The following is a 55,159-nucleotide window of genomic DNA, read 5'->3' on the forward strand; positions in this document are numbered from 1 at the left end:
CACGGGGCGGAAGACGGCGATGTCGCCGCGGTTGGGATCACGGCCGAGAATACGGTTGGTGATGGGCAGCTCGAAATCGAGCGCGGTGAAATTGCCGTAGCGGCCCAGCGAGAAGGAATGCTTGCCATAGCCCCAGACGAACTTGTTGGCGACGAAGTAATCGCCGATCATCAGGGTCTGCTGCATCGAGGCGGTGGGGATGGAAAAGGGCTGGTAGAGGAAAGAGCGCAGCACGATGGCGATCAGCAGCGCCTCGACCACGACAATGATGGTTTCAAGCCATTCACTGGTCGCAGACTTGTGGGCAGGTTTGTCGGCGGGCTGGCTCATCGGTTTCCCCGGATTGATCGTGCGGCAGGGTTAGTCTCTTGCGTCAGCGCGGTCAATTGCGTTGGCCGGCTGGGCAAGCTGCGGCGCCTAGGCGTGTTCGGTGCCAGCAATGGGCAGCGCTTCGATGATGACGAAGGCCTGGGCGAGCCCGGCATCGTCGGTGATGGTGATGTGAATGTGGGGTGTGTGACCAGGCGGGACAAGTCGGGCCAAAGCGGCGGCGGCGCCATTGGTCAGGGCCATGGTCGGCTTGCCGGACGGCATGTTGACCACGCCCATGTCGCGCCAATAGACGCCGTGGCTGAGACCGGTGCCCAGGGCCTTGGAACAGGCCTCCTTGGCGGCAAAGCGCTTGGCATAGGAGGCAGCACGCTGGGCGCGGCGATCGGATTTGCGCTGCTCGATCTCGGTGAAGCAGCGCTGGGTGAAGCGGCTGCCATAGCGCTCGAGCGTCTTGGCGACGCGATCGATCTGGATGAGGTCGGAGCCGAGGCCGATGATCACTTGACCCCCTGAATGCCGCGGCTGCCGGGCTTGACGGCCGGAATGGCGGCCAGTTCGGGGGGGAGCTGATCGGCAGGGTAAGCGGGCACCTTGAACTCGATGAGGCTGACCAGCGGCACGCCGACATCGGCCTCGCCGCCGGAGCGGTCGATCAGGCAGGCCGCAGCCACGACATTGGCGCCGATTGCGCGCAAGGCGGCGACGCATTCGCGGATGGAGAGGCCAGTAGAGACGATGTCTTCCACCACGATGACCTTGTCGTCAGGGGCGATCTCGAAACCGCGGCGCAGCTCGAACTTGCCGTCGACGCGCTCTGTATAGAGGGCGGGCAGGCCCAGATGGCGGGCGGTTTCGTAGCCGGGGATGATGCCGCCAATGGCGGGGGAGACGACCTTGGTCACATCGCCGAAGCCATCGGCATGGATCTTGGCGGCCAGCGCCCTGCAGAGCTTTTCGGTCTGGGCCGGGTACTGGAACACTTTGGCCTTCTGCAGGAAAACGGGCGAGCGCAGGCCGGAGGACAGGATGAAGTGCCCCTCGAGCATGGCGCCGCATTCGCGGAAAATGGCCAGCACGTCATCTTTTGTCATCGTTAAACCTCTTGTCGACCTTGCCGTCCCACTCAAGGGTGGAAATCATGGATGCCTCGCGCACCCCGGCGCGCTGCACGGCGGAAAGGCCGGGACTGCGCTTGAGCGTTGCCAGAACATCAGTCAGCTGCGCAAGGTCGCGCACCTCGATTTCAAAGATCATCTGGTGAAAATCGGGTGAAATCATCCGCATCACCAGATTGTTGATATTGGCGTCGCAGGCGGCGATGGCGGCGGAAATCTGGGCCAGCGAGCCGGGCTTGTTGACGCTTTCCATGGAGATGACCGTGGCATAGGGACGATCTTCGCGGCCCGCCAGGTTCCAGCGGACGTCGACCCAGGCGACATCGCTGTCATGCAGGTCGATCAGCGCCTCGGAATGGATGGGATAGATCTGCATCGGCTGGTCGGGCTGCAGGATGCCGACCAGCCGATCGCCGGGCACGACGCCTTCCGCCGAAACCGTCACGCCGATGTGGAAATCAAGCTGGGAGAGGGCCGCCTTGGCATGGGGGCCCGAACGCTGGCCGCCCGGCACGCGGAAGCGGAACAGATCGGTGGAGCGCAGGGCGAACCAGCCATCAGCGGTGTCGGCAACCGGCAGATCGAGCTTGCGGCGGCGCTTGCGCAGGCCCTTGATGCTGGCCAGTTCGGTGGCCAGTGGCTCGGCGCCGATCTTGCCTTCGCCCACGGCAATCAGCAGGTCGCGGCGGCTGGCCATGCCCAGGGCCTCGGCCAGGGTCTTGGCCTCGGTATCGTCCAGCATGACGCCTTCGCGCTCGAGCATCATGTTGAGCACGTGTTCGCCCAAGGCGAAGGTGCGCTGGGTCGCGGCATGCCGGACGGCGCGGCGAATGGCGGCGCGGGCCTTGCCGGTGGCGGCAATGCCGAGCCAGTTGATGGGCGGCATGTGGTTGTGGTCGCGGATGATCTCGACCTCGTCGCCGCTGCGCAACTGGGTCACCAGCGGCAGGATGGCGCCATTGATCTTGGCCCCCACGGTGGTATCGCCGATATCGGTATGCAGGGCATAGGCGAAATCGATGGGCGTGGCGCCGCGCGGCAGGGCAATCAGGCGGCCGCGTGGGGTGAAGCAGAACACCTGGTCCTGGAAGAGTTCGAGCTTAGTATATTCGAGGAAATCCTCGGTGGAATTGCCGGCCGTCAGATGGGCAATGGTCGAGCGCAGCGAGCCATAGGCGTGCGACTCGTTCTCGATGCGGCTGAGATCGGCCGAGGCGCCATCCTTGTAGAGGGCATGGGCGGCGATGCCGAACTCGGCGATGCGGTCCATTTCCTCTGTGCGGATCTGCAGCTCGGCGCGCTGGCGGCCGGGGCCAACAATGGTGGTGTGGATCGACTGATAGTCATTGTGCTTGGGGACCGAGATATAGTCCTTGAACCGGCCAGGCACGACCTTCCACTTGGTGTGGACCACGCCCAGCGTGTGATAGCACTCGTCGGTGGAGCCGACGATGACGCGGAAGCCGATCATGTCGGAGAGCTGTTCGAGCGCGATCGACTTGCGCTCGATCTTGTTGAAGATCGAAAAGGGCGACTTCACCCGCGCCTTGACCCGGGCGGTGATGCCCTCGGCGGAGAGGCGCTCGCTCAGCTCGGTGGAAATGGTGGCAATGGTCTCGCGATAGGTGGCCTGCATCTCGTCGAGCCGGGCGACGATGGCCTGATAGTGCTCGGGCTGCAGTATCTTGAAGGAAATGTCCTCAAGCTCGCTACGCATGTCCTGCATACCCATGCGGCCCGCCAGCGGGGCATAGATATCCATGGTCTCCTGGGCAATACGGGTGCGCTTTTCGGGCGGCATGTATTGCAGGGTGCGCATATTGTGCAGGCGGTCGGCCAGCTTGACCAGCAGCACGCGGACGTCCTGGCTGATGGCCAGCAGCAGCTTGCGCAGGTTCTCGGCCTGGGCCTCTTCGCGCGAGACGAGGTTGAGGCGCTCGATCTTGGTCAAGCCATCGACGATGGCGCCGATCTCGGCGCCGAACAGCTGGTCGATCTCGGCCCGGGTGGCGTCGGTATCCTCGATGGTGTCGTGCAGCAGGCCAACGACGATGGAAGCGTCATCGAGCTTGAGCTCGGTGAGGATGGCCGCCACTTCGAGGGGATGGTTGAAATAGGGGTCGCCCGAGGCACGCTTCTGCGAGCCATGCTTCTGCATGGCGTAGACATAGGCCTTGTTCAACAACTGCTCGTCGACGTTCGGGTTATACGCCTGAACGCGTTCGACAAGCTCGTACTGACGCATCATGGGATTGGTCGCTCGCTCTGAACGAGAAGCTTAGCGCTTTGAAAGAAAATGGGAAAGGTGCGCGGGAACAAGTATGTGCGGGACGCGCGTAGGTTGCTCCCTGCCCCGCCCCAGAAACGAAACACCCCCAGCTGGCGCCGAGGGTGTTGAAATATCGTACATGCTGGTCACCCGGGCCATTCGAGCGTAGCTCTCATGGCCTAGCCATCTCAAATCGCGCCACCGGCGCGATTTGCCCTTACGGGACGATGTCTAGTCATCGCGGCGCTCTGGCGGGGCCAGGCTCTCGATGCCGCGCAGCAGTTCTTCTTCGCTCATGCTGTCAAAGCTCATCGAATCATCAGCGCCAGCGCTTTCGATCTGCGGCGCGGCATGGCTCTCAGGCTCGTCGACTTCGACATATTTCTGCAGCGAGTGGATCAGATCTTCGCGCAGATCGTCGGGCGAGATGGCGCCGTCGCCGATTTCGCGCAGGGCAACAACGGGATTCTTGTCATTGTCGCGCGAGACGGTGATCTGGGCGCCCGAGGAAATCATGCGCGCACGATGGGCGGCCATAAGAACCAGATCGAAGCGGTTTTCGATCTTTTCAATGCAGTCTTCAACGGTGACGCGGGCCACGGACGTCTCCAAAATTTATGGAATGAGCGCTTCCCATACACGAGCGCCCTGCCCGGCACAAGGATGGCGTGTCCCATGCCTCCAATCGGTCACGAAAACCGGCATCATCTTGTCACAGGGCCAAAAACGTGACATCACCGATTAATTAGACTTTCTGCGGAATTTAAAATAATAATCTGATGCGCGCTGGACTTGGCCCCGCGGCACTTTTTGAGAGATTTGCTATGACCATCGACGCCCGCGAAAAGATAGTTCTGTTCATCGACGGTGCCAATCTTTACGCGACCTCCAAGGCCATCGGGATCGACATCGATTATCGTCGCCTGCTGGCCGAGTTCAAGGCCAAGGCCTTCCTGCTGCGGGCCAATTACTACACGGCGTTGGTGGAAGATCAGGAATATTCCTCGATACGCCCGCTCATCGACTGGCTGGATTACAATGGCTTTACGGTGGTGACCAAGCCTGCCAAGGAATTCACCGACGCTGCCGGGCGCCGCAAGGTGAAGGGCAATATGGATATCGAGCTCTGCGTGGATGCACTCGAGCTCGCCCCCCATTATGACCATATGGTGCTGTTTTCCGGCGATGGCGACTTTACCGCGCTGGTCGCGTCGCTGCAGCGCATGGGCAAACGAGTGACCGTCGTATCAACGCTGACCACGTCGACGCCGATGATTTCGGACGATCTGCGCCGGCAGGCCGATTTCTTCATCGATGTCGCCGATCTGGCCAAGACCGTGGGACGTCCACCGACCACGCGGCCGGTTGCTGCACCAATGGCGGACGAAGCCGAGTAGCGCAGTCGGCGCCCTGAGCGGATCGCCAAGGGCGGCGGTGGCGATCAGCCCCGGCCGCCCTCTTTCATGATGCGTGACTTGTCGCGATTCCAGTCGCGATTGCGCTCGGTTTCGCGCTTGTCATAGTTCTTCTTGCCCTTGCCGACGCCGATCAGCAGCTTGGCAAAGCCCTGATCGTTGAAGAACAGCTTGAGCGGCACGATGGTATTGCCGGCGCGGGCGACTTCCTCGCCCAGATGGGCGAGTTGCTTGCGCGACACCAGCAGCTTGCGCGGCCGCTTTTCCTCGTGGTTGAAGCGATTGGCCTGCAGATATTCGGGGATATGGGCGTTGATCAGCCAGAGCTCGCCCTTTTCCGGCGAGGCATAGGATTCGGTGATCTGGGCCTTGCCCAGGCGCAGTGACTTGACCTCGGTGCCGGTCAGGACGATGCCGGCCTCGAAGGTTTCGCCAATCTCGTAGTCGTAACGCGAGCGCCGGTTCTCCGCCACGAGACCGTGGCTGATCACACCGTTCTTTGCTTTGTCGTTCTTTGGAGCCATGGGGCTTAGATAAGCCCTGCATGCGCAATTGCAAAGTCCATGGCGTCCTGCGTCGACTTGCTGATGGGCACCAGGGGCAGGCGCATTTCATTGGCGCAGAGGTTGAGCCGGTTGGCGACATACTTGGCCGGCGATGGATTGGGCTCCATGAACAGGTCCTTGTGCAGGTAGACCAGCTTGTCATTGACGGCGCGCGCACCGACGAAATCGCCGGCCAGCGACAGGGTCTGCAACTGCGAACACAGGCGCGGCGCGACATTGGCGGTGACGGAAATGCAGCCGTGGCCGCCATGGGCGTTGAAGCCTAAAGCGCTGCTGTCATCGCCCGAGAGCAGGATGAAATCGGGGCCGAGCTTGCTGCGCTGCATGCTGGCCCGCTCCATGTTGCCGGTCGCATCCTTGACGCCGATGATATTGGCGTGCGCCTCGTGCAGCCGGGCAATGGTGTCGACGCTGAGGTCGACAATGGTGCGGCCGGGCACGCTATAGAGGATGACCGGGATGCCGACCGCGCTGGCAACGGCCGAAAAGTGCTGGAACAGCCCTTCCTGGTTGGGCTTGTTGTAATAGGGCACCACGGAGAGCACGGCATCGGCGCCGGTCGCCTCGGCAAACTTTGCCAGGGAGACCGCTTCGGCCGTCGAATTGGAGCCAGCGCCCGCCACGACCGGGACACGCTTATTGGCGACCTCGACGCAGATCTCGACGACGCGCCGATGTTCTTCATGGCTGACGGTGGGGCTTTCGCCGGTGGTGCCGACCGGCACCAGGCCATGACTGCCCTCGGCGATCTGCCATTCGACAAAGCTCGCGAAGGCTTTCTCATCGACGATCCCATTGGCCATGGGAGTGATGAGTGCCGGTATCGATCCTCGCAGCATTTGTCGAAATTTCCTCATTTTGGGGTGCCCCGCGCGCGCCGGGGCCGATAGTTTGATCCGGCTATTGCGCCGGTTTTTGGACGCCGCACCATAGTTTTTATCGCCGGGGTCCACAACGGCTAGTTGAGCGCGGCGCTGCCGGGAATGGTCTTTTTCGCAACCTGGAGGCCGCACGAACTGACGCGTTGCAGCCGAAAACGCTTGAGCCGGCGCGGCCGCTGCCGCACCATGGGCGAAAGTCAAAGGTGCCCTGACCATGCCTCGACCGAGAGTCGTGCCCGCCGACCATGCGGCCTTTGCCGGCCTGCCGATTACCCCTATCTGCCTGGCGGAGGGGATTGCGGCCGCGGTGCATATCGTCGGCACGCTGTCGTCGAACCGGCTGCCGGTGGTCTGCATTCCCGGCTACCAGCGCAATATGAGCGATTTTGCTGCCTTTGCCGGCTATTTTTCCCATGTCGGCGACGGCCCGGTGGTGCTGCTCGACCTGCCAGGGCGCGGCAGGGCTGACAATCGACGCCGGGCCGAGGATTACAACACGCTTACCGATGCGCGCGATGTCGCCGCCATCCTGATGGCGCTCGGAATCGCGGAAGCGGTGGTGCTCGGCCAGGGCCAGGGCGGACAGGTCGCCATGGCGCTCGCAGCGGCGCACCCGCTGCTGGTGGCAGGCACGGTGCTGCTCGACGCCGGGCCGGTGACCGACCCGCGCGGCATCGTGCGACTGCGCAACAATCTGGCCCATATCGAGGGGCTGCGCGGCAACAAGGCGGTGACGGCCGGCTTTCGGCGCATCCTGAGTGGCGACTATCCAGGCCTGCCCGATGAGCAGCTCGATACCCTGGTGGGGCGCAGCCATTTCCTCGATAAAAGCGGCCGCGCCAAGCCGCTCTACGATCCGCGGCTGATAGAGGCGCTGGCCGAGATCAATTTCGATGATGTGCTGATGGCCCCATGGCCGCTGTTTGACGCCCTTAGCGGCGCCCCGCTGCTGCTGCTGCGCACCCAACTGACCGACCAGTTGCGCCGCGAGACCTTTGACGAGATGATCCGCCGTCGCCCCGATGCACTGGCCCTGACCATTGCCGGACAGGGATCCCCTGCCCTGTTTGACCAGCGCGAGGAGATTGCGGCGGTGGCAGCCTTCGTCGCGCGCGCCAGCGCCAAGATGCTGGGACGGGCGGCCTAGGGGGCGTGCGGACCGCCGGGATGGACGCTCAGGCGCTCAGCCGGGTGACATTGACGATCGCCTTGGCCTGTTCCACCCAGCGCTCCCGCGTGATCCGGCCCTTGAGGGCCAGTTGCCCGTCGACCCAATCGACATTGGCGGCAGACCAGGTCGCGACCTGATCGAGGTGATAGACCCCCAGGGCGTTGAGCGCAGCCACGAGCTTGGGGCCAATGCCCTTGATCTGCCGGAGATCATCGGGGCCACCGGCGCGTGGCTTGCCAAGGGCAGACGGCCGAGGCCCGGCGGCTGATGCAGGCGTCGCCGGTGCTGAACCGGCGGATGGCACTGGCGCATTGCGCGAGACCGGGTCGTCGGATACGGCGGAAGCCAGGCGCGCGGCCGGCGTCATCGTCCGGCGGGCCCGCGGCGCGGCGGCGGTCGGGGTGAGCGCCACGGGGATAGCTGCCGCTGGCACCTGTCGCGTCCCCCGCGCGGCATAAAGCACGCGATGGACAAGATAGCCGATGCTGCAGCCCAGCAGATAGGCCAGCAGCACCAGCAGCGTCGTTTCGAGGATGTGGGTCAGGCTGGGCATGGCTGGCCGCTCACGCTTTGGGTGGGCTGAAGCTGCGCCAGCCGACCAGCAGGCCGACAAGAGCCACGGCCAGCAGATAGGGCCAGTCATATGCCGTCAGGAACCCAATCGACGCCCAGCTCATCGCCCGTCTCCGCCCTGCGCCGCACGCCTAGAAGTGCGCATCGCTCACCGTTACCACAATACGCCGATTCTGGCGCTTGCCTGCAGCCGTGGCGTTGTCGGCAATGGGCTGGCTCTCGCCATAGCCGACCGCGTAGAGGCGGGCCGGATTGGCGCCGCGCGCCGTCAGGGCGTTGACCACGGCTTCGGCGCGCGCGACCGACAGGCCCAGATTTTGCTGGGCATCGCCATCGGCATCGGTATGGCCTTCAACTTGGATCACCGCCTCGGGACAGGCATTGAGCAGGATCACCAATTCATCAAGCGCCAGTTCGGATTCATCGGCGATCAAGGCGGCGCCGGACTGGAACAGGATGGCATTGCGGCCGGAAAAATCGGCGATCGGGCCGGCACAGGCCGAAATATCGACTTTTTCGCTGGACGGCTCGACGACCGGGGGCGCGGCAACCGGGGGCGCTACAGCGGGTGCGGGCGTTTCAAGTTTCACGGACCAGGTGGCGGTGGTGTCGGCGGCAATTTTCGCCGTGACGGTGTCGCGGGTGGCAGTATCGGGAGCAACGCCGGTCAGCTGCCAGGCAGAGGCGGCAAAATTGAGCTCGCTGGCGGTCAGCTGGCGCAGGGCCGCCAGGCCGATTTCGGCACTGGCAAGAAAGGTGTCCGGCGCGCCTGCGGCGATGCTGACCGCGGCTGTGTCGCCATCGGCAATGGCCAGGAGGCTCTGCAGAGCGGCGTCGCTCGGCACCTGGCCGCTGAAGATCAGGCTGCCATCGGCGGACAGGCGGACGGAAAAGGCATAGGCCGGATCGACGGTAACCGGGGTTGGCGGTGGCGCGGCAGTGGGCGCCACAACCAAAGGAGCCGCGGCCGGCTCAGCAGGCGCTGCCTCCGCTATCGCGGGGGGTGGCAGCAGCGTCAGGCGCCAGTCCAAAGCCGGCGTTGCGGCGCCCGCCAGGGCGGTGTCTATGGCATCGGCACTGCGCGCCTCGACCAGATTGCCGTCGATCCGCCAGCGGTCGCCATCAAAACTGGCCAGGCCATCGCTCACATTGGCCAAGGCTTTCATGGCTGCGAGCGCATCCTGAGTAAAGCCGTCAGGGGCGGCGGGATCGATGGTGGTCTCGTCTGTGACCTGATCGCCTGCCCGATCGGCCAGGATGCGCTTGAGCGTCTCTGCCGGTACGCGGCCGGTCAGCGTGATGGCGCCGTTCGGCAGCTTGGTCGCTGACCAGCGATAGGGCGCTTCTACCGACGCGGCGGGGACAGCGACGGTCGCAACAGCGGGCGGCGGGCTGGCGACGGCCATGGACCAGCCTGAACCGGCCAACTGGCGGGAGGCAAAGTCGGCCTCGAGGGCGGCCTTGTCGATGGCCGATTTTGCCGATCCGGTTACGGTCCAGCCGGTGCCGTCGAAAACCACCTGTCCGTCCGCGAGCCAGCGCAGCAGCGCGATACCCGTCTGGGCCGTGGCGAGAAAGTTGCGCGGCTCACCTGAGGCATAGGCCAGCGCGTCGGTTGCCGAGGGGCCGGCCGCGCCCAGAAGGGCCAGCTTGGCCTCGGGCTGCGGCACCATGCCCGAGAGGGTAATGGGACCGGTAAATGGCTTGGTGGCGGACCAGAGATAGGGCGTGGCGGCGGGAGCCAGGATTTCCGAAGATGCCAGGGTAAAGCCCTGCGGCACTTCTGACGACAAGGCCGCCAGCAGGCCCTGATAATCATCACCGGACAGGGCGGTGCCGCTGAGCGTGAGCTGCTTTTGCTGCAGGGCGAAGCGGCCTTCGCTCATGCGGGCGAGTGCCGAAAGACCGAAATCCACTGCCGACTGGTAGCGCTCCGGCGCGCCGCGCCCCAGCTGCAGATACTGGGTATCGGCGCCCGGGCGCTGCTGCAGTCCATCGCGCGTTGCCGCGTCGGGGGCGTAGCCATCAAAAACCACCTTGCCGCCGGCCTGCAAGGTGGCACTCACCCAATAGTCATCGATCCGCGGCGGCTCCAGCACGACGATGGAACCGGCCGGCTGCAGAGCCTCGGTGACGGCCTGGGCAATCTCGAGTGTCCGGGGCGCGCCGGCCAGGGTGCTTTGACCATCCACGATACTCGCCTTGCCGTATTCAAGACGTGAGAGTTGTTCGACAAGCGTTTGGGATAGTTCGGCAAATCCAGCCGGCTCGCCGGAGCCCAGCGAGAGGCCCGTGGCAACTTCAAGGCCACTGGTGGCCGCCGTCCGAAAGCGTTCGGCCAGCAGGTGATCGGGTATGTAGCCGGTTATCTCTATACGCGACCCATCCGAGCTGGCGCTCCATTGATAGGGCGATATCAGCGCCGGAATGATCTCGACCTTGCCCAGCGTAACGCCGGCAGGCGGGCCGGCGCGCATGACAATCAGCAGATCGCGATAGGCGCGCTCGGACTTGGCACGGCCGGTGATGTCGACGGAAAGATCGGCCAGCATTGTCGTGCCCTGGTCGAAATAGCGCAACTGGTCGATGGCGAACTGGGCGCCGGCGATCCAGGCGCGGCGATCGGGCATGCCGGAGCGCAGTTCAAGATCGGCCTGCTGCAGATCGGCGCGGGCGAGCAGCAATTGACGGGTTTTTTCGTCTGGAACGCCGCCCGAAAGCGCGACCGTGCCGTCGCTCAACGCCGCCTCGAGGCGAAAAGGCGCCAGTGAAGGGGCCAGAGTGACGTCGGCGTGAATACTGCGAACGCCCGGAACCAGCGCGAGGCGCTGCACGGCGGCATCGACATAGGCCTGATCCGTCGTCGTGCCTGAAACAGTGACGTCACGCGTGGCAAAGGACAGTTCAGCCCAATCAAAGCCGGCGCGCTGCGCCATGGCGGTGGATTGCGACGCCACGTCCCCGGCTATGCGGGTGGAGGTCATTGCCAGGGTGAGCGTCGAACCAGCCAGGACGATGGCGAGCCCCGGCACGATCCACTTGAGGAGGTCCCTAATCATAGCTGTTCCGATGAGCTGCCCGCATTTGGCGCAAGGCTAGAGTATTTCGGCATGCGATGGAATGAAAATTGGGAGCGCAAACCCTTGGCAAACCACAGCTATATCTCGCCGGTCGCTGATACGCCGGGCATCCATGGTGGTTTGGACAGAATCGGGTGGCCGGTCCGCAGGTGGCCCTGAAGACTGACCGCAAAAGCAGAAAGGCCCGGCGTGAGCCGGGCCTTTCCATTCTGATAAGCAGTAAGGCTTACTTGAAAGCCTTGGCGGCCTTGAAGGTAACCTTGTAAGCGCCGTTCTGCTGAACCTTGGCGCCGAGCGAGGAGGTGAAACCACCGCCGGGAGCCCAAGCCAGTTCGGCCGAACCGTAGAAGTCCGAGGTTGCAGCGTTGAGAGCTGCACCGGTGTTGCGGTTGAAGGCAACGGTGTCTTCGCCATGGCCATAGACGCCGACTTCGCCGGTGATCTTGAGGGTTTCGGTGACAGCAGCAACGAGCTGGGCTGCAACCTGGTAGCCGTCGCCAACACCAGCAGTGCCGTCGTTGAAGTAACGGCCGCCGAGGTTGATCGAGACGCCTTCGGTTACAGTGGCACCAACCGATGCACCGATACCGAAGTCGGTACCTGCGTCACCGCCGCCAGCGAGAGTCCCGCCGCCAACTTCACCGGACAGGGCAACCTTGAACATGTCGAAATTGCCTTCGGCCGAGGCCAGGCCGTTCCAGTAGGACCAGTTGCCGCCAACTGCGTAGCCACCGCTGTACGAACCAGCAGCGCGGAGCTTGAAGGCATCGAACGTGCCGGTTACGCCGGCATGAATAGCATAGGTGTCACCGGTGGTCTGGACACCGTCGAGTATGCCACCAAGCGAACCGCTGATGTGTGCAGTGACAGAGTCACCAGCGTAGTTCAGCACGCCGATCAGGCTGCCAGCCTGGTTGTCGGTACGATCGAGCGCTTCGAGAGCGATGCCGCCGGCAACGCCGTTGCCAAACGAGGATTCCAGCTGGATGACGTGGCCACCCTTGCGAACCGGACCTTCCCAAACGCCCTTGTCGGCGTCGTCAGACATGAACAGGCCAGTGAAGTTGAATGGCTCGTCGTCGCCTTCGTTGAAGATCGAACCCTTCTTACCGGCGGACAGCACGGTGCCGTCGCCGACCTGAACATAGGCATCCTGAGCGCGCAGTGGGTGTGCATCGCCGTCAGTTGCAGTTACGTTGTCACGAGCACGCAGATAGTCGCGCTGGCGCAGGTTGATCACCACGCGAGCGGGACCGAAATCGCTGGCCTGGGTGCCGACGAACTTAAGGAAGGTCTCGACCTTCGAATTCCAGTCAGCAGCGCCGGCAGCGGTACCGTTTGGAGTATCAAAGCGACGAACGCCGTCACCGTTGACGCCGCCGAAAGCAGCTGACGGCAGGGTGTTGGCAACGATACGGCCGTCGCCGTTGAAGTTGCCATATTCAAACGTGTAGGCAACGCTACCCGAAATCTGCAGGCAGTTTTCGTCGGACGAGATCGTCAGGCCGGAAAGACCCAGGTCGTCGCAAACGTCCAGCGAGGTGAGGACGCCGAGATCGGCAGCAAAGCCAGCGGTCGAGAGACCGGCAGCAGCAACAGAACCGAGGATAAGGCTCTTGAGTTTCATAGGTTGACCTCCAAAGTCAGTCATTCTTGGTGCCGGTTGCCCGGCTGGTTTGTCGAAACGCGACCACACTATTCGTGGTGCAGTGTGTTGCCGTCGCGTTGCGACCGACAAACGATCCCATGCATGGATTCGCAAGACCCACTCTACGCATGGGCAAAGCCGACGCAATCACGCAAAGGCCGTTTTGCATGGCAGCAATGTGGTTGTGAGGCGGATGTTGCAGATTCAGCACACAGTCCGAAACCATTCGTTAACCAAATTGAACGCGACGTTAAGATTGCCGGTTTTGCAGGGGTTTCGCGGCAAGGACTGGCGCTGCCGCCGAATTGGGGGCATCAAATGCGCCGAAATGGTGCGCCAGTGGCTGTGGCCGAAGCGTGGACGGAATCAGGCAAGGAAAAGGCGCGTCGGTCGGCGTTGCCTTAATTGGAGGGTGCATGACTGAGGGCAAGAAGGTCGCCGTGGTGACCGGCGGCGGATCGGGGATCGGCAGAGCGGTGGCGCTGGGATTTGCGGCGCAGGGCTATGATGTCGCCATCTGCGGCCGTCGCCGGGATGCGCTGGAGCCCGTGCGCCGTGACACCGGTGGCTATGCGGCGGCCTGCGACGTTACCGACCCGGACGCGGTCGCCGATTTCTTCGCCGGGGTCCGGCGCACCTATGGCCGCGTCGACGTGGTGTTCAACAATGCGGGGCGGTTTGCGCCGGCCACGCTGTTCGGCGATCTGGATGTAAAGGTCTGGCGCGAGATGATCGATACCAATCTCAACGGCGCCTTCTACGTGGCGCGAGAAGCCTTCCGCATCATGCGAGACCAGGCGCCGCAGGGCGGACGGATCATCAACAACGGCTCGATCTCGGCGCATGCCCCCCGCCCCGAGGCCGCCTCCTATACAACGTCCAAGCATGCCATTACCGGGCTGACCAAGGCGATCTCGCTGGATGGACGGGCATTCGGCATAGCCTGCGGCCAGATCGATATCGGCAATGCGGCCACCGACATGACCAGCCAGATGAACAGCGGCTCGCTGCAGGCCAATGGTACGATGATGCCGGAGCCGACCTTCGACGTGCGGCATGTGGTGGATGGGGTGCTCTATATGGCGGGCCTGCCCTTGGCTGCGAATGTGCAGTTCATGACAGTGATGGCGACCAATATGCCCTATATCGGCAGGGGCTAGCCATTCGAGCAGAGCTCTCATGGCCTTCTCACCTCAAATCGCTCCACCGGAGCGATTTGCCCTGCGGGGCGGTTCGAAGTGTGCAGTTCATGACGGTGATGGCGACCAACATGCCCTATATCGGGCGGGGGTAACCCCTTAAGCGCGAAAGACCTCGGCGCCGGCGATCCAGGTGGCGCGCACGGCATGCTTATCGGAGAGATGCACGAAGCTAGCGACAGCGCCGGGGGCGAGGTGGCCGTGGGTGTCGGCAATGCCGAGGGCCTGGGCCGGGTAGAGAGAGGCCATGCGCACGGCCTCGTCGAAGTGCACGCCGATGACCTTATGCATGAAGGTGACGGCATCGATCATGTCGAGATCGGCGCCGGCCAGGGTGCCGTCGGCCAGGCGCAGCGCGCCACCCGAGCGGGTGATGGTGCGGCCATTCAAGGTGAACTCGGTGATGTCGGTGCCGGTCTGTGACATGGCGTCGGTGACGAGGAAAACCTGCCCTTTGCCGGCCTTGGAGCGCAGTGCCAGCGCGATGGCGGCGGGATGGACATGGATGCCATCGGCGATCAGGCCGGCGGAAACCTCGCCACTGTGCAGGGCCGCGCCGACCAGGCCGGGCTCGCGATTGCCCAGCTGGCTCATGGCGTTGAACAAATGGGTGACCATGCTGGCGCCAGCATCAAAGGCCGCTGTTGCCGCGGCAAATCCGGCATCGGAATGACCCAGGCTGACAGTGATGCCGGCTGCGGTCAGAGTGGTGATCTGGGCGGGGGTAACGGTTTCGGGGGCGACGGTCAGCAGCAGGTTGGGCAGCGCGGCGCGGGCCGCGACCAGGCGGCGCAGATCGGCGTCGTCCATGGGCCGGATCAGCGCCGGATCGTGGGTGCCCTTGCGGGCCAGCGACAGATGCGGCCCCTCGAGATGGAGGCCGAGGAAGCCGGGAACAGCTTGCGCGGCGGCACTGTGGCCCGCAGCGATGGCGGCCTCGGTAACCGGAACCGTATCGGTGATCAGGGTGGGCAGCAGGGCCGTTGTGCCGAAACGGGCATGGGCGGCGCAGATGGTGCGGATGGCAGCGACGGAAGGATCGTTGTTGAACAGCACGCCGCCGCCGCCATTGACCTGCAGGTCAATGAAGCCAGGTATCAGGCTGCCGCCAGCGAGACGGACCGGCAAGGCGTGCGCCGGCACCGCATCGGCGGCGACAATGGCCGAGACCATGCCGAACTCGACCAGCAGGGCGGCATCATAGTGCCAGACGTGGCCGTCGAAGATGCGCGCACCGGCAATGGCGAGAAGGTCGCTCATACCGTTTCAGTGACCTTTTTCAGTGCCACCGGCAGATCGGGATTGAAGCCGCGGTGGCGCGACAGCGTTTCGACAAAGCCATAGAAGGAGACGATCAGCGCCAGCGGATCGGTGAGCGGGTGACCGGTTGCGGCAAAGGGCAGTGCCGTGGCGGCCCCGGGCCGAGAGCTGGTGAGGAAGGCCAAAGCGCCCTGCCCGGCCAGCTTGTGCGTCATGTCGGCCACCGAGCCTTCCGCGGCGTCGCGGGCGGCCAGGCCCAGCACGGGATAGCCCTTGGTGACGATGGCGACCGGGCCGTGCATGACCTCGGCGGCGCTATAGGATTCGGCCTGGATATTGCAGGTTTCCTTGAACTTGAGCGCCGCCTCGTTGGCGATGGCAAAGCCGGGGCCGCGGCCGAGCACATAGAGGGCATTGTGGCCGTCGAGGGCGCCGATCATGCTCGACCAGTCGCATTCCACTGCCTTGGCCAGCGACTGCGGCAGCGCATTGACGGCGGCCCCCAGCGCTTCGTCGCCGCTCCAGCGGGCGACCAAAGCCAGACCGGCAACCACCGAGGTGACAAAGGTCTTGGTGGCGGCAACCGACTGCTCGACGCCGGCATGCAGGTCAATGGTGAAATCGGATGCCTCAGCCAAAGGCGAGCTGGCGGTATTGGTAATGGCGATGGCCGTAGCGCCGGAGCGGCGGGCGGACTGCGCCATACCGACAATGTCGGGGCTTTTGCCGGACTGGGAAATGGCGATGGTGGCGGCGCGGTCAAGCCGCAGATCCTTGCCATAGATGGAGGCGATGGAGGGGCCGATGGAAGCCACCGGCAGACCCAGGGTGAGCTCGATGGCATATTTGAGATAGGCACTGGCGTGATCGGAGGAGCCGCGCGCCACCGTGGCCACCAGCAGCGGATCTTTTTCGCGCAAGGCGGCGGCAGTGGCGTCAAGGACAGGACCGCTGCGCTCGAGAAAGGTCGCGACGACCGAAGGAATTTCCTCGATCTCGCGGCGCATATGGGTCTGTTCGGTCATGGCTTCTTGCCTCCTTTGGCGGGCGCATCGCCGAGGCGCAGTTCGGCAACAAAATCATAGGTATCGCCCCGATAGATGGAGCGGGTGAATTCAATGACGCGACCGGACGCCAGATAGGAGGTGCGCTCGATATTGAGGCCGGCCGAGCCGGTGGGCACCTGCAGCAGGCGGGCATTGTCCTCGTCGAGATTGGCGGCGCGAATGCGCTGGATGGCGCGGACCGGACGGTTGCCCGACTTGTCGAGGTGCCGATAGAGAGAATCGGCGATGGCGAGGGGATCGGGCAGGACGCGGGAGGAGAGGCTGGCGCGCTCGATGGCCAAGGGCGTATCGCCCGTCAGGCGCAAGCGGGAGATGCGCGCCACCTGATCGCCCGAGGAGAGACCCAGAATGACGGTCTCCTCGGGGGACGGCAAATACAGACCACGCTCCAGCCATTGGGCATGCACCTCCATGCCGCGGCGGGCCATGTCCTCGGTGAAGGAGGTGAGTTGGGACAATGACTGTTCGACGCGCTGCGTGGGCTGGGCAACGAAGGTGCCCGAGCCATGACGCTGCACCAGCACGCCATCCTGCACCAGCTGCAGCACGGCCTTGCGCACGGTGACGCGCGACACATCCACCCGGGCGGCCAGATCGCGCTCGGAGGGCAGTGCATCGCCCGGATTGATGGCGCCACTGTGGATGGCATCCTCGATCCAGCGCTTGAGCTGGAGATAAAGCGGGCCACCCGACGGCAAGGCCACCGGCCCCTCGGCAAAGAAACTGTTCGACAGATCCGTCACATATCCCCCCGCCACGGTTGGCGCTGCCCTGGCAATGACTATCACGCGCCCGGCGTCGATTTGCCAAGCGCGCCCTTTGTTTCACAATACCAATAAAATACCATTTTCCAACAGGCAATCCATCTCTAGTCTCAATCCACCGCATGGGACTGAACACGTTGGATTTTCAGGGGGCAAACGGCGGCTGGCCGTCGAGCAGCGCATGGCTTTGTGGACAAGTGGTATTTTTTTGGCATTATCGCAATTGACTGGAGAACAGCATGACCACGACGCAAACCGAGATGACCCATGCCAGCGCAACGGGCTTTGACGCCCGGGCCGCGGGCGAAGCGCTGACGATTCTGGCGGCAGCGCAGGTCGAGGCGGCGCAGGCCGTGCAGGGTGCGGTGGCCGAGATTGCCGCCGCAGCCGAGCTGGCGGCGACGAGCCTGCTGGCCGGCGGACGGCTGATCTATGCGGCGGCAGGCAGTTCGGGGCTGATGGCGCTGGCCGATGCGGTGGAGCTGCCGGGTACGTTCGGCATCGGGCGCGACCGCATTGTGGTGCTGCTGGCGGGGGGCATTGCCGCGCTGCCGGCACTCGAGGGGGGACCCGAGGATGATGCCGAGGCCGCCCGGCGTGAACTGGCGGCAATCGCGGTGCGGCCGAATGACTGTGTCATCACGCTCACGGCAAGCGGCTATACGCCCTACCCGCTGGCCGCGGCTGCGGCGGGGCGCGCCGCGGGGGCGCGGACGATCGGCATTGCCAACAATGCCGGCGCGGCGCTGTTTGACCTGGTCGACGTGGCCATCTGCCTAGCGACGCCACCCGAAGTGATCGCCGGGTCCACCCGCATGGGGGCCGGCACGGCGCAGAAGATCACGCTGAATATGCTATCGACCTTGGTGGCGGTAAAGCTGGGGCATGTGCATGACGGCTTCATGGTCAACCTGATCGCCGACAATGCCAAGCTGCGCGGACGGGCGCAGCGCATCGTGATCGGCATTACCGGGGTGAGCGACGCCGAGGCGGCCCGTTGCCTCGAACTGGCGGACGGCGGGGTGAAGCTCGCGATCGTGCTGGCGGCCGGCGCGGCGGACCTGGAAGGCGCGCGCCGCCTGCTCGGCGCAAACCAGGAACGGCTGCGACCGGTGCTGGCCGAACTGGCCCATAAGGGGTAAGCGACCGGCCCGCTCGACCTGGCTTGACCGGCAATGGACGCGCAGCACCCATGATTAATCTGCGTTAACGGCTGTCATGGTTCTACGCTAGGCTCTGGTGACGCGGCGCCGCCGTGGCGTCGTGGCCGCCCCTGCCGGGCAAGGAGGATATGGATATGCATACCCCAAGTGACGACGCCATTCGCGACCGTGCCTATGCCTTGTGGATCGAGGCGGGATCGCCGGAAGGCAATGACCTGTATTTCTGGCATGCGGCCGAGCAGGAACTGGCCGGCAGCGAGGAAGAGGCGCCGCTGGACGAGATGAGCCCGGCCGAAACCGTCGACTCCGAGACACCAGAGCAGCACACGCATCACTGAATTCGCCTCGGGCGCCCGGCCCACAGGCCGGCGCCCGTTTGCCCGTCCCGGCGACATTGCCGGGGCAGAACTTATCAGGGGTGGCGCTGCGGCCCGACGGCTAACGTTCCACCAGAAGCCCAAAATTACCGCCGACCAGCGCGGGAACGAATGCGCACAGACACGGATTATGCCGCCAGCTCTTTTAGCCCGGAGGCAATCATGGCGCGCAGCAAGAAACCCGACAGTCCAAGCAATGTCGTCTATGGCGACCAGACCATCCAACGTGGTCCGGGCGGCGAGACCCATCAGACGGCCGAAGAGGGCTATGATGTCCTCACCACCCAGCACGGCATGCCGGTGGGCGATGACCAGAATTCGCTCAAGCAGGGCGATCGCGGCCCGCTGCTGGTCGAGGACGGACATTTCCGCGAGAAGATCTTCCACTTCGACCACGAGCGCATCCCCGAACGCGTGGTGCATGCGCGCGGCTATGCGGCGCACGGCTTTTTTGAAACCTATGACTCGCTGAGCGCCATCACCAAGGCCGACATCTTCCAGCGCAAGGGCGAGCGCACGCCGGTCTTCGTGCGGTTTTCCACCGTGGCCGGCTCGGAAGGCTCGTTTGACCTGGCGCGCGACGTGCGCGGCTTTGCGGTCAAGTTCTACACAAAGCAGGGCAATTGGGACCTGGTGGGCAACAATATCCCGGTCTTCTTCATCCAGGATGCGATCAAGTTTCCCGACGTCATCCATGCGGTCAAGCCCGAGCCCGACAAGGGCTTTCCCCAGGCGCAGAGCGCGCATGACAATTTCTGGGACTTCATCTCGCTGACGCCCGAAGCCATGCACATGATCATGTGGGTGATGTCGGACCGGGCGATTCCGCGCTCGTTCCGCTTCATGCAGGGCTTTGGCGTCCACACGTTCCAGCTGGTCAATGCCAAGGGCGAAGCGCGCTTCGTGAAATTCCACTGGAAGCCCAAGCTGGGCATGCAGTCGGTGGTGTGGAACGAGGCGGTCAAGATCAACGGCGCCGATCCCGATTTCCACCGCCGCGACCTGTTCAATGCCATCCAAAGCGGCGACTTCCCCGAATGGGAACTGTGCCTGCAGGTCTTCGACCAGGATTTTGCCGACAGTTTTGACTTCGACGTGCTCGACCCGACCAAGCTCATTCCCGAGGAGCTGCTGCCGGCCACGCCGGTGGGCCGCATGGTGCTCGACCGCATGCCGGACAATTTCTTTGCCGAGACCGAGCAGGTGGCGTTCATGACGCAGAACATCGTGCCCGGCGTGGAATTCTCCAATGACCCGCTGCTGCAGGGGCGCAATTTCTCCTATCTGGACACCCAGCTCAAACGGCTGGGCAGCCCCAACTTTGCGCAGCTGCCGATCAATGCGCCGAAATGCCCGATGCACCACTTCCAGCAGGACGGCCACATGGCCTTCAAGAACCCCACCGGCCGCGCCAATTACGAGCCCAATGGCTGGGGCACCGAAGCCGGCGGCCCGCGCGAGTCCAAGGAGCTGGGTTTCCAGACCGTGCCGCAGGAAGCCGAAGGGCCCAAGGTGCGGCTGCGGCCGGAGAGCTTTGCCGACCATTACAGCCAGGCACGGCAGTTTTTCATCAGCCAAGACCTGATCGAGCAGCAGCACATCGGCGATGCGCTGGTGTTCGAGCTCAGCAAATGCGCCTTCCCTTCCATTCGCGAGCGCATGGTGGGCCATCTGCTCAATATCGATGAAGAGCTGGCGCAGACTGTGGCCGATGGCCTGGGGATGAAGGCCCTGCCCAAGGCCGCCAATGCGGCGCGGCCGACCAAGATGGACCTGCCGGCTTCGGACCTGCTCAGCATTCTGAAGAACCCGCCGGAGAGTTTTGCCGGGCGCAAGCTGGGAATCCTGATTACCGATGGCACCGATGCCAAGCTGCTGGCGGCGCTGCTGGCGGCGGCGGCGGCCGAAGGCACGGCGGTGGAGCTGATTGCCCCCATGGTGGGCGGGGTGACGCTGAGCGATGGCACGATCCAGCCGGCGCATCACAAGATCGATGGCGGGCCCTCCGTACTGTTCGACGCGGTGGCATTGCTGCCGGCTGAAGAGGGCATCCTGTCGCTGCTCAAACTCCCCCCGGCCCGCGACTTCGTCAGCGACGCCTATGCGCATTACAAGTTCGTCGGCTTCACCGCGCCGGCAGCAAAGCTCTTTGCCAAGGTTGGTCTGCCGGAGGACCTCGATAAGGGCTTCATCGCGATGGACGAGCCGGCAGATGCCGAGGAGCTGATCGCGGCCTGCCGCGCGCTGCGGTTCTGGGACCGGCCCGACGGGGCGTAAGCGACGGCGCGGAGACGAGATATTGGCAGGCGGCGCAGCGGCGCCGCCTGCTCTCATACTGCCGCTTGCGGCTGACGCCCGACGAAGAGGCGGTGGCCGAAGGCCAGCCCGATCGCAACCAGCATCAGTCCACCCGCGAGCAGGAAGGTCAGCCGCACGCCGGCGCCGAGCGCCGCGACGCTGGCGCGGCTGAAATCATCCGTGCCGACGCCCCAGGCAAAGACGGCGCCCATCAGGGATGCCCCCGCGATCAGCCCGATATTGCGCGAGAGGGCGAGCAGACCCGAGACACTGCCCCGCCGATCGGCCGGCACATCCATCAGGGCTGCGGTATTGTTGGCGGCCTGAAAGAGCTGGTAGCCAGGCGTCAGGACCACGATGGCCATGACATAGCCCGAGACCCCCAGCCAAGCGGGCAGGACGGCCAGCAACAGCGCGCCCACTGCCAGAAGCACCAGACCGACTGCGAGCACAAGGCCGGCGCCCCAGGCATCGACCAGTTGACCGGAGGGTACGCCACTGACGATGGAGACCAGGGGGCCGATGGCCATGACAAAGCCGACCATGGAAGCTGTCAGGCCCAGACCAAGGCTGAGATAGAAGGGCCCGACCACCAGCGTGGTCATCATGACGGCGGCAACCAGAATATTGACCAGGAGGCCGGCAGCGAGCTGACGGTTCAGCACCGAGCGCAGACCGGGCGCCGACGACGCCGGCTTGCGCGTCATGCCGGGCAGCGCCAGGACGGCCATAAGCAAAGCGATGACGGCCAGCGGGAGCTGCAGCCAGAAGACGCCGCGCCAGCCGGTCAGCGGCAGCAGGAGCCCGCCGAGCGAGGGGCCGAGGGCGGTGCCCAAAGCCGACATGGTGCCCAGCAGGCCCATGGCCCGCCCGAGATGGGCCGCGCCGGCGGTCTGGCGCATGAGTACCATGGACAGCGTCATCAGGAAGGCAGCGCCGACCCCTTGCAGGGCCCGGGCCGCGATCAGCAGCCCCAGCGTGGGCGCCAGGGCGCAGAGCAGTGAGGCGATGGCGAACAGGACCAGACCGGCGACCAGCATGGGCTTGAGTCCATGGCGATCACCGAGCCGGCCGGCGACGATCACCGAGATGGTCAGCGCGGCGAGGTAGGCAACGACGACCCCCTGCAATTGGGCAAACGGCGCGGCAAAGGCCGCGGCCAGGGTCGGCAGCGCGATATTGGCAATGCTGGTCCCGAGCGCGGCCAGCAGCGTGGCGAGCGCCAGCGTTGCGGTGATCGCCGGTGAGGCGGTGTTCGACGGGTCGCGATCTGCGCGTTGCATGCGGATTTCCTCTTGCCTGAAGCTGATTTGGCAAGCAGGCTACGACTTCAAGTTCACTTGAGGTCAAGCATGAAGTTTCTCGATATCGGGGAGGTCGCAGCCCGGAGCGGCATCAAGCCGTCGGCGCTGCGCCATTACGAGGCGGAAGGGCTGATTGCCTCGGTTTACCGGCATGGCTTGCGCCGGCAGTTTGCCCCCGAGGTGCTGCTGCAGCTCCGTCTGGTGGCCATGGGCCGGACGGCCGGCTTTTCGCTGGCGGAGATCGGCGGCATGTTCGGCAGCACTGGCATGCAGGACTTGCCCCGCGCGGTACTCGCCGACAAGGCCGATGCGCTCGACCGGCAGATCCGCGACCTGGCCACGCTGCGCGACCTGCTCCGCCATGTCGCCGAATGCCCGGCGCCGTCGCATCTGGAGTGTCCGCGATTTCGGCGCCTGATGACCCTGGCCGGCAAGCGCAGCAGGACGCGCGGGAAGGCGATGAAGCCGACAGCGCGGCGCAAGGCTGGGTGAGGTGTGGATGGGGTGTGAGGCGGCTGGGGTGCGGGCTCAGGATCAGCCTTGCGGACGACGACAGGAATGAAGTCGACAGAGGGCAAGAGGTCAGCTCCTGTCGCAATATAGTACCACAATAAGCCTGACCCAGAACAAAATGTGAATCCCCTGCTAGCGGCTATTTCATACGCTCCGCAAACAACTTATCATTGTCGAACTATTGCCCGTCGATTGACAGGATTCGCTCGCGTGCTTGATCTGGCAAATTTTAATAAGATTAAGTGGGGTCCCGGTGTGGTCGGTAGGACCACCATCCTGACGGGCATGGCGATGATCTGCACATTGGGTGTCACTCTTGTGATGCCATTCCCGGAAGCCAAAGTAGTATTGGGCTCCGCCGTGGTGTTGGAGTTCCTACTCGGCATCGGATTGGCTTACACGTTCGCGTTCATTCACCCCAGCCTTTCTGTCCTAGAAGGAAGCGAAGCAACCCAATATAAGCAGGCAGAAATGGCTGCAAAGGGGCTGATGATCGACCAAATTCCCTTCGAGAAAACGCAAAATGTTACGCCGCCTGCATCCTTTACTAAGGGAGAGCATTAATGGCGAACTTCTTCGTCATAACTGTGCGGTGGGTTGATACGCCTATTCATCCGCCACTTATCGATGGATTGCTGGGATTGCATGGTGACTGGCTGCGCTTCACATTCGATACTTGGTTTGTATTTTCAAACGAAAATTCAAAGCAGATCAGCGATCACATTCAGAAAGCGCTCAGAGCGAATGACAGCGTAACTGTCATGCAGATGTATCCCCCAAATTCTTGGGGTGTAGCACCACCTTGGGTGTGGGAGTGGTTTAGCAGCCGCACAAAACCCGGCGCGCTGCCGGGTGGCGTCCCACAGCCTTCATACTATTTGCCGCCTCCGTCAGGCGTAACCCAATAGGTGAGGCGCGATGCCTAAATACAAATTCACCTTGGGCGAGCATGGCGAGCATCGATCTGGCGATGTCATCACTAGAGACGGCGAAGTCATAGGAACGTGGCGAACTGACGACAATGACCTTGATGATTACTATCAGTTCATTCCGGATGGCGAACAGGAGCCCACGATTCAATCCTATAGCCTCGGCATGTTCTGCTTTGACATTGAAGAGTGGCACGAGGGGCGGCAGCAACTAGACCACTCTACGCCAGCTTGAACTCGACCCCATTCAGCCCGTCACGCATTGCCTCAATGATCGTGACGTACACGTCACCGACTTAGATGCCACCTAGCGACTGATCCTGATGGCCGGTGATGAGCTCAGACACATCCCGATTGGTACCGTGCCGTGAAGGTATTTGTCGGTGGCCAGCGATTTTGACGCCGGCTTTGTCACGTTGTTCGCGACTGGCCCCTTGCGATGCAAGGGCTTACCGGGACTTCAATGGCTTGGGAAAAAGTGGCGGAGAGGATGGGATTCGAACCCACGAGACCCTTTTGAGATCTGCGCCCTTAGCAGGGGCGTGCCTTCGGCCACTCGGCCACCTCTCCGTCGCGGGCTGGATAGCGGTCGGGATGCGCCAAGGCAAGAGGTTTTTGCCGGCGGGCACCGTGAGCGCACAGGTGAGGCGGCCGGGGCGCGATAAGTGGCTGTTCTCGCATGTCAGCCGGCCGCCATTCGGTCAGATCGTGAGGCCGAACCGATAGAACCGGTCGCGGACGGTGGTGCAAGGTCACAAAGTCGAATCGCCGGCGCCATGGGGGTGAGCCCGGCAATGCCGGGCCCGCCGATGTCGATTCAGCGCTGGTTGAACAGCACCTTCTGGGCTTCCTTGTCGTCGGCCAGGCTCTTCTGGGTGGCGTCCTTGCCGATTTCGAGGCCCTTGGCGACGGCCGGGCGGGCGTTGAGGCGCTCGATCCAGGCCAGGGCATTGGGATATTCGGCCTTGGTGATGCCATAGCGTTCCCAGGACTGGGCCCAGCCGATGGAGGCGATGTCGGCGATGGAATAGGTGCCGGTAATGAAATCCTTGCCCGCGAGCTGAGTATTCAGCACGCGGAACAGGCGATGGGTCTCGTCGGTATAGCGCTTCTGGGCATAGGGGATTTTTTCGGGGGCATAGACGTTGAAATGGTTGTTCTGGCCCAGCATGGGGCCGAAGCCGCCGACCTGCCAGAACAGCCACTCATCGACCTTGACCTGCTCGCGCGGGTCACTGGGGTAGAACTGGCCGAACTTGAGGCCGAGATATTTGAGGATGGCGCCGGATTCAAAGATCGAGATCGGCGCGCCGCCCGGGCCTTCGGGATCGACGATGGCGGGGATCTTGTTATTGGGCGAAATGGCCAGGAATTCGGGGGTGAACTGCTCGCCCTTGCCGATATCGATGCGGTGATAGGTCCATGGCACGCCCAGCTCTTCGAGCATGATGTGCACCTTCTGCCCGTTGGGGGTGGGCAGGGAGAAGGCGTCGATAGGCTTGGTCTGGGTGGTCATGAGCCGATATCCTGGTTAGCGGTTGCCCCGCTTATATCGGCTTTTGACGATGAAGGGCAAGGCGCGCAGGCGCCCTGCCACCGATGAGATTTCATCATGCCCGACGGATGCGCAGCTGCGGCTGGCCATTGCCGCGCAAAGCCGGGGTGACACCCTGGCCGTCGACCGTGGCCACGACGCGGTGACGCAGGGTGGCGAACATGAAGTCCGGCGTGACGTTGACGGGGGTGTCGAACTGCACGGTCAGCTTGGCGTGGCCGCCATCGCCGAGCAGGTGCATGCCGAGCAGGAAGCCGGTAAACGGCTGATCGAGATAGAGCCCGGTGACGCGGCCGCCGACCTGGAACGGCGCCGGACGCTGTTCGGGCAGCACGGCGCGGGCGGTGTTCCAGTCGCGATAGCCATGGGAACGGGCGACCTGCTCGAGTGCAGCGCCATGGGTCAGCGGGGCGCCTGCGGCAGCGCGGCTGTCGCGCAGGGCGCGGGCCTCGGATTTGAGGGTCTGGATGGAGGGGGTATCGAGGGAAAACGACATGACAGGGTCTCTCATTTGCATGAGGCGTCTGGTGCATGGGAGCCCGCATTGCCATGAAGCGCCTCGCAAAGATGAACCTGGGTTCGCTTTTGCAGAAGGGCTGGACTTCACCATCGGAATTACTTCCGGCGAGCGGCAGGTGCCAGCGACCGAAGCGGGATATGGGCGCGGGGCGCGGTTTTGTCAAGGTTTTGCCCAGCGCGGATCAGTGGCTTTGATGGCGGGCATCAGCAATTAGCGTTGGGCGAAGCAGTCGGTTCGGGCTATGCGCTGGCACCCCAGGATGGATCCCGGCCTGCGCCGGGATGACGCCGGCCTGCGCCGGGATGACATCGAGGATGAGGAGAACAAGGTGATTGAAACGCTGTTCCTGCTGCTGGCCGGCCTCATTGGCGGGGCGCTCAATTCGCTGGCCGGGGGTGGTTCGTTCATCGTGTTTCCGGCGCTGCTGCTGGTCGGCGTGCCGCCGGTGATGGCCAATGCCTCCAATACCTTTGCCGCCCTGCCCGGCTATGCCAGCGGCGCCTATGGCTATTGGCATGCCATGGGCAAGTACAAGCATCTGCTGGTGCTCTATGGCGCGGTGGCGGCGGTGTTCGGCTATATCGGGGCGGAGCTGCTGCTGGTGGTATCGGACGAACAGTTCGGGCTGGTCGTGCCCTGGCTGATGGGCTTTGCCGTGCTGTTGTTTGCCTTTGGCACAAAGCTCAATGGCTTTGTCGCGGCGCGCAGCGGCGGCGGGCGCGGCATGAAGCTGGTGGGCAGCGGGCTGCTTATGGCCTTCCTCGCGGCGGCCTGCGTCTATGGCGGGTTCTTCAATGCGGGCCTCGGCATATTGCTGCTGGCGTTTCTCGCCACGGCCGGGATGACCGATATCCACGCCATGAACGGGCTCAAGCTCTATGTGTCGGCTGTGGTGGCGCTGGTGGCGGTGGCGCGGTTCGCGGTCAGCGGCTCGATCGACTGGTATCACGGCTCGATCGCCCTGGTGGGCGTGGTGGTCGGCGGCTATCTCGCCGCGCGCAATGCGCACCACATCCCGACGCTGTGGATCCGGGTGGCGGTGATCGTCTATGGCGTGTTCATGACCGGGTATTTCTTCTGGGGCGCCTATCTGGCTTAGGGCCACGATGGGGCAGATCCCCCCACCCTGCTCGATCACGGACTTGGCGAGCGCCAAGCCCTATCTCGCTTCCCTCCCCACAAGGGGGAGGGAAAGCTCAGGACATCTGGACAGCACGCAGCCATTGTAAAGCCCTCGGGTCAAGCCCGAGGGTGACGGGCGATGGGTGGCACGGCCGCCTGCCCTAGTGCATCTCCGCCGGCCGGAGCCAGACGGCGGTATCGTGATAGACGGTGCCGCCAAAGGGGGGCGCCGGGGTGGCGCTGGTGAGGGTGTTGATGCCCCTGCCGGTGCGATGGGAGCGGTTCTTGTGCAGGCCTTCGGCGATCAGCACACCCGTAGGCAGGCCGGGACGGATGCGGGCGGTGAGATCAACGCTACCGCGGTGGTTACCCACGGTGACGAACTGGCCATCAATGATGCCGAGCCGCAGAGCATCCTCGGGATGGATGAAGACGGAGGGCACGCCCTCACGCTTCTGGCTGCCCGGGGTTTCGTTGAAGGTTGAATTGAGGAAGCCGCGCGCCGGGCTGGTGGCAAGGCGGAACGGGTGTTCCGGCGTGGCGGCCTCGGTAATGGCCCAATGGTCGGCAAAGCGCGGCATGTCGGCGGGATCGCAGGCCCATTGATAGCCCTTCTTGGCCGCGGTTCCGGCCCAGTTGGGGGCGAAGCGGAAGCGCTTGTCGGGCCAGGCGAAACCATCGGCAAACCGGGCCACCGCATCGGGGCGTTCGCGATCGACAAAGCCCGTCTGTTCGACGGTTTCGAGGCTCGGGTAGTTGGAGCGCTGGAAGGTGTCGGCGATGACCTCGAGGTCGGTGGCGTGGAAGCTTGGATCGGTCAGCCCCAGGCGCAAGGCCAGGGCGTTGATGACTTCGTGGTTGGAGCGGGTTTCGCCGGGGCGGGTGATGACGGCGGGGCCATAGAGCACGCGGGTATGGCCACCGCGGGTGTAATAGTCGTTGTGTTCAAGGAACATGGTGGCGGGCAGGACAATATCGGCCAGCTCGGCCGTTTCGGTCATGAACTGCTCGTGCACGACGAGGAAAAGGTCCTCGCGCGCCAGGCCCGCGCGCACCAGAGCCTGTTCGGGCGCGACCGAGGCGGGATTGGTGTTCTGCACGATCATGGCCTTGACCGGGCCGCCACCTTTGAGCGCCCTGGCGTCGCCGGTGAGGACCGGGCCGATTTCGGACATGTCGAGCCAGCGCGGCTCACCCTTTTGCATTGTCGCGCCGGTCAGGCGGGACTTGTCGAGCGCCCAGGTGCCGGAATTGGAATGGAAGGCGCCGCCGCCGCGATGCTGCCAGGCGCCGGTCATGGCCGGGATGCAGAGCGCGGCATGCATGGCGGTGGCGCCGTTGCGCTGGCGGGTAAAGCCGTAGCCAAGACGGAAATAGGAGCGCGGCGTGGTGCCGACGAGATGGGCGAAGGCGGTGATCTCGGCCACGGTCAGGCCCGTGATGTCGGCGGCCCATTCGGGCGTCTTGCCCACCAGATGGGCCTGGAAATCGGGGCCGAAATCGGTGTATTTTTCTATATAGGCGCGGTCAGCCAGGCCATCGCGCAGCAGGATATGCATGACGGCAACGGCGAGGGCGCCGTCGGTGCCGGGGCGCAGCACGAGGCCGAGATCGGCCTGGGCCATGGTGGCGGTCTCATAGATGTCGATGACCACCACCTTGGCGCCGCGTTCCTTGCGGGCGCGCATGGCGTGGGTCATCACATTGACCTGGGTATGGACCGCATTGGTGCCCCAGATGACGACGCAATCGCTTTCGGCCATCTGCTCGGGATTGACGCCGCCCAGCATGCCGGTGCCGGCGATGTAGCCCGGCCAGGCGGTGCCGGTGCAGATGGTATCATATTGGCGGGAATAGCCCTTGGAGGCGCGCAGGCGATCGATGCCGTCGCGCTGCACATGGCCCATGGTGCCAGCATAGTAATAGGGCCAGATGGCTTCGGCGCCGTGCTCGGCCTCGATGCTGGCGAAGCGCGCGGCAATCTCGTCGAGCGCCTCGTCCCAGGAGATGGGGGCGAACTGGCCGCTGCCCTTGGGGCCGATGCGGCGCATAGGCTGGGTCAGGCGCTCGGGATGGTGCACGCGCTCGGCATAGCGGGCGACCTTTTCGCAGATGACGCCGGCGGTATAGGGGTCGTCCTTGGCGCCGCGCACGCGGCCAATGGTCTGGTTGTCGAGGAGCTCGACGTCGAGCGCGCAGGCCGAGGGGCAATCGTGCGGGCAGACCGAGCGGACGGTGCGAAGGGCGATGGGCTGGTTCATGGCGACAGGATAGCGGAGGCGCGGGGCTGGCTCAAACGAATTGGGGTGATGACCGCGATCGGCAGCGTGAATGGTGTGCCGGGGCCGGTGTAGACGGGGCCAAGACGGCCATTAACGACGATCGCATCGCCATTATGGTAAACACTTCGTAAACGTGCCAGTATGCTGTTGTCATTGCTTGGGGAACTGTAAATGGCAGACCTGAACACGCAGCTTGCGCGCGCAGTAAAGACCAGCGCGATCTATGATCTTGCCACCTGCCTGCCGCTGGCCTTGCCCGGTGTCGCCGGGCTCTACCTGATCGTGCTCGATACACTCAACGGCGCGGCCGGGCTGGGCGGCCAGGTTGGCGAACTGTCGCCGCTGGCGATGATGTTCGTCAATTTCCTCGGCTCGCTGATCTCGATCTGGGCCGTGATACGGCTGATCAATCCGAGCTGGGCCAATGGGCTGACCGACATAGCGGTACGGACCCTGTTCTCCATTGCCATGCTCAACGCCATATTCAACGGCGTGCCGGGTCTGATCAGCGTGCTCTGGGTCTGTGAAATGGTGCTGCTGCTGGGACAGGCCTATTTCGTCCATCGCGTGTGGAGCACGCAGCATGCGGCAAGCCTGCGCTCGCTGCGCGTTCCCGGGTTCCGGGGACAGGTCCCCGCCGAGTAATCCGCCGGATCACCCTGCCCGCGCGCTACAGTGTAGCGAAGGCCTTTGTCGACGTCTCGGCATTGCGGCGGGCGCGGTTGCTGGCATGAAGGGCGAGCTGGGCGGCGCCGGCGTGGAACTGGGAAAAGGTGACGCGCCGGGAATCTTGGGTAGCGATGGTGATGCCGCGCCAATTGGGGCGGACTGCACGCACATCCGACCAGGCCAGGCTGGTGACGCGGCCCAGCGCGGAGCGATGCTCCACCAGTTGATGGTTCCAGCGTACCCGGGTGAACAAGCCGCCCAGGCCGATGCCGAAGGCCCCGCCGCCGAGCAGCAGCGCGGCCAGGAAGGTAGCAATCATCTGGGTGGCCGGCGCATGCTTGGCTCCGCCAATGACGATCACGGCCGACATGAGCACGATTGCCAGAGCCGCTGCGCCATAGCAGGCGAAATACTCTACCGGAGCCGGACGGAGTTCGGACCAGCCATCGATATGCACCGCCTCCTCGCTCTGCAGCAGACGCAGCGCCAGAAAGGCGGCATAGCCGAAGGCCACCACGCCCGCAGCGCGGGCCAGCGGCAGGCCGGCGGCAAAGGGAACATATTTGAGAAGAACAAGAAGTCCGATAATCGTCAGTGGCACAGCCACTTCCTGCCAGCGTAAAGGCACTACTGCTCTCCAATATCTGCGGCCGGTGACGCGGGACGGCGATGTGGATGGCCGAATCTTAGCAAGGCAAAGTGATTTGGCTATTGAGAATTTTGCGCCACTGGCCAATCGGCCGGCCGCAGCGGCGCAAAAGGCACAGGGATGATGGTGCAGGCCAGGTGGCAGACTGATTCCACCGCCGGCCGCAAAGTATTGAAATTTATGCGGAAATGACGTCGACTGGCCTGGCGAGGAGTCAGAAGAACCCGGATCATGCTGACATCGCCTGTCAGGTCATTGTGATGGTCTTGGCCACCTCAGCACGGAGACGACAGCGATGATGCCTGCCATTGCCGACGCATTTGCCCGCTATCCGGACGCGACGAGAGATGAACTGCTGAGCCTGCGGTCGCTGATCCTTGACACCGCAGCGGGCATGCCAGGCGTTGGAGCGCTGGAAGAGACGCTGAAATGGGGCCAGGTGAGTTACCTGACGAGCCAGAGCGGCAGCGGCACGACGATCCGCATCGATCACGACAAGCTCAGCGGACGGCCGGCGCTCTATGTAAACTGCAAGACCGATCTGGTGAGCCGGTACCGGACGCTTTATCCGGACGCGTTCGACTACCAGGGCGATCGGGCCGTGGTGCTGTCTGCCGGTGCCGATGCTGACGCGCTGCGGCATGTGGTGGCGCTGGCATTGACCTATCACGCCGCCAAGAAGACCGGCGGGCGGCCATAAAAAAACGGGGCGGCCTGAGCCACCCCGTCCGTCTCAAAACTGTCGCCGCGTCAGATCTGCGGCTTGCGCTTGGCCTTGTGGTCCTTCTTGACCGGCTTGCTGCCGTCGGCAGGCTTGGCGGCCCATTTGGGCTTGCCCTTGTCCTTGCTCGGCGGCGCCTTGGTTACCTTGGGCGCGCGCGGCTTGTCATAGTCGGGCTTGGGCGGCCGTGGCTTGTCGGCATCGGGGCTCCAGCCGGTGCTGGGTGGGGCTTCGAGATCGTCCGGGCGCAGGCCAGCCGAACCGTAGCGCGCCTGGCGATCAGCCCGCTCGGGGCGCGGCGCATCAGGATCGTAGCGTTCGACCGGACCGGGCGGGCGGCGCTGCGACGGCGGGGGACCGGCCGGACGCTCGCCCGGACCGTCGACCGCGGTGATGGTGACACCCTTTTCGCCCGAGCCATTCTTGGTGATGCTACGCAGGAAGGCATCGGCCTTGGGCGCGGCCACCTCGAAGATGGATTCGGTATCGAAGATGCGGATCGAGCCAATGGCAGTCTTGGTGACGTCGCCGGCCTTGCACAGCATGGGCAGGATCCAGCGCGGCTCGGCGCGCTGCTTGCGGCCGACATTGACCTTGAACCAGGTGCCACCCTCGAAGCGTTCGCGGCTGCGGGGATCGCTGTCGCCGGGCTTGCCGGCCACCGGGTTTTCGGTGACGTCCTCGGGGGAGGGACGCGAGGCCAGCTGCTGGCGCAGATAGGCGGCGGCAATGGCTTCCACGGAATGGCGCGCCATCAGCTGAGCGACGAATTCGATCTCTTCCTCGCCCGAAGGCGGGGCCAGCGCGGCCGCGCTCAGAATGCCTTCGCGGTAGCGGGCGTCGATCTCGGCGGCGGTGGGCGGCGCCATATTGGTGACGTCGAGCTTGGCCGTGCGCAGGATGCGCTGGGCCACAGCCCGGCGGTGCATCGGGGTGATGATGACGCAGGTGCCCTTGCGCCCTGCCCGGCCGGTACGGCCCGAGCGGTGCAGCAGGGTATCGGGATTGGTGGGCAGATCGGCGTGGATCACCAGGTCGAGATTGGGCAGATCGATGCCGCGGGCGGCCACGTCGGTGGCCACGCAGATGCGGGCGCGGCCATCACGCATGGACTGCAGCGCATTGGTGCGCTCGGCCTGGCTGAGTTCACCCGAGAGGGTCACGACGTCGAAGCCGCGATTGTGCAGGCGGGCCGACAGATGCTTGACGCCTTCACGGGTGGAGGCAAAAACGATGGTATTGGCGGCCTCGAAGTAGAGCAGCGTGTTGATGATGGCGTTTTCGCGCTCATTGGCGGGCACCAGCATCAGCTTGTAGTCGATATCGGCATGCTGCTCGCCGCCGCTGGTGGCGGCAACGCGCAGCGCATTGCGCTGGAAGGTCTTGGCCAGCTGGGCAATGGGCTTGGGCACGGTGGCCGAGAACAGCAGGGTGCGGCGATCTTCGGGGGCGGCGTCGAGGATGAATTCGAGATCCTCGCGGAAACCCAGGTCGAGCATTTCGTCGGCCTCGTCGAGCACGACGGCACGCAGCGACGACATGTCGAGGGCGCCACGGGTGATGTGATCGCGCAGGCGGCCGGGGGTGCCTACGACGAAGTGCACGCCCCGCTCAAGCGCACGGCGTTCGGTGCGGGCATCCATGCCGCCGACACAGGTGGCCATGCGGGCGCCGGTCTCGGCGTAGAGCCATTCGAGTTCGCGCTGGACCTGGAGGGCCAGTTCGCGGGTCGGGGCGATCAGCAGCGCCAGCGGGGCGCCGGTTTCGGTGAAGCGTTCGGCGTCGCCCAGCAGGGTGGCGGCGATGGCCATGCCGAAGGCGACGGTCTTGCCGGAGCCGGTCTGGGCGGAAACGAGCAGGTCGCGGCCGGCGGTCTCATCTTCGATGATGGCCGACTGCACGGGGGTCAGGGTCTCGTAACCCTTGGCGGCGAGGGCACGAGCGAGCGGGGGAGAAATGGTTTCAGGCAGGGACAATGGGTATCTTTCGGATGGGGTGAGAACCCCCACCCGGGCCTCCCCTTGATGGTCGGGAGGGCGGCAAGGAGTTCTGAAGTTGGTGCACTATAGCACAAACAAGCAAAAAAGGCCGCCCGGCGGGCGACCTAAGGGTCAGTGCGCGTTGCGAGGCCGGTCCGGCCCTTGGCAAGCTTCAGGGCGTTCGCCCTTCAAATCGCTCCACTGGAACGATTTTCCGGCCGGCGAAGCGCCAGCCGTCGGGCCTTACCCAACGATTTCGTCGTCCTTGAAGAAATACTTGATCTCTTCGGCAGCGGTCTCGGGGGCGTCGGAGCCGTGCACCGAGTTCTCGCCGATCGAGAGCGCGAATTCCTTGCGGATGGTGCCAGCAGCGGCATTTTCCGGGTTGGTAGCGCCCATGACTTCACGGTTCTTGAGAATGGCGCCTTCGCCTTCCAGAACCTGGACGACGACGGGCGAGGCAATCATCTGCTCGACCAGTTCGCCAAAGAAGGGGCGTTCCTTATGGACCGCGTAGAAGCCTTCGGCCTGGGCGCGGGTCATGTGGATCTTCTTGAGGGCGATCGGGCGCAGACCGGCTTCCTCGAACTTGGCGACGATCTTGCCGATCAGGTTGCGACGGACGGCATCGGGCTTGATAATGGAGAAGGTGCGTTCGAGCGCCATGGGTAGATCCTTGAATAGGTCTGGGAGGGAATGGTCGCGCCTTGTAACGGGAGAGTCTGACGGAGGCAAGACAGGCTCTGCTCGAGCCCCTCTGCCTCCGCCCAGATGGTTAGTCGTCCACACGCTCACTTTCGGTGGCGATGACGGCACCGTCGGCGCCCAGCAAGGTTACAGTCACATGGGTGACGGCTGCGTCTGCAGCGACCGCCTGATCGACCTCGATTTCCTTGGCCTGCATGGTGCAGACTTCAGCGGTGGCGGTCACCGAAAAGGTCAGCGCCAGATTGCCGTCGGTGGTCTCGCCCAGTGCGGCCGGTCCGACGGTTTCGCAGGCGCCGCCGGTATATTCAAACTCGATCAGCACCTGATTGGCGTTGAGCCGGTCGGCATCGAGATCGTCAAACTGCTGGCCGCCCTGGGCGAACGCAGCGGCGGGTAGCAGAAACAGGGTGGCGAGGGCTAGTCTAGTGAGGCGCATGGTTATCCCTTTTGGCTGTCTCCAAAGTAGCGCACGAATACCCAAATGGTTGCATGCAGGGCCAGGCCAGAGCAGCCATGCCGGAATGCCGGTTGCCTTCGCGGTCACATGACCTTATCCAGCGACAAAGACTTTTTGTTGCGGGTACGGGTGCGGCTTGAGCCGAGCGAACGTTTGCCCTGCCCTTTCCATAGATTGCCGCTGCCATGCTCTCGATCAACAACCTTACCTATCGCATCCAGGGTCGCGAACTGTTCGAGGACGCCTCGGTGGTGCTGCCGACCGGCTCCAAGACCGGCTTTGTCGGCAAGAACGGCACCGGCAAGACCACGCTGTTCCACCTGATCCAGGAGCATATTCACCCGGACGCCGGCAATATCGAGCTGGTCAAGAAGGCGCGGATCGGCGCGGTGGCACAGGAAGCGCCCGCCGGCAACGAGACCGTGCTCGAAGTGGTGATGTCGGCCGACAAGGAGCGCACGGCGCTGATGGCCGAGGCCGAGACGGCCACCGACCCTGACCGGATCGGCGAGATCTATATCCGTCTGGCCGATATCGACGCCTATACGGCCGAGGCGCGTGCCGCCACGATCCTGCAGGGTCTCGGCTTCGAGCAGGACCGGCAGAATTCGCCGACGCATGAGCTTTCGGGTGGCTGGCGCATGCGCGTGGCTTTGGCCGGTGTGCTGTTCAGCCAGCCGGACCTGCTGCTGCTCGACGAGCCGACCAACTATCTCGATCTGGAAGGTACGCTGTGGCTGGAGCGGTATCTGGCGACCTATCCCTATACCGTCTTCATGATCAGCCATGATCGCGACCTGCTCAACAAGTCGGTGAACTCGATCATCCATCTCGAGCACCGCAAGCTGACCTTCTACAAGGGCAATTACGACACGTTCGAGAGCACACGTCGCATGCAGATGGAGCTCAACAACAAGGGCCGCGAGAAATCGCTGGACCAGATTGCCCATATGCAGAAGTTCGTCGACCGCTTCGGCGCCTCGGCGACCAAGGCCAAGCAGGCCCAGGCGCGCATGAAGATGATCGCCAAGCTCAAGCCGCCCGCGGCGATGTTCGACGAATATTCGGCGCCCTTCACCTTCCAGCAGCCCAAGACCGAGCAGGCGACGCCGATGATCTCGATGGATGGGGCGTCGGCCGGCTATGGCGACAAGACCATTCTGCGTCACATGAATATGCGCATCGATCCAGGCGACCGCATCGCGCTGATCGGCGTCAACGGCAACGGCAAATCGACCTTTGCCAAGCTGCTGGCCGGCGACATCAAGCCGATGGGCGGCAGCGTCAACAAGGGCAAGAAGCTGGAAATCGCGCATTTCGCGCAGCACCAGATGGACAAGCTCAAGCCGGAATGGACGCCGTTCGAGCATATCGTGGACATCATGCCGACCGACAGCGAGTCCAAGCGCCGGTCGCGGCTGAGCCAGATGGGCCTGACCAAATCGCGCATGGATACACTGGCCAAGAACCTCAGCGGTGGCGAGCGCGCCCGCCTGCTGATGGGCCTGATTACCTTTTCCGGCCCGGGCATGATGATCCTCGACGAGCCGACCAACCATCTCGACATCGACAGCCGCGATGCGCTGGTGCATGCGCTCAACGATTATGAAGGCGCCGTGCTGATCATCAGCCATGATCGCCATCTGATCGAGGCGACCTGCGACACACTCTGGATCGCCGAAGGCGGCACGATCCGCGTGCTGGACGAGGATCTGGACAGCTACCAGAACTCGATCACCTCGGCCAAGGAAGGCAAGGGCGGCACCAAGGCCGAGCGCAAGGCCAACAAGCAAGAAGCTGCGGCACGCCGCGCCGAAGTTGCGCCGATCAAGAGCGCCATTAAGGAAGCGGAAACCAAGATTGCCCGTTTGAAGCGGGAAATCGACAAGATAAACGCCCAGCTCGATGACCCCAAGGTCTACAATGGAGATCCTGGCCAGGTGATTACCCTGGGCAAGGACAAGGCACGCTACGGCACCGAGCTTGAGCGCACCGAAGAAGAGTGGCTGGCGCTGAGTGCCGAGCTGGAGACCGCTGAACAGGCATGATCAGACTGACCGCCCAGGATGTGATCTTTACCCTCGGGCTGCAGCGGCATCCCGAAGGCGGCTGGTATGCGCAGACCTTCGAAGACGCTGCCCAGACAGATGGCCGCGCACGCTCGACGGCGATCTACTATCTGCTCGAAGCGGGCGAGGTTTCGGCCTGGCACCGCGTGGATGCGGTGGAGGTCTGGCACTTCTATACCGGCGCGCCACTAAAGCTGCGGATCTCCGACGGCGCCAGCGTGGATTCCTTCGTGCTGGGCGCCAATATCGACGTGGGCGAACGGCCGCAGCTGGTGGTGCCACCAGCGGCCTGGCAATCGGGCGAAAGCATGGGCGCGTGGACGCTGGTGGGCTGCACCGTGAGCCCGGGCTTCCAGTTCGCGGGCTTCGAGCTGGCGCCGGCCGGCTGGGAACCCGGCCAGCCATAAAATGGCGGGGCGCCCTGCCCCGGATCGTAACGACAATCAGACATCCACGCGGACAAATCGCGCCAATACTGATACCACGCACCAGCCGCCATGCTGGCGCGGGGGAAATCAAGATGACGACGCCGACTGCATTGTTGATCGCGACCGCCACGGTCGCCTTGTTGAGCCTGCCGGTGCAGGCGCAAGATCTCGATGACACGCAGATTGCCGAGGCCATGGACTTTGCCATGCATGACGCCGTGTTCACCATGTATCACGAGATCGGCCACATGCTGGTGGGCGAACTGGGCCTGCCGGTGCTGGGCAAGGAAGAAGACGCGGCCGACGCGCTGGCCACGATCATGCTGCTGCTCGATGACACCGATGAAGACAGCTACAATGCCCTGATCGACAGCGCCGACGGCTGGTACTTCAATGCGGTGAAATCCACCGGCGAGGGCGTGGACGAACTCTCCTATTATTCGGACCATAGCCTCGATATCCAGCGTGCCTATGCCATGGTCTGCATGATGGTGGGCAAGGACCCGGAAGCCTTTGCCCAGACGGCGGACGCCTATGAGCTGGACGCGGACCGCCGCGAAAGCTGCGGCTATACTTTTTCACAGGCGGCCTCGGCCTGGGCAACGCTACTGGAGCCGCATCAAGTGACCGACGCGCCCGGGGCCGAGATCACGGTGACCTATGAGGATGCCGGGGACTATGAGGCCTTTGCCGACGAACTCAAGAGCCGACAGGTGTTGGAACGCGCCGCCGCGCTGATCACGGAGAGCTATGTGCTGCCGGGGCCGGTGACCTTCACCGCGACGCTATGTGGCGAGGCCAATGCCTATTACAGCCCGAGCGAAAGCACGGTGACCTATTGCTACGAACTGGCAGACTCGATGTTCGGCCTCTACGTCAACGATATCCTGCCGCTGTCGGATTCAGATGCGGAGGCGGCAGTCGCAGACGATACCGAGCGGGCAGCCAGCGATGAGCCCAAGCAGGATCTGGTGGGCCGCTGGAGCGACGCGGAACCGGCGGCTAACTGAAGCCGACATAGCGGCCCGGCTTGTGGTTGAAGCCAATGATCAGGTTGAGCACCAGGGCGCCCAGGATCGAATAAAGCACGCGATCGAGCGGCAGCACGAAGAAGGCCGCGAGCAGAATGACGGCGTCCACGCCGAGCTGGAAATAGCCGGCGCGGATGCCGAAATTGTCCTGCAGGTAGAGCGCCAGGATATTGATGCCGCCGACGCTGGCCTTGTGGCGGAACAGCGAGAGAATGCCCAGGCCCATCAGCCCGCCGCCGAGCAGCGCCGCATAAAGCGGCTGGATGGACGCGATGTCGAGCCAATCGGGAATGTGGGCGGTAAAGAACGAAACCAGGCCGACACAGGCAAAGGTCTTGATGGCGAAAGGCCAGCCCATGCGCAGCACGGCCAGCACGTAGAAGGGCAGATTGATCGCAAAGAACAGCCAGCCAAAGGGGATGCCGGTGCCATATTGCAGCAGCAAAGCGAGGCCAGCCGTGCTGCCGGTGGTGAGCGTGGCCTCGGCGTAGAGGACAATGCCCAGCGAGACCAGCATGGTGCCGATCAGCATGGCAAAGATATCCTCGTGCAGCAGGTGGCGGCTGGGGGTCGAGAGGTCGGGGGTCATGCCTTCTTGTTCCAGCGGCCGTCGGCTTCCTGCTGCCAATAGGTCAGGTTGCCGCTGTCCTTGAGGGCGCGCCACGCCAGGCGGGCCTCGGCGACAGCGTCGGGATCGTGGCCGGAGAACATATAGACCACCCGCTCATAGCCTTCGGTCGATTGCGGAACGGCGCGGTCAACGAAGAAGCGACAGGCTGCGCCATTGGGATTGTCGGTGGCGGTGGTGATCAGGATGGGCTGGAGCGGATCGGTTTCGGCGCCGGCCAGGCCATGGGGCAAAAAGCTGTCATCGCGCCAGGTCCAGAGCTGGGCATCGAGCAGCTCGGCCCGCTCGGTGGAGCCGACTTCGACGACGGCCCGCCAGCCGCGCTCAAGGGTCTTTTCCAGCAATTGCGGCAAGACCGCCTCGAGCGGGCGGGATTCCAGATGATAAAACAGGACGTCGGTCATGCCGCACCCTAGCGCTCGTAATGGTCCCGCACCAGCCGATCGAGCAGTGCCACGCCGAAGCCAGGTGCCCAGGAGGTGTTGACCTCACTGGGCTTGGTGCCAAAGGCGGTGCCGGCGATATCGAGATGGGCCCACGGCACATCGTTGACGAAACGCTGCAGGAACTGGGCAGCGGTAATGGAACCGGCGGGACGACCGACGGAATTGCGGATATCGGCGAACTTGGATTCGATGAGCTTGTCGTAGGCCGGGGAGAGCGGCATGCGCCAGAGCTTTTCATTGGCACTGAGGCCGGCGGCAAGCAGCTTTGTGGCGAGCTCGTCATTGTTGGAGAAGAGGCCAGCATGCTCGTGGCCCAGCGCGACAATGATGGCGCCGGTCAGCGTGGCCAGGTTGATCATGAATTTGGGCTTGAAGCGATCCTGAGTGTACCAAAGCGCATCGGCCAGGACGAGACGGCCCTCGGCATCGGTATTGATGACCTCGATGGTGGTGCCGCTCATGGCCTTGACGATATCGCCGGGGCGGACGGCGCCGCCCGAAGGCATGTTTTCCACAAGGCCGATGACGCCGACGACGTTGACGGGCGCCTTGCGGGTGGCCAAGGCGCACATCAGGCCGGTCACGGCGGCAGCGCCGCCCATATCGCCCTTCATGTCTTCCATATTGGCCGCCGGCTTGATGGAGATGCCACCAGTGTCGAAGACCACGCCCTTGCCGACGAAAGCGAGCGGCGCAATATCGGCCTTGTCGCCGCGCCACTGCATGACGACCAGACGTGCCGGGCGGTCCGAGCCCTGGGCGACGCAGAGCAGCGAGCCCATGCCGAGCGCTTCCAGGGCGGCGGGTTCAAGAATTTCGATCTCGACGCCCAAAGCGGCGAGTTCGGCAGCGCGGGCCGCAAACTCGACCGGGCCGAGCACATTGGCGGGCTCATTGAGCAAATCACGCGCCAGCAAAGTGCCATCGACGGTGGCCCCACGGTCGGCAATTGCCAGATCGGCGGCGGCCGGATCGGCAACATGCAGGGTGATGGCGAGATTGGCGGGGCCGTCATCGGCACGCACGGATTTGTATTTGTCGAAGCGATAGTGGCGCAGGCGCAGGCCGGCGGCCAGTTCGGCCACCGCTGCCGGCGTGGCGCCGGCTTCGTCGAGCACGACGGCGACGGTTTCAGCCCTTGTGGCGGCGATCTTGGCGAACAGCGAACCGCCCCGATCGGTCCAGCCATTGAGCGGCACGTCGTCCTGGGCATTGCCGCTGCCGAGCACCAGCACATGCATGCCGCCCTGCCCGATGATGTCGAGCGCCTGGCCCTGGCGTCCCTTGAAGGCCCCGGCCGCGCTGGCCTGGGGCCAGTCCAGACCGGTGGTAGCCCAGACGGTGGCCGCGGCCCCTGAAGGCGCCGCGCCTTCGGCAGCGTAGAGGACGATGAGGGGTGCAGAAACGCCTGAATGGGCAGACGTGTGAATATGGAGAGTCTGGGGCATGAGGGCCTTGATGGGCGGGGGGCGCGTGCGGCGCGAAGGAATGATGGGCTTACATTGATTTGTTTGGGCGGCGCGTCAATCCCGCAACAGGATCTCCCCCAAATCACGATGGACCGTTTGAGCGCTTGTCTGACCCCGCGAACTGCACCAAGGTCGATGCGTAGATTGAACCATAATTGCGGCACCTGGGGACGTTAGTCAGACAGTATGAAGCGACTGACGGCTTATCTTGCGCGCCTGTTCGTCACCGATGCGGCGATCCTGTTCGGCGTGGTGTGTTTCCTGCTCTGGCTGGTCAACTGCCTGCGCTCATTCGACGTCGTGTCGGTGAAGGGCCAGGGCGTTGTCACGCTGGCGCTGCAGGGGCTGCTCACCCTGCCCCCGCTGGCGGTATCGTTCTTCTATGTGTGCATCGGCATTGGCCTGGTTCGGGCGTTGCAGGCACTGCAGGGCAATCGCGAACTGCACATCATCCATACCAGCGGCGGCCTTGGCTCGCTCTGGAAAGCCACGGCGATCGTGGCCGGCGCCGGCGTGGTGGGGGTGCTGCTGCTGTCGAATTTCATCGAGCCCGATGCCAATCGGCGCCTCAACGTCCTGAGCGCCAGCGTGGCGGCGGACCTGGTCAGTTCAACGCTGAAGCCGCAGCGGTTCACCCAAGTGACGCCTGGCGTGGTCATGCTGATCGGCGGACGATCGGGCGATGGCGAAATCCAGCAGTTCTTTGCCGATGACCGGCGCGATCCGGAAACAAGACGAACCTATGTGGCTGAGTCGGCGCGGGTATCGACCGATGGCGACAATTATGTACTCGAACTGCGCGACGGGTCGCTGCAGAACACCGGCGCGGATGGAAGGTTTTCCGAGGTCACCTTTGCCCGCTATGACGTCAATGTTGATCGCTTTTCCCAACCGGTCGGCCAGAGCGACGGGCTTTACCAGACCGACAGCCTGACGCTGGTGCAGCGGGCCATGGAAACGGGGGTGTGGTCGCAGGAGCTGCTGACGGTGCTGGGCAACCGGGCGGCAGAGGGCCTGCGCGTCATCGGCATCTGCATGCTGGTGCTGGCCATGGCGGGCTTTCCGAACGGCAGGCGGCCGCGCTTCAACCTGCCGCTCGAGGCCGTGGTGCTGCTGATCGCCTTTGGTGAGCGTGGCATCAGCGCCTATAGTCCGCTCGGTCCGTCGACCGGTGCGCTGGCCATGATCATTATCGGCGGCGGTGCGCTGCTGATGCTGAGCTGGCCGCGCCGACTGCAGGGAGTGGCGGCATGACCCGGATCGACTGGCTGGTGCTGAACCGCCTGGGCAGCCGCATCGGGGTCACGGTGCTGATCTTTTACGGCATCATCATGCTGGCGGAATCGCTGGACACCTGGCGTTTCAACTTCGTGGCGGACAATTACGGACTGCCGATGGCCGCCCTGATGGTGGCCATGAGTGCCGTGCGCTGGACGATCAAGACGCTGCCCGTCACCGTGTTGATGGGCGCCATTCTGGGGTTTCTCGACCTCAAGGCGCGCCACGAGCTGACGGTGATCCAATCGAGCGGGATTTCGATCTGGTGGGCTGTACGGGCGCCGACCATTGCCCTGGCGGTGCTCAGCCTGGCGATTGCGCTGGGCGGGGAAACCGCCAGCACGATGATCAATCGCGGGCTCTACCCGACCCCGCCAGGCCAAGCGAGCCTGCAGACACCCGCCGGAGAAATCTGGCTTGAGCAGCGCAGTGGCGATACGCATTATCTGATGATGGCGACAGGCATGCAGCCGGGCGGCGCGCTACTGGGCAATGTCACCGTCTTTCCGCTCAGTGGCGGGGAAGACACCCGCATCGAGGCGCCCGAGGCGCAGTTGCAGCCGGGAGAATGGCTGCTGCCGACGGCCGTGATCCGCAATGCCCATCAGGCGGCGCGAACGGTCTACAATTATCGGCTGCCCACCACTTCGAGCCCCGCCGAAATCAGCCTCAAGCTGGCCTCCACCGAAGACATGACCTTTTTCGAGCTGGCCGCCCTGCTGCGGGCCGGCGTGGCGGACGAATCGATCCGCAATGCGGCGACCATGCGCACGATAAAATTGCTAGCCCTGCCGCTGGTGCTGACGGGTTCGCTGTTCATTGCCTTTGCGTTTACCGCAGGTTATCGAAGGTCATCTAGTTATGGTCCAGCGGTCCTTTACGGGATCGTGCTGGGGTTTGTCGTGTTCGTGATCACCGAGATGGCCGACCGGGCTGGGTCGACCGGCGTCCTCGACCCCACGTTTGCGGCAGTCGGGCCAGCATTTGTGGCCATCGTCATTGGCGTGACGGTGCTGCTGCACAAGGAAGACGGGCGCGCGTGAGAAAATTGGGCTGGAGCGATTTGTTGACGTCGGCGCTCCGCCTGGCCAGTGCCAGTGCGGTCGTGGCGATGCTGGCCGTGTCCGGCGTAGCCGCGCAGGACCTGATTCCGCCAGATTTCTACAATGCCCCGATCGATCCGAGCGCCCCTTCGGAAATTGCCGCCAATACGCTGAGTTTCGATGCCGAAGCCGATGTCATCCGGGCCAATGGCGATGTGGTGCTCAAGCGCGGCGGCTATACGCTGACCGGGCAAGACCTGGTGTATCAGCGCGCCAGCGGCGAACTGAAATTCACCGGCGCGGTGACCATTGAAGACCCCTCAGGCAATCTGACGAATACCACGGACCTGCAGGTCAATGGCGGCATGAAGCAGGCCTTTCTCGAGTCCATGACGATCACGACCTACGACGGCGCCCGGATCACGGCCGACAGCACCGACTATGACGAGGCGCTCGAGACGCTGCTGATCAATGCGACCTATGCGCCCTGCGGCGAGTGCATCGACGCCAAGGGCCGGCGCATCGGCTGGTCGATGCAGGCCAAACGGGTGATCTCGTCGTCTGACGGCTCGCTCTACATGGACCAGCCTAACCTGTCGCTGCTGGGCGTGCCGGTGGCCTGGCTGCCGTTCTTTTACATGCCCGACACGAGCGAAAGCGCCCTGTCACGCATTCCCAAGCCCAGCTACGTCTATACCGAAAAGACCGGCCACACGCTGGCCTTCAATACGACCGTCTATTCGACCCCCTGGACCGATGTGGTGCTGACACCGGCCCTGATGAGCCGACAGGGTCTGCTGCTTGGCGGGGGCGTGGTGCAGCGGTTTGAGGGCGGCTCGGTCAGCGTCAAGGCCTCGGGGATCAATCAACGCGATCCGGGCGCCTTCACCTTCAGCGAAGCCCGGCGCGACTGGCGCGGGGCGATACAGACCAGCGCGAGCTTTACGCCCATCGAGGACTGGACCGTAGGCATGAGCTATTCGGTCTTTTCCGATGCGGCCTACCTGCCGGACTATACGCGGACCGACGACAAGTCCTCGGTCAACGAGATCTATGCGACCAACCTGACCAACGACACCTATATCGACGCGCGGGTGCAGAGCTTTACCCAGTTGGGCGATGTGACGGCGGCCAGCCAGGGGCAGCAGGGCGAAAACCTGCCGTCGGTGCGGTTCAACCACATCGAGGAGCTCGCACCGGGTCAGGGCCGTATCGAGGTCAAGGGCAAGTTGCTCGGCGTGCATCGTGCCGTCAAGGCGACCACAAGCGCTAGCGGCGTGCCCTACAGCTTCGGGCAGGATGGCACCAAGCAGCACGCCAATGTCGAGATCGCCTGGCAAAACCAGTATATCGGCGGTGGCGGCTTCGTCTTTACGCCCTATATGGGTGTTCGCACCGATATGGCCTATTATGAAGACAGCAGCGCGGGCGCCCCGGGGCCAACAAGCCTGTTCAGCGCCACGCCGATTGCAGCGATGGATGTGCGGTACCCGATGGTGGCCAGCGACGGACAGACCGTGCATCTGATCGAACCGATCGCGCAGCTGGTCTATCGCGGCAGCAATACGACGGCGGTGGGCATCACCAATGATGACGCCCAGAGCTTTGTCTTCGATGACACCAACCTGTTCAGCTACAACCGGTTTTCCGGCGGCGACCGGCAGGAAACCGGGCTGCGCGCCAATGTGGGGGCCCGCTACCAGGTCAATTTCGCGGGCGACAGCTATCTGGAGCTGATAGCCGGGCAATCGTTCCAGCTGGCGGGGACCAACGCCTTTGCAGCGGCGGATGCGGCGCAGACGGCAGTGGGCAGCGGGCTCGACAGCAATGCCTCCTATACTGTGCTGGGCGCCTATGGCGCCTTCTCCCCGGGCATCAAGCTGGGCGGCAAGTTGCAGATCGACACGGCCAAGCCGCGGGTGGCCCGGGCAGGCCTTGGGGCGAGCATAGCCTTGGACGGCTACTCGGCTCTGGTCGACTACACCTATCTGGCCGCCAATCCGGCGGCGGGCGTGGTCAATGACCAGCACGAGATCGGCGCCGGGGTCGGTGTGCCGGTTGCCGACTACTGGACCATCAGCGCCAGCAGCTACTGGGACCTCAAGGCCAATAGCCTGGCCTCGATCGGCGGGGGCATCCAGTATGACGACGGTTACCTGCTGATCGGCGCCAATGCCAACCGCACCGGACCGACCCATACCTCGCCCAATGCCACGACGGTCACTGCCAGCTTTGCCATCAAGGCGCCCGCGGGTCTCAATCTGGGCTATACGCGCGACCTCACGCCGGGCCTCTAGCCCCCGAACCGGATTTTGGCCGCAATGTGCGGGCAATTGACAGCGAGGGATTCCCGCCGCATGGAAGGCGGGCACAAGATTTCGAGGCAGAGACGATGATGGCAAATGGTTTATGGGGACGCGCAGTCGGCGCCCTGGTCGTTGGGATCGTACTCAGCGTGGCCGCCGCGATGCCGACCCTGGCGCAAAGCGTCAAGGTGACCGTCAATGGCACACCGATCACCGATCTGCAGATCTCGCAGCGCGTGAAGCTGTTTGCCCTGGAAGGCAATGGCGGGGGCACCAAAGGCGCCACCGAGCAGCTGGTCGATGAGGCCATGCAGCTGAGCGAAGCCAAGCGCCTGGGCATTACGGTGTCCAATGCGCAGATCGACGATGCCTTCCTGCAGATTGCGCGCAACCTCAAGATGAATACCGACAATCTGCGGCAGCTGCTGCAGCAGCGCGGCATCAATATCGATACGCTCAAGGACCGGTTGCGGGCCGCCATCGCCTGGAATGCCGTGACCGAAATGGCGATCATGCCGCAGGTGCAGATTTCCGAGCTGGACCTCGATCAGCAGGCTGCCAGCAAGGTGCAGGCCTATCAGGGCTTTGATTATATCCTCAAGGAAATCATCTTTGTCGGCCAGGGCTCCAGCGGCCGGACCGGCCAGGCCAACCAGTATCGCAGCGGCTTTGCCGGCTGCGATACCGCGGTCGACCTGTCGCTGAACTTTACCGATGCGGCCGTGGTCGATGTCGGTCGCCGGCACGCCACCCAGTTGCCTGAAGCCATTGCCCAGGAACTGGCCGGGCTCAATGTTGGCGGCATTACCAAGCCGCGCGTCGTCGAGAATGGCGTGTCCATGCTGGCCGTATGCGAAAAGACCCAGGCCGAAGACCTGACCTTCATCAAGAGCGAGCTGCGCTCCGAAGCCGGCGACAGCGCGCTGGGCGGCCAGACGGCCACCTATCTTGAAGACCTGCGCAAGCGCACCAAGATCATCTACAACTAAGCTGCGGGCCCGCCGGACGGGCCCGTCAGCCATCCGCCGTGGGGGCCGAGATGCAAAAGCCGCTGGCCATCAGCATGGGCGAGCCGGCCGGCGTCGGCCCCGACATCGCGCTGCAGCTCTATGCGCGGCGTGCTGAGCTCAACCTGCCCGCCTTTTGTCTCTTCGGTCATGCCGATTTCCTCGCGGCGCGCGCCGCCCGACTGGGGCTGGACATTGCCTTTGCCGCCGTCGGACCTGATGGGGCCATGGCGGCCTTTGCCGAGGCCCTGCCGATCGCGGCGATTGACGGCAATGTGCCTGACCAGCCGGGGCAGTCGTCCCCCCTGTCAGGCCATGCGGTCATTGCCAGCATCGAGGCGGCCGTGGCAGCGACGCTCAGGGGCAGTTGCCGCGCGCTGGTAACCGGGCCCATCCACAAGTCAGCCCTCTACCAGGCCGGCTTCAAGCATCCTGGCCATACCGAATTCCTGGCGGCGCTCTGCGCCCAGGGCGGCAAACCAAAGCTGCCGGTGATGATGCTGGCGCATGGCGGGCTGCGCGCGGTGCCGGTGACCATCCACGTGCCGATCCGCGATGTGCCGGACCTCCTGACCAAGGCGCTGATCGTGGAGACAGTGCGGGTGGTAGCCCATGACCTGCGGCAGCGCTTCGGCATTGCCAATCCACAGATCGCGGTAGCCGGCCTCAACCCGCATGCGGGCGAAGGCGGCAGCATTGGCCGCGAGGACCTCGAGATCGTCGGACCGGCCGTGTCGCAATTGCAGTTCGAGGGCCTGGGGGTCACAGGGCCAGTGCCGGCCGATACCCTGTTCTACCCGCCGCACTGGGCGCAATACGACGCCGTGGTGGCCATGTATCACGACCAGGCGCTGATCCCGATCAAGACGGTGGCCTTCGAGGATGCCGTCAACGTGACGCTGGGCCTGCCCATCGTGCGCACCTCGCCCGACCATGGCACGGCCTTCGACCTGGCCGGCACCGGGCGGGCCTCCCCCAAGAGTTTTCTCGCCGCCATCGAACTGGCGGACGCAATGACGGCGAACCAATGAGCCAAATCGACAATCTGCCGCCGCTGCGCGAAGTCATCGCGGAACACGGGCTGCGCGCCAAGAAGGAGCTGGGGCAGAACTTCCTGCTCGACCTCAATCTGACGGCGCGGATCGCGCGCGTGGGCGGCTCGCTGGAGGGCGTGCGCGTCATCGAGGTGGGTCCGGGCCCGGGCGGCCTGACCCGGGCGCTACTGGCCGAGGGCGCGCGCGAAGTGATTGCCATCGAGCGCGATGCAAGGGCCCTGCCCGCGCTGGCGCAGATCGCCGAGGCCTATCCGGGCCGGCTGACAGTGATCAGCGGCGATGCGCTGGAGATGGACTACCGGACGCTGGCGGATGGCCCGACGCGGATCATTGCCAACCTGCCCTACAATATCGCCACGCCGCTGCTGACAGGCTGGCTGACGCTGGACCCCTGGCCATCGTTTTTCGAGAGCCTCACGCTGATGTTCCAGCGCGAAGTGGCCGAGCGCATCTGCGCGCAGCCCAGCGAGGATCCCTATGGAAGGCTCGGCGTGCTGGCGGGCTGGCGCAGTGATGCGCGCATGGCCTTCAATGTCAGCCGCGAGGCCTTCGTGCCCTCCCCCAATGTCACCTCGACCGTGGTGCACCTGGTGCCCAAGGCGGTCGATGCGGACATTGCGGTCAAGCATGTCGAGCAGATCACCAAGGCGGCCTTCGGCCAGCGGCGCAAGATGGTGCGGCAGAGCCTGAAAGCCACCGGCGTGCCGGTGGAGGGGCTGCTGGCGGCGGCCGGCATTACCGGCAGCGAGCGGGCTGAAGACCTGCCGATCGCGGTTTTCCTGGCGATGGCGCGCGCCCTGCCCGAACTGCGGCGGGCGCAGGGCCAGGGCTGACCCATCGATTCAAGGGCCTGTCAGAGAGAATCGATCTGGTTCTGCAAGTCCTTGACGAAGCTGTTCAAATTGATCTGACGCTCCCGTTCGAGGCGCGCTGAGACCAAAATTGAGCGGACGCGCTGGGTCGAGGCTTCGAGGTCTTCGTTGACGATGACATAGTCATATTCGGCGAAGTGTTCCATCTCGATGCGGGCATTGCGCAGCCGTGTCTCGATGGTGCCGACGCTGTCCTGGGCGCGGCGTTCCAGCCGAGCGCGCAATTCCTTGATCGAGGGGGGCAGGATGAACACGGTCACCATGTCCTTGCGGCTGTTGCGATAGAGCTGCAGCGTGCCCTGATAATCGACATCGAACAGGATGTCGTTGCCGGCAGCCAGTTGCTCTTCGACATGGGCCCGCGGCGTGCCGTAGAAATTGCCATGCACTTCCGCCGATTCCAGCATTTCGCCATCGGCCTGCATACGCTTGAAGGTGGCGACGTCCACGAAGTGATAGTGCTTGCCATCGACCTCGTCGGTTCGGCGCGCCCGAGTGGTGGCTGAGACCGAGAGGCGAATATTGGGATCGGCACCGAACAGGGCGCGGGAAATAGACGACTTGCCGGCGCCCGAAGGCGAGGCAATCACCAGCATGACGCCACGACGCTGAAACTCCATCAGCCAATTCCTATTCGATGTTCTGCACTTGCTCGCGTAGTTGATCGATCGCCGCCTTGAGGTCAAGACCGATGGCGGTCAGCTCCACCGCATTGGATTTGCTGCACAGGGTATTGGCTTCGCGGTTGAATTCCTGGGACAGGAAATCGAGCCGCCGCCCGACGGCACCGCCCCCGGCAATCAGCTGGCGGGCGCTGGCAAGATGGGCCGCCAGCCGGTCGAGCTCTTCGCGAATGTCGGCCTTGGTGGCGAGCAGCAGCGCCTCCTGCGCCAGCCGGTCCTCGGACAGGCTGACGTCAACGGCAAGATCGGCAATCTGCTGGCGGAGCCGGGCCATAATGACTTCGCGGCTGCGGGCAGGATGGGTTTCGGCTTGAGCGATCAGCGCCTCGATCTCAGCCAGGCGATCGAGCAGGACGATGGCGATGCGGTTACCCTCCTGGCGCCGGGCCAGCACGAGATCGACAAGGGCCCGGGATACGGCGTCCATGATGGCGATGCCAAGACTGTCTTCGGCGGCAGCGGTGAGCGGCTGATCGCGCTGCTCAAGCACGCCCGGCAGGGCCAGGATGCCATCGAGGCTGGGCGGGGCGGCCACAAGCCTGCTCCCCAGTTCGGCGATAGCCGCCAGTACGGTATCCAAAGCCTGCTGGTTGAGACGGACATGGCCGCCGGCGCCTTCGCGCTCAATGGCCAGATTGCAGGTGATGGAGCCGCGCGAGACCATCTTGCTGATCAGCTGGCGGATCTCGCTCTCGAGGGCGTCAAAGCCGGGTGGCAGGCGCATGCGGACGTCAAGGCCGCGCGAATTCACCGACTTGATCTCGCAGGTGAAACTGGCACCCTGCACCGCGCCGGTGGCGCGGGCATAGCCCGTCATACTGGCCAGGGCGTGGCTCACTGGGCAGCCGGCGCGTCGGCCTCTTCCCCGGCCTCTTCATCCTCCAGCGCCTGACGCGCCGCCTCGGCCTCGTCGGCCAGCTTGCGGTACTGGGCGACGTTCTGGCGGTGCTCGGCATAGGTCTCGGCAAAAACATGGCCTTCGCTGGGCGAGGCACCCTTGGCCACGAAGTAGAGATAGTCGTGGCTATCGGGATTGGCCACGGCCTGAAGCGCCTCGATGCCGGGATTGGCGATGGGCGTGGGGGGGAGACCATCGATCTGGTAGGTGTTGTACTCGGTCTGGGCCTCGATCTCGGAACGGCGCAGGCCGCGGCCGAGCGGCGCCTCACCCTTGGTAATGCCATAGATGATGGTGGGATCGGACTGCAGGCGCATGCCTTCGCGCAGGCGATTGACGAAGACCGCGGCAACCTGGGGGCGCTCGGTGGCCACGCCGGTCTCGCGCTCGACAATGGAGGCAAGGACCAGCAGCTCTTCGGGCGTTTCGATGGGGAGGTCAGCCTGGCGGCTGGCCCAGACTTCTGCCAGGGCCGTGGTCATGGCCGCCTGCATGCGGTCGATAACGGACTGGCGGGTATCGCCGGGGACGTAATCATAGCTGCCGGGCAGGACGGAACCTTCGGGCGGCAGGCTGGCCACTTCGCCGATCAGGTTCTCATTGGCGTTGACGCGCTGCAGCACTTCGAAGGTGGACCAGCCTTCGGGGATGGTCACGGCATAGCGGATCGGATTGCCCTCGGTGAGCTCGATGAGGATATCGTCCATGCTGGCACCGGGCGGAATGCGGAAATCGCCGGCCTTGAGCGCCGCGGCACGTTCGAGCGCGCGACCGCCGAGCTGAAAGATGTAGCGGTTGGAAATCAGCCCCTGTTCTTCAAGGCGCGTGGCGATCGAGCCCAGACCGGAGCCAGATTCGACGCGGAAAACCGTCTCCTCGCCCAGCGGGCCATCGCCATAGAACTGGGAGGCGCCATAGAGAAAGGCGCCGCCGGCCAGCAGCAGGCCGAGCACCAGCAGGGTCAGCAGGCCATTGAGGATGTCGACAAAGCCGTTGCGCGAACGGCGGCGCGGACGCCGGGCCTTTGAATCATTCATGGTGCAATTCAACCTTGCTGCGCGATCGCGCCAGCGGCGCGTAAATGGGGATGCAAATCAGCGGCGCGCCGCGACAGCATGGCGGTCATTGTCGGCAGGACGCGTGGCAAAAACAAGAGGCACATCGCGTCTGGCGTGACGCGCTGGTGTTGAAAAATCAGTGAACCTTGCGCATGACCAGGGTCGCATTGGTGCCGCCAAAGCCGAAGCTGTTGGAGAGCGCCACGTTGATTTCCTTCTTGAATGCCGTCTTGGGCACCAGATTGATCACCGTCTCGACCGAGGGATTGTCCAGATTGAGGGTCGGCGGCGCGATATTGTCGCGCATGGCCAGCAGCGAGAAGATGGCCTCGACCGAGCCGGCGGCGCCCAGCAGGTGGCCGACGGCCGACTTGGTGGAGCTCATGGCCACGTTCGGCGCGGCATCGCCCAGCATGCGGGTCACCGAACCCAGTTCGATCTCGTCGCCCAGCGGCGTCGAGGTACCATGGGCGTTGATATAGTCGATATCGGCAGGGGTGATGCCGGCGCGCTTGATGGCGGCCTGCATGCAGCGGAAGCCGCCGTCGCCATCCTCGGAGGGCGCTGTAATGTGATAGGCATCGCCCGACAGGCCATAGCCGATGATTTCGCCATAGATCTTGGCGCCACGGGCCTTGGCGCGCTCGTAGTCTTCCAGCACGACAATGCCGGCACCCTCGCCCATGACGAAGCCGTCGCGATCCTTGTCATAGGGGCGCGAGGCGGCGGTGGGATTGTCGTTGAAGCCGGTGGAGAGCGCCCGGCAGGCGGCAAAACCGGCCAGGGCCAGGCGATTGACGCAGCTTTCGGCGCCACCGGCCACCATCACATCAGCATCGCCCAGGGCGATCAGACGGGCGGCATCGCCGATAGCATGCGCGCCCGTTGAGCAAGCGGTGACGACGGAATGATTGGGACCCTTGAGGCCGAAGCGGATCGAGACCTGGCCGGAGGCAAGGTTGATCAGGCGACCGGGAATGAAGAAGGGGCTGATCCGACGCGGCCCTTTCTCATGCAGGATGATGGAAGCGTCGTAGATGCCGCCGACACCGCCAATGCCCGAGCCGATCAAAACGCCGGTGCGTTCCTGATCTTCCTGGGTCTTGGGCTCGACGCCGGCATCCTGAATAGCCTGGGTCGCCGCCGCCATCGCGTAGATGATGAACGGGTCGACCTTGCGCTGTTCCTTGGTGTCCATCCACTCATCTGGATTGTACTTGCCGTCGGCGTAGTCGCCGAGCGGCAAGCGATGAGCGATCTGGCAGGCGATATCGTCAACCTGGAATTCATCGATGCGCCGGGCCCCACTCTTGCCGGCCAATATATTGGCCCAAGTGGCTTCAACTCCGCATCCGAGGGGCGTAACGAGCCCCATTCCGGATACGACAACGCGACGCAATTCCATGTTGAACTATCCCCGCCGGTAATTAGCCGACAGCCTTGGTGAGAAAGGAAACGGCATCGCCGAAGGTCTGAATGCCTTCAGCAGCGTCGTCCGGAATCTCGACCGAGAATTCTTCTTCAAAGGCCATCACCAGCTCGACCTGGTCGAGAGAGTCAGCACCCAGATCGTCGATAAAGGAGGCCTTTTCGACAACCTTCTCGGCATCCACATTAAGGTGTTCCACAACGATCTTGCGGACCCGATCAGCGACATCGCTCATAGTTTGACTTCCCTTTTCGAAATCGACGTTTCGTTTCGCTTCTATTGGCGCAGTGCCAAATCTTCAAGCATCCAATTGGCTGATTAACCGGCAATGTAAGCGCGCTTTCGGGCGCCCGCAAGGCGATGTGCCAGTGATGCAATCGGGGCCGATTAGCACACTTGTCAAAGCTGCGCCATAAGCCAATGCCCCGGTTTTGGGCGGGTGAACGCCCTTTTTATATCATTGCCATGCCGCCGTTGACGTTGAGCGTATGGCCGGTGATGTAGCCCGCTGCGTCGCTGGCCAGAAAAACCGCGCAGGCGGCCACTTCCTGGGCTGTGCCCAGGCGATTGGCCGGGATGGTCGAGAGGATTCCCTCGCGCTGCTTGTCGTTGAGTTCGTCGGTCATGGCCGAGGCAATAAAGCCGGGGGCAATGGAATTGACGGTGATGTTGCGCGAGGCCACTTCGTGCGCCAGGGCCTTGTTCATGCCGATCAGTCCGGCCTTGGAAGCGGCATAGTTGCCCTGCCCCGGATTGCCCATGACACCCACGACCGATGAAATGCCGATGATGCGGCCAAAGCGCTGCTTCATCATTCCGCGCAGCACAGCACGATTGAGATGGAAGGCGGCGGTCAGATTGACGGCGATGACCTCATCCCACTCCTCATCCTTCATGCGCATGAAGAGATTGTCGCGGGTCATGCCGGCATTGTTGACGAGGATGTCGAGGCCACCCAGAGCAGCTTCGGCAGCCGGCACCAACTTGTCGACCTCGTCGAGCTTGGACAGGTTGCAGGGCAGAATCGGGCAATCCTTGCCGATGGCGGCGGCGGTGTCTTCGAGCGCGCCGACCCGGGTGCCGCTGAGGGCCACGGTGGCGCCGGCAGCGGCCAGGGCCTTGGCGATTTCCCGGCCAATGCCGCCGCTGGCGCCGGTGACGAGGGCGCGCTTACCAGTCAGATCAAACATTTAGTGGTCTCCGGTGGAGAAGTGATTCAGGTCGCAGGACCCGGAACAGGGATCAGGCCGAGAGCTCGGCCACGAAAGCATCGATATCGGCAGGGGTTGAGACGGCAGTGGCAACGGCTTCGGCATTGATGCGCTTGGCCAGGCCCGTGAGCACCTTGCCGGTGCCCAGTTCGGCCAGATGGGTGACGCCGCCCGGGCCGGTCAGCCAGGTGACGCTTTCGGTCCAGCGCACGACGCCCGTCACCTGCTCTACCAGGCGCCGGCGGATGTCGTCGGGATCGGTGATGGGGGCGGCCAGTACATTGGCGACCAGGGGCACGACCGGGGCATTGACGGTGACGTCGGCCAGGGCGGCCTGCATGGCCTCGGCAGCCGGCTGCATCAGGGCGCAATGAAAAGGAGCACTGACGGGCAGCAGCAAGGCGCGCTTGGCGCCCTTGGCCTTGGCGATCTCGACGGCGCGCTCGACGGCAGCGGTGGCGCCGGAAATGACGACCTGGCCCGGGGCATTGTCGTTGGCGACATCGCAGACGTCGTCACCGGCGGCTTCGGCAGCGACTTCGCGGGCGACTGCCAGATCAAGGCCGAGCAGCGCCGCCATGGTACCGTGACCGACAGGAACGGCCTTTTGCATGGCGAGGCCACGAATGCGCAGCAGACGCGCGGCGTCGGCCAGGGAGAATGAGCCGGCCGCACAGAGCGCCGAATATTCGCCCAGCGAGTGCCCGGCGACGAAGGCGGCGTGATCGACGAGGCGAATGCCCTTGGCCTGCAGTACCCGCATGATGGCGAGGCTGACGGCCATCAGCGCCGGCTGGGCGTTTTCGGTGAGACGCAGAATGTCGTCAGAGCCTTCGAACATGATGGCCGAGAGGCGCTGGCCCAGGGCCTCATCGACCTCCTGAAATACGGCGCGAGCCTCGGGATAGGCCGCAGCCAGATCCTTGCCCATGCCGACGGCCTGACTGCCCTGTCCGGGAAATGTGAATGCGCGCTTGGTCATGAAAGCCCTCCAGGATAGCAGTTAGACAGTCGGCACTGCCCCTGTCCAGTTGCCCGGCGTTTGCCTTGAGGGTGTGGCGGAGTCAAGGCGCGCAACGGGTTTCGCCCAGTTTAGCCTTGCTTCGCCGTGCCGGTTATCTTATAGCCGCGCCAGCAATTCGTTTGGCCGGGGGCTGAACGGAGGGTTTGTGCTTTGCACGAATAGGGTTTTGCCCGGCCTCCCGTGTTCCCGCTCTTTGCAAGACTGCTTTGACGCCCTTCCCGGCTTCAAGGAGGCTCCGCGCTAAGCGAACGCTGTGTTTAAACCACGAAGGAAGGCGCATTCATGGCCCTTTACGAACATATCTATCTGGCTCGCCAGGACGTTTCCCAGCAGCAGGTCGAAGAGCTGACCACGGCGCTGTCCGAGATCCTCGCCACCGGCGGCGGCAAGGTCACCAAGAACGAATATTGGGGCCTCAAGGGTCTCTCCTACCGCATCCGCAAGAACCGCAAGGCGCATTACACCCTGCTCAACATCGAGGCATCGCCCGCAGCGGTCGCTGAAATGGAGCGTCAGATGCGCATCAATGAAGACATCCTGCGTTTCATGACCGTCCGCGTGGACGAGCATGAAGAAGGCCCGTCTGCCATGATGGCAAAGCGCGACCGCGACGATACCCGCCCCGATCGTGGTGGCG

The 55,159-nt window shown here is 63.9% G+C and carries 55 protein-coding genes and 1 tRNA gene (2 of these 56 cut by a window edge); 24 read left to right on the top strand and 32 right to left on the bottom strand.

From position 1 onward, the window contains the following. The 5 genes from lepB to rpoZ form a co-directional block, all read right to left on the bottom strand. Positions 1-330, bottom strand: partial view of a signal peptidase I gene (gene lepB / locus GDR53_RS01195; protein WP_193336311.1) — the start only. The gene continues 465 nt to the left of window position 1, outside the view; the window shows 330 of its 795 coding nt (coding positions 1-330); it begins with the start codon at positions 328-330; the stop codon falls past the left edge of the window. Between the two features lie 87 nt (positions 331-417). Next, positions 418-834: a holo-ACP synthase gene (acpS, locus tag GDR53_RS01200; RefSeq protein ID WP_193336312.1), complete on the bottom strand. Its 417-nt coding sequence runs from the start codon at positions 832-834 to the stop codon at positions 418-420. Then, positions 831-1,424 (bottom strand): orotate phosphoribosyltransferase, encoded by a 594-nt coding sequence (pyrE, locus tag GDR53_RS01205; protein WP_193336313.1) that lies wholly within the window; start codon positions 1,422-1,424, stop codon positions 831-833. Before pyrE ends, acpS begins: the two co-directional genes overlap by 4 nt. Next, the gene (locus tag GDR53_RS01210) at positions 1,411-3,696 is read right to left on the bottom strand and encodes a RelA/SpoT family protein (RefSeq protein WP_193336314.1); all 2,286 of its coding nucleotides are present in this window, start codon (positions 3,694-3,696) and stop codon (positions 1,411-1,413) included. The genes pyrE and GDR53_RS01210 overlap by 14 nt, the downstream gene beginning before the upstream one ends. 252 nt (positions 3,697-3,948) lie before the next feature. Continuing rightward, entirely contained in the window at positions 3,949-4,317 is a 369-nt protein-coding gene (rpoZ, locus tag GDR53_RS01215; RefSeq protein WP_193336315.1) for a DNA-directed RNA polymerase subunit omega, read from the bottom strand. A 224-nt stretch (positions 4,318-4,541) separates the two neighbouring features. Here rpoZ and GDR53_RS01220 point away from each other — a divergent pair, with 224 nt between their 5' ends. Next, entirely contained in the window at positions 4,542-5,114 is a 573-nt protein-coding gene (locus GDR53_RS01220) for a LabA-like NYN domain-containing protein (protein WP_193336316.1), read from the top strand. A gap of 44 nt (positions 5,115-5,158) precedes the next feature. On the opposite strand, the gene smpB is transcribed toward GDR53_RS01220, so the two are convergent. Then, on the bottom strand, positions 5,159-5,656 hold the full coding sequence (smpB, locus tag GDR53_RS01225) for an SsrA-binding protein SmpB (RefSeq protein WP_193336317.1): 498 nt from the start codon (positions 5,654-5,656) through the stop codon (positions 5,159-5,161). Between the two features lie 5 nt (positions 5,657-5,661). Continuing rightward, the gene (dapA, locus tag GDR53_RS01230) at positions 5,662-6,537 is read right to left on the bottom strand and encodes a 4-hydroxy-tetrahydrodipicolinate synthase (protein ID WP_193336318.1); all 876 of its coding nucleotides are present in this window, start codon (positions 6,535-6,537) and stop codon (positions 5,662-5,664) included. Between the two features lie 256 nt (positions 6,538-6,793). Between dapA and GDR53_RS01235 the strand changes: the two genes are divergently transcribed. Then, positions 6,794-7,726: an alpha/beta hydrolase gene (locus tag GDR53_RS01235; RefSeq protein WP_193336319.1), complete on the top strand. Its 933-nt coding sequence runs from the start codon at positions 6,794-6,796 to the stop codon at positions 7,724-7,726. A gap of 28 nt (positions 7,727-7,754) precedes the next feature. Here GDR53_RS01235 and GDR53_RS01240 read toward each other — a convergent pair whose 3' ends face one another. From GDR53_RS01240 to GDR53_RS01250, 3 genes are all read right to left on the bottom strand, one after another. After that, entirely contained in the window at positions 7,755-8,303 is a 549-nt protein-coding gene (locus GDR53_RS01240; RefSeq protein WP_193336320.1) for a hypothetical protein, read from the bottom strand. A gap of 151 nt (positions 8,304-8,454) precedes the next feature. Next, positions 8,455-11,382 carry an OmpA family protein gene (locus tag GDR53_RS01245; RefSeq protein WP_193336321.1) on the bottom strand — a complete coding sequence of 976 codons (2,928 nt, stop codon included), beginning with the start codon at positions 11,380-11,382 and terminating at the stop codon, positions 8,455-8,457. A gap of 247 nt (positions 11,383-11,629) precedes the next feature. Continuing rightward, complete coding sequence (locus tag GDR53_RS01250) at positions 11,630-13,030, bottom strand: porin family protein (protein ID WP_193336322.1); 1,401 nt, start codon at positions 13,028-13,030, stop codon at positions 11,630-11,632. A 123-nt stretch (positions 13,031-13,153) separates the two neighbouring features. Between GDR53_RS01250 and GDR53_RS01255 the strand changes: the two genes are divergently transcribed. After that, on the top strand, positions 13,154-13,456 hold the full coding sequence (locus GDR53_RS01255) for a hypothetical protein (RefSeq protein WP_193336323.1): 303 nt from the start codon (positions 13,154-13,156) through the stop codon (positions 13,454-13,456). Between the two features lie 11 nt (positions 13,457-13,467). Beyond that, on the top strand, positions 13,468-14,211 hold the full coding sequence (locus GDR53_RS01260; protein WP_193336324.1) for an SDR family oxidoreductase: 744 nt from the start codon (positions 13,468-13,470) through the stop codon (positions 14,209-14,211). Between the two features lie 138 nt (positions 14,212-14,349). Here the strand turns inward: GDR53_RS01260 and nagA are convergent, their stop codons facing one another. From nagA to GDR53_RS01275, 3 genes are read right to left on the bottom strand one after another with little or no spacing between them, the layout of a single operon-like run. Then, entirely contained in the window at positions 14,350-15,510 is a 1,161-nt protein-coding gene (gene nagA / locus GDR53_RS01265) for an N-acetylglucosamine-6-phosphate deacetylase (RefSeq protein ID WP_193336325.1), read from the bottom strand. Beyond that, positions 15,507-16,535, bottom strand: a complete 1,029-nt coding sequence (locus tag GDR53_RS01270) for an SIS domain-containing protein (RefSeq protein ID WP_193336326.1) — start codon at positions 16,533-16,535, stop codon at positions 15,507-15,509. Before GDR53_RS01270 ends, nagA begins: the two co-directional genes overlap by 4 nt. Further along, entirely contained in the window at positions 16,532-17,320 is a 789-nt protein-coding gene (locus GDR53_RS01275; protein ID WP_193336327.1) for a GntR family transcriptional regulator, read from the bottom strand. The genes GDR53_RS01270 and GDR53_RS01275 overlap by 4 nt, the downstream gene beginning before the upstream one ends. A gap of 260 nt (positions 17,321-17,580) precedes the next feature. Between GDR53_RS01275 and GDR53_RS01280 the strand changes: the two genes are divergently transcribed. The 3 genes from GDR53_RS01280 (at position 17,581) to GDR53_RS01290 (ending at position 21,158) form a co-directional block, all read left to right on the top strand. Beyond that, positions 17,581-18,483, top strand: a complete 903-nt coding sequence (locus tag GDR53_RS01280; protein ID WP_193336328.1) for an N-acetylmuramic acid 6-phosphate etherase — start codon at positions 17,581-17,583, stop codon at positions 18,481-18,483. Between the two features lie 155 nt (positions 18,484-18,638). Continuing rightward, complete coding sequence (locus GDR53_RS01285; protein ID WP_193336329.1) at positions 18,639-18,842, top strand: DUF2934 domain-containing protein; 204 nt, start codon at positions 18,639-18,641, stop codon at positions 18,840-18,842. A 201-nt stretch (positions 18,843-19,043) separates the two neighbouring features. Then, on the top strand, positions 19,044-21,158 hold the full coding sequence (locus GDR53_RS01290; RefSeq protein ID WP_193336330.1) for a catalase: 2,115 nt from the start codon (positions 19,044-19,046) through the stop codon (positions 21,156-21,158). Between the two features lie 53 nt (positions 21,159-21,211). On the opposite strand, the gene GDR53_RS01295 is transcribed toward GDR53_RS01290, so the two are convergent. Then, positions 21,212-22,462 (bottom strand): MFS transporter, encoded by a 1,251-nt coding sequence (locus GDR53_RS01295; protein WP_193336331.1) that lies wholly within the window; start codon positions 22,460-22,462, stop codon positions 21,212-21,214. Between the two features lie 69 nt (positions 22,463-22,531). Between GDR53_RS01295 and GDR53_RS01300 the strand changes: the two genes are divergently transcribed. From GDR53_RS01300 to GDR53_RS01315, 4 genes are all read left to right on the top strand, one after another. Beyond that, positions 22,532-22,975, top strand: coding sequence for a helix-turn-helix domain-containing protein (locus GDR53_RS01300; protein WP_193336332.1), 444 nt, complete (start codon positions 22,532-22,534; stop codon positions 22,973-22,975). A gap of 231 nt (positions 22,976-23,206) precedes the next feature. Then, on the top strand, positions 23,207-23,560 hold the full coding sequence (locus GDR53_RS01305) for a hypothetical protein (protein ID WP_193336333.1): 354 nt from the start codon (positions 23,207-23,209) through the stop codon (positions 23,558-23,560). After that, on the top strand, positions 23,560-23,904 hold the full coding sequence (locus GDR53_RS01310; protein ID WP_193336334.1) for a hypothetical protein: 345 nt from the start codon (positions 23,560-23,562) through the stop codon (positions 23,902-23,904). Before GDR53_RS01305 ends, GDR53_RS01310 begins: the two co-directional genes overlap by 1 nt. Positions 23,905-23,914: 10 nt before the next feature. Next, positions 23,915-24,160, top strand: a complete 246-nt coding sequence (locus tag GDR53_RS01315; protein ID WP_193336335.1) for a hypothetical protein — start codon at positions 23,915-23,917, stop codon at positions 24,158-24,160. 244 nt (positions 24,161-24,404) lie between these two features. On the opposite strand, the gene GDR53_RS01320 is transcribed toward GDR53_RS01315, so the two are convergent. The 3 genes from GDR53_RS01320 to GDR53_RS01330 all read right to left on the bottom strand — a co-directional run bounded on the left by GDR53_RS01320 (position 24,405) and on the right by GDR53_RS01330 (position 25,976). After that, a tRNA-Ser gene (locus GDR53_RS01320) sits at positions 24,405-24,495 on the bottom strand. 247 nt (positions 24,496-24,742) lie between these two features. After that, positions 24,743-25,441, bottom strand: a complete 699-nt coding sequence (locus GDR53_RS01325) for a glutathione S-transferase family protein (RefSeq protein ID WP_193336336.1) — start codon at positions 25,439-25,441, stop codon at positions 24,743-24,745. Positions 25,442-25,535: 94 nt separating this feature from the next. Beyond that, positions 25,536-25,976 (bottom strand): glyoxalase superfamily protein, encoded by a 441-nt coding sequence (locus tag GDR53_RS01330; RefSeq protein WP_193336337.1) that lies wholly within the window; start codon positions 25,974-25,976, stop codon positions 25,536-25,538. 265 nt (positions 25,977-26,241) lie between these two features. On the opposite strand from GDR53_RS01330, the gene GDR53_RS01335 reads away from it, so the two are divergent. Continuing rightward, complete coding sequence (locus GDR53_RS01335) at positions 26,242-27,099, top strand: sulfite exporter TauE/SafE family protein (protein ID WP_232846691.1); 858 nt, start codon at positions 26,242-26,244, stop codon at positions 27,097-27,099. Between the two features lie 184 nt (positions 27,100-27,283). Here the strand turns inward: GDR53_RS01335 and GDR53_RS01340 are convergent, their stop codons facing one another. Then, positions 27,284-29,383: a molybdopterin-containing oxidoreductase family protein gene (locus tag GDR53_RS01340; RefSeq protein ID WP_193336338.1), complete on the bottom strand. Its 2,100-nt coding sequence runs from the start codon at positions 29,381-29,383 to the stop codon at positions 27,284-27,286. A gap of 192 nt (positions 29,384-29,575) precedes the next feature. Between GDR53_RS01340 and GDR53_RS01345 the strand changes: the two genes are divergently transcribed. Then, on the top strand, positions 29,576-30,049 hold the full coding sequence (locus GDR53_RS01345; RefSeq protein WP_193336339.1) for a hypothetical protein: 474 nt from the start codon (positions 29,576-29,578) through the stop codon (positions 30,047-30,049). Positions 30,050-30,074: 25 nt separating this feature from the next. On the opposite strand, the gene GDR53_RS01350 is transcribed toward GDR53_RS01345, so the two are convergent. Then, the gene (locus GDR53_RS01350) at positions 30,075-30,674 is read right to left on the bottom strand and encodes a hypothetical protein (protein WP_210321376.1); all 600 of its coding nucleotides are present in this window, start codon (positions 30,672-30,674) and stop codon (positions 30,075-30,077) included. Positions 30,675-31,017: 343 nt separating this feature from the next. On the opposite strand from GDR53_RS01350, the gene GDR53_RS01355 reads away from it, so the two are divergent. Then, a complete protein-coding gene (locus tag GDR53_RS01355; RefSeq protein WP_210321377.1) occupies positions 31,018-31,422 on the top strand; it encodes a DUF1801 domain-containing protein in 405 nt (134 codons plus the stop codon). 50 nt (positions 31,423-31,472) lie between these two features. On the opposite strand, the gene GDR53_RS01360 is transcribed toward GDR53_RS01355, so the two are convergent. From GDR53_RS01360 to GDR53_RS01370, 3 genes are all read right to left on the bottom strand, one after another. After that, positions 31,473-33,419, bottom strand: coding sequence for a DEAD/DEAH box helicase (locus GDR53_RS01360; protein ID WP_193336341.1), 1,947 nt, complete (start codon positions 33,417-33,419; stop codon positions 31,473-31,475). Positions 33,420-33,665: 246 nt separating this feature from the next. After that, the gene (gene ndk / locus GDR53_RS01365; RefSeq protein WP_193336342.1) at positions 33,666-34,088 is read right to left on the bottom strand and encodes a nucleoside-diphosphate kinase; all 423 of its coding nucleotides are present in this window, start codon (positions 34,086-34,088) and stop codon (positions 33,666-33,668) included. 109 nt (positions 34,089-34,197) lie between these two features. Beyond that, positions 34,198-34,566, bottom strand: coding sequence for a hypothetical protein (locus GDR53_RS01370; protein WP_193336343.1), 369 nt, complete (start codon positions 34,564-34,566; stop codon positions 34,198-34,200). Positions 34,567-34,772: 206 nt separating this feature from the next. Here GDR53_RS01370 and GDR53_RS01375 point away from each other — a divergent pair, with 206 nt between their 5' ends. The 3 genes from GDR53_RS01375 (at position 34,773) to GDR53_RS01385 (ending at position 38,094) form a co-directional block, all read left to right on the top strand. Next, positions 34,773-36,635: an ABC-F family ATP-binding cassette domain-containing protein gene (locus GDR53_RS01375; RefSeq protein ID WP_193336344.1), complete on the top strand. Its 1,863-nt coding sequence runs from the start codon at positions 34,773-34,775 to the stop codon at positions 36,633-36,635. Then, on the top strand, positions 36,632-37,063 hold the full coding sequence (locus GDR53_RS01380) for a cupin domain-containing protein (RefSeq protein WP_193336345.1): 432 nt from the start codon (positions 36,632-36,634) through the stop codon (positions 37,061-37,063). Before GDR53_RS01375 ends, GDR53_RS01380 begins: the two co-directional genes overlap by 4 nt. Positions 37,064-37,176: 113 nt before the next feature. Then, positions 37,177-38,094, top strand: a complete 918-nt coding sequence (locus GDR53_RS01385) for a DUF4344 domain-containing metallopeptidase (protein WP_193336346.1) — start codon at positions 37,177-37,179, stop codon at positions 38,092-38,094. On the opposite strand, the gene GDR53_RS01390 is transcribed toward GDR53_RS01385, so the two are convergent. The 3 genes from GDR53_RS01390 to GDR53_RS01400 are packed head-to-tail and all read right to left on the bottom strand — an operon-like array spanning position 38,087 to position 40,637. Further along, a complete protein-coding gene (locus tag GDR53_RS01390; protein WP_193336347.1) occupies positions 38,087-38,704 on the bottom strand; it encodes a YitT family protein in 618 nt (205 codons plus the stop codon). The two genes, GDR53_RS01385 and GDR53_RS01390, sit on opposite strands and share 8 nt — an antisense overlap. Next, positions 38,701-39,147 carry a DNA polymerase III subunit chi gene (locus GDR53_RS01395; protein ID WP_193336348.1) on the bottom strand — a complete coding sequence of 149 codons (447 nt, stop codon included), beginning with the start codon at positions 39,145-39,147 and terminating at the stop codon, positions 38,701-38,703. Before GDR53_RS01395 ends, GDR53_RS01390 begins: the two co-directional genes overlap by 4 nt. Before the next feature lie 8 nt (positions 39,148-39,155). Further along, complete coding sequence (locus GDR53_RS01400) at positions 39,156-40,637, bottom strand: leucyl aminopeptidase (protein WP_193336349.1); 1,482 nt, start codon at positions 40,635-40,637, stop codon at positions 39,156-39,158. Between the two features lie 207 nt (positions 40,638-40,844). Between GDR53_RS01400 and GDR53_RS01405 the strand changes: the two genes are divergently transcribed. From GDR53_RS01405 to rsmA, 6 genes are all read left to right on the top strand, one after another. Then, complete coding sequence (locus tag GDR53_RS01405) at positions 40,845-41,912, top strand: LptF/LptG family permease (RefSeq protein WP_193336350.1); 1,068 nt, start codon at positions 40,845-40,847, stop codon at positions 41,910-41,912. After that, positions 41,909-42,979 (top strand): LptF/LptG family permease, encoded by a 1,071-nt coding sequence (locus GDR53_RS01410; protein WP_193336351.1) that lies wholly within the window; start codon positions 41,909-41,911, stop codon positions 42,977-42,979. Before GDR53_RS01405 ends, GDR53_RS01410 begins: the two co-directional genes overlap by 4 nt. Positions 42,980-43,002: 23 nt before the next feature. Beyond that, entirely contained in the window at positions 43,003-45,276 is a 2,274-nt protein-coding gene (locus tag GDR53_RS01415) for an LPS-assembly protein LptD (RefSeq protein ID WP_193336352.1), read from the top strand. Between the two features lie 98 nt (positions 45,277-45,374). Then, positions 45,375-46,274 (top strand): peptidylprolyl isomerase, encoded by a 900-nt coding sequence (locus GDR53_RS01420; protein WP_210321378.1) that lies wholly within the window; start codon positions 45,375-45,377, stop codon positions 46,272-46,274. Positions 46,275-46,324: 50 nt separating this feature from the next. Then, on the top strand, positions 46,325-47,323 hold the full coding sequence (pdxA, locus tag GDR53_RS01425) for a 4-hydroxythreonine-4-phosphate dehydrogenase PdxA (protein WP_193336354.1): 999 nt from the start codon (positions 46,325-46,327) through the stop codon (positions 47,321-47,323). Beyond that, complete coding sequence (rsmA, locus tag GDR53_RS01430) at positions 47,320-48,180, top strand: 16S rRNA (adenine(1518)-N(6)/adenine(1519)-N(6))-dimethyltransferase RsmA (protein ID WP_193336355.1); 861 nt, start codon at positions 47,320-47,322, stop codon at positions 48,178-48,180. Before pdxA ends, rsmA begins: the two co-directional genes overlap by 4 nt. Before the next feature lie 20 nt (positions 48,181-48,200). Here the strand turns inward: rsmA and gmk are convergent, their stop codons facing one another. From gmk to fabD, 7 genes are all read right to left on the bottom strand, one after another. Continuing rightward, on the bottom strand, positions 48,201-48,839 hold the full coding sequence (gmk, locus tag GDR53_RS01435) for a guanylate kinase (protein WP_232846692.1): 639 nt from the start codon (positions 48,837-48,839) through the stop codon (positions 48,201-48,203). 10 nt (positions 48,840-48,849) lie between these two features. Then, a complete protein-coding gene (locus tag GDR53_RS01440; protein ID WP_232846693.1) occupies positions 48,850-49,740 on the bottom strand; it encodes a YicC/YloC family endoribonuclease in 891 nt (296 codons plus the stop codon). Then, positions 49,737-50,837 carry an endolytic transglycosylase MltG gene (gene mltG, locus GDR53_RS01445; protein WP_193336356.1) on the bottom strand — a complete coding sequence of 367 codons (1,101 nt, stop codon included), beginning with the start codon at positions 50,835-50,837 and terminating at the stop codon, positions 49,737-49,739. Before mltG ends, GDR53_RS01440 begins: the two co-directional genes overlap by 4 nt. A gap of 157 nt (positions 50,838-50,994) precedes the next feature. Next, positions 50,995-52,257 (bottom strand): beta-ketoacyl-ACP synthase II, encoded by a 1,263-nt coding sequence (fabF, locus tag GDR53_RS01450; protein WP_193337909.1) that lies wholly within the window; start codon positions 52,255-52,257, stop codon positions 50,995-50,997. Positions 52,258-52,285: 28 nt separating this feature from the next. Next, positions 52,286-52,522 carry an acyl carrier protein gene (locus tag GDR53_RS01455; protein WP_046138081.1) on the bottom strand — a complete coding sequence of 79 codons (237 nt, stop codon included), beginning with the start codon at positions 52,520-52,522 and terminating at the stop codon, positions 52,286-52,288. Between the two features lie 217 nt (positions 52,523-52,739). Further along, positions 52,740-53,477, bottom strand: a complete 738-nt coding sequence (gene fabG / locus GDR53_RS01460) for a 3-oxoacyl-[acyl-carrier-protein] reductase (RefSeq protein WP_193336357.1) — start codon at positions 53,475-53,477, stop codon at positions 52,740-52,742. 52 nt (positions 53,478-53,529) lie between these two features. Continuing rightward, positions 53,530-54,480, bottom strand: a complete 951-nt coding sequence (fabD, locus tag GDR53_RS01465) for an ACP S-malonyltransferase (RefSeq protein ID WP_193336358.1) — start codon at positions 54,478-54,480, stop codon at positions 53,530-53,532. A gap of 324 nt (positions 54,481-54,804) precedes the next feature. Here fabD and rpsF point away from each other — a divergent pair, with 324 nt between their 5' ends. Continuing rightward, positions 54,805-55,159: the 5' portion of a 30S ribosomal protein S6 gene (gene rpsF / locus GDR53_RS01470; RefSeq protein WP_193336359.1), read on the top strand. It continues 44 nt past the right edge of the window; only the first 355 of its 399 coding nucleotides appear in the window; the start codon lies at positions 54,805-54,807; its stop codon lies beyond the right edge, outside the window.

Source organism: Devosia beringensis (assembly GCF_014926585.1).
In the GTDB taxonomy this organism is placed as follows: Bacteria; Pseudomonadota; Alphaproteobacteria; order Rhizobiales; family Devosiaceae; genus Devosia; species Devosia beringensis.

What these genes read in the sequence shown, in the direction of transcription:
- pyrE (WP_193336313.1), bottom strand. Translation starts at nt 1,424, where the DNA reads ATGACAAAAGATGACGTGCTGGCCATTTTCCGCGAATGCGGCGCCATG.
- GDR53_RS01210 (WP_193336314.1), bottom strand. Translation starts at nt 3,696, where the DNA reads ATGATGCGTCAGTACGAGCTTGTCGAACGCGTTCAGGCGTATAACCCG.
- GDR53_RS01220 (WP_193336316.1), top strand. Translation starts at nt 4,542, where the DNA reads ATGACCATCGACGCCCGCGAAAAGATAGTTCTGTTCATCGACGGTGCC.
- smpB (WP_193336317.1), bottom strand. Translation starts at nt 5,656, where the DNA reads ATGGCTCCAAAGAACGACAAAGCAAAGAACGGTGTGATCAGCCACGGT.
- dapA (WP_193336318.1), bottom strand. Translation starts at nt 6,537, where the DNA reads ATGCTGCGAGGATCGATACCGGCACTCATCACTCCCATGGCCAATGGG.
- GDR53_RS01235 (WP_193336319.1), top strand. Translation starts at nt 6,794, where the DNA reads ATGCCTCGACCGAGAGTCGTGCCCGCCGACCATGCGGCCTTTGCCGGC.
- GDR53_RS01240 (WP_193336320.1), bottom strand. Translation starts at nt 8,303, where the DNA reads ATGCCCAGCCTGACCCACATCCTCGAAACGACGCTGCTGGTGCTGCTG.
- GDR53_RS01245 (WP_193336321.1), bottom strand. Translation starts at nt 11,382, where the DNA reads ATGATTAGGGACCTCCTCAAGTGGATCGTGCCGGGGCTCGCCATCGTC.
- GDR53_RS01250 (WP_193336322.1), bottom strand. Translation starts at nt 13,030, where the DNA reads ATGAAACTCAAGAGCCTTATCCTCGGTTCTGTTGCTGCTGCCGGTCTC.
- GDR53_RS01255 (WP_193336323.1), top strand. Translation starts at nt 13,154, where the DNA reads ATGGATTCGCAAGACCCACTCTACGCATGGGCAAAGCCGACGCAATCA.
- GDR53_RS01260 (WP_193336324.1), top strand. Translation starts at nt 13,468, where the DNA reads ATGACTGAGGGCAAGAAGGTCGCCGTGGTGACCGGCGGCGGATCGGGG.
- nagA (WP_193336325.1), bottom strand. Translation starts at nt 15,510, where the DNA reads ATGAGCGACCTTCTCGCCATTGCCGGTGCGCGCATCTTCGACGGCCAC.
- GDR53_RS01270 (WP_193336326.1), bottom strand. Translation starts at nt 16,535, where the DNA reads ATGACCGAACAGACCCATATGCGCCGCGAGATCGAGGAAATTCCTTCG.
- GDR53_RS01280 (WP_193336328.1), top strand. Translation starts at nt 17,581, where the DNA reads ATGACCACGACGCAAACCGAGATGACCCATGCCAGCGCAACGGGCTTT.
- GDR53_RS01285 (WP_193336329.1), top strand. Translation starts at nt 18,639, where the DNA reads ATGCATACCCCAAGTGACGACGCCATTCGCGACCGTGCCTATGCCTTG.
- GDR53_RS01290 (WP_193336330.1), top strand. Translation starts at nt 19,044, where the DNA reads ATGGCGCGCAGCAAGAAACCCGACAGTCCAAGCAATGTCGTCTATGGC.
- GDR53_RS01295 (WP_193336331.1), bottom strand. Translation starts at nt 22,462, where the DNA reads ATGCAACGCGCAGATCGCGACCCGTCGAACACCGCCTCACCGGCGATC.
- GDR53_RS01300 (WP_193336332.1), top strand. Translation starts at nt 22,532, where the DNA reads ATGAAGTTTCTCGATATCGGGGAGGTCGCAGCCCGGAGCGGCATCAAG.
- GDR53_RS01310 (WP_193336334.1), top strand. Translation starts at nt 23,560, where the DNA reads ATGGCGAACTTCTTCGTCATAACTGTGCGGTGGGTTGATACGCCTATT.
- GDR53_RS01315 (WP_193336335.1), top strand. Translation starts at nt 23,915, where the DNA reads ATGCCTAAATACAAATTCACCTTGGGCGAGCATGGCGAGCATCGATCT.
- GDR53_RS01325 (WP_193336336.1), bottom strand. Translation starts at nt 25,441, where the DNA reads ATGACCACCCAGACCAAGCCTATCGACGCCTTCTCCCTGCCCACCCCC.
- GDR53_RS01330 (WP_193336337.1), bottom strand. Translation starts at nt 25,976, where the DNA reads ATGTCGTTTTCCCTCGATACCCCCTCCATCCAGACCCTCAAATCCGAG.
- GDR53_RS01335 (WP_232846691.1), top strand. Translation starts at nt 26,242, where the DNA reads ATGCGCTGGCACCCCAGGATGGATCCCGGCCTGCGCCGGGATGACGCC.
- GDR53_RS01340 (WP_193336338.1), bottom strand. Translation starts at nt 29,383, where the DNA reads ATGAACCAGCCCATCGCCCTTCGCACCGTCCGCTCGGTCTGCCCGCAC.
- GDR53_RS01345 (WP_193336339.1), top strand. Translation starts at nt 29,576, where the DNA reads ATGGCAGACCTGAACACGCAGCTTGCGCGCGCAGTAAAGACCAGCGCG.
- GDR53_RS01355 (WP_210321377.1), top strand. Translation starts at nt 31,018, where the DNA reads ATGATGCCTGCCATTGCCGACGCATTTGCCCGCTATCCGGACGCGACG.
- ndk (WP_193336342.1), bottom strand. Translation starts at nt 34,088, where the DNA reads ATGGCGCTCGAACGCACCTTCTCCATTATCAAGCCCGATGCCGTCCGT.
- GDR53_RS01370 (WP_193336343.1), bottom strand. Translation starts at nt 34,566, where the DNA reads ATGCGCCTCACTAGACTAGCCCTCGCCACCCTGTTTCTGCTACCCGCC.
- GDR53_RS01375 (WP_193336344.1), top strand. Translation starts at nt 34,773, where the DNA reads ATGCTCTCGATCAACAACCTTACCTATCGCATCCAGGGTCGCGAACTG.
- GDR53_RS01380 (WP_193336345.1), top strand. Translation starts at nt 36,632, where the DNA reads ATGATCAGACTGACCGCCCAGGATGTGATCTTTACCCTCGGGCTGCAG.
- GDR53_RS01385 (WP_193336346.1), top strand. Translation starts at nt 37,177, where the DNA reads ATGACGACGCCGACTGCATTGTTGATCGCGACCGCCACGGTCGCCTTG.
- GDR53_RS01390 (WP_193336347.1), bottom strand. Translation starts at nt 38,704, where the DNA reads ATGACCCCCGACCTCTCGACCCCCAGCCGCCACCTGCTGCACGAGGAT.
- GDR53_RS01395 (WP_193336348.1), bottom strand. Translation starts at nt 39,147, where the DNA reads ATGACCGACGTCCTGTTTTATCATCTGGAATCCCGCCCGCTCGAGGCG.
- GDR53_RS01400 (WP_193336349.1), bottom strand. Translation starts at nt 40,637, where the DNA reads ATGCCCCAGACTCTCCATATTCACACGTCTGCCCATTCAGGCGTTTCT.
- GDR53_RS01405 (WP_193336350.1), top strand. Translation starts at nt 40,845, where the DNA reads ATGAAGCGACTGACGGCTTATCTTGCGCGCCTGTTCGTCACCGATGCG.
- GDR53_RS01410 (WP_193336351.1), top strand. Translation starts at nt 41,909, where the DNA reads ATGACCCGGATCGACTGGCTGGTGCTGAACCGCCTGGGCAGCCGCATC.
- GDR53_RS01420 (WP_210321378.1), top strand. Translation starts at nt 45,375, where the DNA reads ATGGCAAATGGTTTATGGGGACGCGCAGTCGGCGCCCTGGTCGTTGGG.
- pdxA (WP_193336354.1), top strand. Translation starts at nt 46,325, where the DNA reads ATGCAAAAGCCGCTGGCCATCAGCATGGGCGAGCCGGCCGGCGTCGGC.
- rsmA (WP_193336355.1), top strand. Translation starts at nt 47,320, where the DNA reads ATGAGCCAAATCGACAATCTGCCGCCGCTGCGCGAAGTCATCGCGGAA.
- gmk (WP_232846692.1), bottom strand. Translation starts at nt 48,839, where the DNA reads ATGGAGTTTCAGCGTCGTGGCGTCATGCTGGTGATTGCCTCGCCTTCG.
- mltG (WP_193336356.1), bottom strand. Translation starts at nt 50,837, where the DNA reads ATGAATGATTCAAAGGCCCGGCGTCCGCGCCGCCGTTCGCGCAACGGC.
- GDR53_RS01455 (WP_046138081.1), bottom strand. Translation starts at nt 52,522, where the DNA reads ATGAGCGATGTCGCTGATCGGGTCCGCAAGATCGTTGTGGAACACCTT.
- fabG (WP_193336357.1), bottom strand. Translation starts at nt 53,477, where the DNA reads ATGTTTGATCTGACTGGTAAGCGCGCCCTCGTCACCGGCGCCAGCGGC.
- fabD (WP_193336358.1), bottom strand. Translation starts at nt 54,480, where the DNA reads ATGACCAAGCGCGCATTCACATTTCCCGGACAGGGCAGTCAGGCCGTC.